The sequence below is a fragment of the Streptomyces sp. bgisy130 genome, assembly GCF_057708345.1.
The window spans coordinates 112,672-158,618 of sequence record NZ_JBYISA010000019.1 but is presented as its reverse complement, the minus strand read 5'-3'; the positions used below and the strand labels follow the sequence as shown (position 1 = coordinate 158,618).

At 69.5% G+C, this 45,947-nt stretch carries 38 protein-coding genes and 4 pseudogenes (1 of these 42 running past the window's edge); 17 read left to right on the top strand and 25 right to left on the bottom strand.

Annotated features, from left to right (window positions below; genetic code table 11):
• Positions 1-129: 129 nt before the first annotated feature.
• Positions 130-1,011: a dioxygenase family protein gene (locus AC3EUV_RS23895; protein WP_435603861.1), complete on the top strand. Its 882-nt coding sequence runs from the start codon at positions 130-132 to the stop codon at positions 1,009-1,011.
• Between the two features lie 282 nt (positions 1,012-1,293).
• Here the strand turns inward: AC3EUV_RS23895 and AC3EUV_RS23890 are convergent, their stop codons facing one another.
• The 7 genes from AC3EUV_RS23890 to AC3EUV_RS23860 all read right to left on the bottom strand — a co-directional run bounded on the left by AC3EUV_RS23890 (position 1,294) and on the right by AC3EUV_RS23860 (position 9,963).
• A complete protein-coding gene (locus AC3EUV_RS23890; protein WP_435603860.1) occupies positions 1,294-4,380 on the bottom strand; it encodes a non-ribosomal peptide synthetase in 3,087 nt (1,028 codons plus the stop codon).
• A 555-nt stretch (positions 4,381-4,935) separates the two neighbouring features.
• Positions 4,936-6,210, bottom strand: coding sequence for a cytochrome P450 (locus tag AC3EUV_RS23885; RefSeq protein WP_432142536.1), 1,275 nt, complete (start codon positions 6,208-6,210; stop codon positions 4,936-4,938).
• A complete protein-coding gene (locus AC3EUV_RS23880; protein WP_432142535.1) occupies positions 6,207-6,827 on the bottom strand; it encodes a GTP-binding protein in 621 nt (206 codons plus the stop codon). Before AC3EUV_RS23880 ends, AC3EUV_RS23885 begins: the two co-directional genes overlap by 4 nt.
• Positions 6,808-7,161 carry a DUF742 domain-containing protein gene (locus AC3EUV_RS23875; protein WP_432142534.1) on the bottom strand — a complete coding sequence of 118 codons (354 nt, stop codon included), beginning with the start codon at positions 7,159-7,161 and terminating at the stop codon, positions 6,808-6,810. The genes AC3EUV_RS23880 and AC3EUV_RS23875 overlap by 20 nt, the downstream gene beginning before the upstream one ends.
• Positions 7,158-7,562 carry a roadblock/LC7 domain-containing protein gene (locus AC3EUV_RS23870; protein WP_432142533.1) on the bottom strand — a complete coding sequence of 135 codons (405 nt, stop codon included), beginning with the start codon at positions 7,560-7,562 and terminating at the stop codon, positions 7,158-7,160. The genes AC3EUV_RS23875 and AC3EUV_RS23870 overlap by 4 nt, the downstream gene beginning before the upstream one ends.
• 3 nt (positions 7,563-7,565) lie before the next feature.
• Complete coding sequence (locus AC3EUV_RS23865; RefSeq protein WP_432142532.1) at positions 7,566-9,107, bottom strand: sensor histidine kinase; 1,542 nt, start codon at positions 9,105-9,107, stop codon at positions 7,566-7,568.
• A 685-nt stretch (positions 9,108-9,792) separates the two neighbouring features.
• Positions 9,793-9,963 (bottom strand): hypothetical protein, encoded by a 171-nt coding sequence (locus AC3EUV_RS23860; RefSeq protein WP_432142531.1) that lies wholly within the window; start codon positions 9,961-9,963, stop codon positions 9,793-9,795.
• Positions 9,964-10,796: 833 nt separating this feature from the next.
• Between AC3EUV_RS23860 and AC3EUV_RS23855 the strand changes: the two genes are divergently transcribed.
• From AC3EUV_RS23855 to AC3EUV_RS23835, 5 genes and pseudogenes are all read left to right on the top strand, one after another.
• The gene (locus AC3EUV_RS23855; protein ID WP_435603859.1) at positions 10,797-12,860 is read left to right on the top strand and encodes a carbohydrate-binding protein; all 2,064 of its coding nucleotides are present in this window, start codon (positions 10,797-10,799) and stop codon (positions 12,858-12,860) included.
• A 609-nt stretch (positions 12,861-13,469) separates the two neighbouring features.
• A complete protein-coding gene (locus AC3EUV_RS23850) occupies positions 13,470-13,997 on the top strand; it encodes a hypothetical protein (RefSeq protein ID WP_435603858.1) in 528 nt (175 codons plus the stop codon).
• The gene (locus AC3EUV_RS23845; RefSeq protein WP_435603857.1) at positions 13,994-16,654 is read left to right on the top strand and encodes a M48 family metallopeptidase; all 2,661 of its coding nucleotides are present in this window, start codon (positions 13,994-13,996) and stop codon (positions 16,652-16,654) included. The genes AC3EUV_RS23850 and AC3EUV_RS23845 overlap by 4 nt, the downstream gene beginning before the upstream one ends.
• Positions 16,655-16,790: 136 nt before the next feature.
• On the top strand, positions 16,791-17,402 hold the full coding sequence (locus AC3EUV_RS23840) for a hypothetical protein (protein ID WP_435603856.1): 612 nt from the start codon (positions 16,791-16,793) through the stop codon (positions 17,400-17,402).
• Positions 17,403-17,599: 197 nt separating this feature from the next.
• Positions 17,600-17,734 (top strand): annotated as a pseudogene (locus AC3EUV_RS23835) (MFS transporter); the annotation flags it as partial.
• 700 nt (positions 17,735-18,434) lie between these two features.
• On the opposite strand, the gene AC3EUV_RS23830 reads toward AC3EUV_RS23835, so the two are convergent.
• The 3 genes from AC3EUV_RS23830 to AC3EUV_RS23820 form a co-directional block, all read right to left on the bottom strand.
• Entirely contained in the window at positions 18,435-18,809 is a 375-nt protein-coding gene (locus AC3EUV_RS23830) for a beta/gamma crystallin-related protein (protein WP_435603855.1), read from the bottom strand.
• Between the two features lie 18 nt (positions 18,810-18,827).
• Positions 18,828-19,724: a hypothetical protein gene (locus tag AC3EUV_RS23825; protein WP_432142526.1), complete on the bottom strand. Its 897-nt coding sequence runs from the start codon at positions 19,722-19,724 to the stop codon at positions 18,828-18,830.
• A 145-nt stretch (positions 19,725-19,869) separates the two neighbouring features.
• Complete coding sequence (locus AC3EUV_RS23820; protein ID WP_432142525.1) at positions 19,870-20,289, bottom strand: peptidase inhibitor family I36 protein; 420 nt, start codon at positions 20,287-20,289, stop codon at positions 19,870-19,872.
• A gap of 963 nt (positions 20,290-21,252) precedes the next feature.
• Between AC3EUV_RS23820 and AC3EUV_RS23815 the strand changes: the two genes are divergently transcribed.
• The 3 genes from AC3EUV_RS23815 (at position 21,253) to AC3EUV_RS23805 (ending at position 23,902) form a co-directional block, all read left to right on the top strand.
• Positions 21,253-22,233: a cupin domain-containing protein gene (locus tag AC3EUV_RS23815; protein ID WP_435603854.1), complete on the top strand. Its 981-nt coding sequence runs from the start codon at positions 21,253-21,255 to the stop codon at positions 22,231-22,233.
• A gap of 520 nt (positions 22,234-22,753) precedes the next feature.
• Positions 22,754-22,969 (top strand): hypothetical protein, encoded by a 216-nt coding sequence (locus tag AC3EUV_RS23810; RefSeq protein WP_435603853.1) that lies wholly within the window; start codon positions 22,754-22,756, stop codon positions 22,967-22,969.
• Between the two features lie 231 nt (positions 22,970-23,200).
• Positions 23,201-23,902: a class I SAM-dependent methyltransferase gene (locus AC3EUV_RS23805; RefSeq protein ID WP_435603852.1), complete on the top strand. Its 702-nt coding sequence runs from the start codon at positions 23,201-23,203 to the stop codon at positions 23,900-23,902.
• Between the two features lie 198 nt (positions 23,903-24,100).
• On the opposite strand, the gene AC3EUV_RS23800 is transcribed toward AC3EUV_RS23805, so the two are convergent.
• The 4 genes from AC3EUV_RS23800 to AC3EUV_RS23785 form a co-directional block, all read right to left on the bottom strand.
• Positions 24,101-25,087, bottom strand: coding sequence for an LLM class flavin-dependent oxidoreductase (locus tag AC3EUV_RS23800; protein WP_435603851.1), 987 nt, complete (start codon positions 25,085-25,087; stop codon positions 24,101-24,103).
• Positions 25,088-25,252: 165 nt separating this feature from the next.
• A complete protein-coding gene (locus tag AC3EUV_RS23795; RefSeq protein WP_432142519.1) occupies positions 25,253-25,831 on the bottom strand; it encodes a hypothetical protein in 579 nt (192 codons plus the stop codon).
• A 463-nt stretch (positions 25,832-26,294) separates the two neighbouring features.
• Complete coding sequence (locus AC3EUV_RS23790; protein WP_432142570.1) at positions 26,295-27,383, bottom strand: PP2C family protein-serine/threonine phosphatase; 1,089 nt, start codon at positions 27,381-27,383, stop codon at positions 26,295-26,297.
• A gap of 255 nt (positions 27,384-27,638) precedes the next feature.
• Positions 27,639-28,430, bottom strand: coding sequence for a TetR/AcrR family transcriptional regulator (locus AC3EUV_RS23785; protein WP_432142518.1), 792 nt, complete (start codon positions 28,428-28,430; stop codon positions 27,639-27,641).
• A 99-nt stretch (positions 28,431-28,529) separates the two neighbouring features.
• Between AC3EUV_RS23785 and AC3EUV_RS23780 the strand changes: the two genes are divergently transcribed.
• The 4 genes from AC3EUV_RS23780 (at position 28,530) to AC3EUV_RS23765 (ending at position 31,542) form a co-directional block, all read left to right on the top strand.
• Complete coding sequence (locus tag AC3EUV_RS23780; protein WP_435603850.1) at positions 28,530-29,471, top strand: alpha/beta fold hydrolase; 942 nt, start codon at positions 28,530-28,532, stop codon at positions 29,469-29,471.
• Between the two features lie 111 nt (positions 29,472-29,582).
• The gene (locus AC3EUV_RS23775; protein WP_435603849.1) at positions 29,583-30,179 is read left to right on the top strand and encodes a GNAT family N-acetyltransferase; all 597 of its coding nucleotides are present in this window, start codon (positions 29,583-29,585) and stop codon (positions 30,177-30,179) included.
• Between the two features lie 106 nt (positions 30,180-30,285).
• Positions 30,286-30,840 (top strand): GNAT family N-acetyltransferase, encoded by a 555-nt coding sequence (locus AC3EUV_RS23770; protein ID WP_432142515.1) that lies wholly within the window; start codon positions 30,286-30,288, stop codon positions 30,838-30,840.
• A 78-nt stretch (positions 30,841-30,918) separates the two neighbouring features.
• Positions 30,919-31,542: an SUKH-4 family immunity protein gene (locus tag AC3EUV_RS23765; protein ID WP_432142569.1), complete on the top strand. Its 624-nt coding sequence runs from the start codon at positions 30,919-30,921 to the stop codon at positions 31,540-31,542.
• 141 nt (positions 31,543-31,683) lie between these two features.
• Here the strand turns inward: AC3EUV_RS23765 and AC3EUV_RS23760 are convergent, their stop codons facing one another.
• Complete coding sequence (locus tag AC3EUV_RS23760) at positions 31,684-32,682, bottom strand: DUF1259 domain-containing protein (protein ID WP_432142514.1); 999 nt, start codon at positions 32,680-32,682, stop codon at positions 31,684-31,686.
• 415 nt (positions 32,683-33,097) lie between these two features.
• On the opposite strand from AC3EUV_RS23760, the pseudogene AC3EUV_RS23755 reads away from it, so the two are divergent.
• Positions 33,098-33,424 (top strand): annotated as a pseudogene (locus AC3EUV_RS23755) (GNAT family N-acetyltransferase); the annotation flags it as partial.
• Between the two features lie 43 nt (positions 33,425-33,467).
• Here AC3EUV_RS23755 and AC3EUV_RS23750 read toward each other — a convergent pair.
• The 5 genes and pseudogenes from AC3EUV_RS23750 to AC3EUV_RS23730 form a co-directional block, all read right to left on the bottom strand.
• Positions 33,468-34,793, bottom strand: a complete 1,326-nt coding sequence (locus AC3EUV_RS23750; protein ID WP_435603848.1) for an APC family permease — start codon at positions 34,791-34,793, stop codon at positions 33,468-33,470.
• A 249-nt stretch (positions 34,794-35,042) separates the two neighbouring features.
• Complete coding sequence (gene ggt / locus AC3EUV_RS23745; protein WP_435603847.1) at positions 35,043-36,887, bottom strand: gamma-glutamyltransferase; 1,845 nt, start codon at positions 36,885-36,887, stop codon at positions 35,043-35,045.
• Between the two features lie 222 nt (positions 36,888-37,109).
• Positions 37,110-37,997 (bottom strand): DUF2268 domain-containing putative Zn-dependent protease, encoded by an 888-nt coding sequence (locus AC3EUV_RS23740; protein ID WP_435603846.1) that lies wholly within the window; start codon positions 37,995-37,997, stop codon positions 37,110-37,112.
• 75 nt (positions 37,998-38,072) lie between these two features.
• A complete protein-coding gene (locus tag AC3EUV_RS23735) occupies positions 38,073-38,678 on the bottom strand; it encodes an aminotransferase class I/II-fold pyridoxal phosphate-dependent enzyme (RefSeq protein ID WP_435603864.1) in 606 nt (201 codons plus the stop codon).
• Between the two features lie 106 nt (positions 38,679-38,784).
• Positions 38,785-39,429: pseudogene (locus AC3EUV_RS23730) on the bottom strand (aminotransferase class I/II-fold pyridoxal phosphate-dependent enzyme); the annotation flags it as partial.
• A gap of 250 nt (positions 39,430-39,679) precedes the next feature.
• Here AC3EUV_RS23730 and yczE point away from each other — a divergent pair.
• Positions 39,680-40,477: a membrane protein YczE gene (yczE, locus tag AC3EUV_RS23725; protein WP_435603845.1), complete on the top strand. Its 798-nt coding sequence runs from the start codon at positions 39,680-39,682 to the stop codon at positions 40,475-40,477.
• A gap of 104 nt (positions 40,478-40,581) precedes the next feature.
• Complete coding sequence (locus AC3EUV_RS23720; protein WP_432142508.1) at positions 40,582-41,079, top strand: peptidylprolyl isomerase; 498 nt, start codon at positions 40,582-40,584, stop codon at positions 41,077-41,079.
• Between the two features lie 68 nt (positions 41,080-41,147).
• Here AC3EUV_RS23720 and AC3EUV_RS23715 read toward each other — a convergent pair whose 3' ends face one another.
• Together AC3EUV_RS23715 and AC3EUV_RS23710 are read right to left on the bottom strand one after the other, a co-directional pair.
• Positions 41,148-41,576: a TIGR03668 family PPOX class F420-dependent oxidoreductase gene (locus AC3EUV_RS23715; RefSeq protein ID WP_432142507.1), complete on the bottom strand. Its 429-nt coding sequence runs from the start codon at positions 41,574-41,576 to the stop codon at positions 41,148-41,150.
• Positions 41,577-41,640: 64 nt separating this feature from the next.
• Positions 41,641-42,465, bottom strand: coding sequence for an LLM class F420-dependent oxidoreductase (locus AC3EUV_RS23710; RefSeq protein ID WP_435603844.1), 825 nt, complete (start codon positions 42,463-42,465; stop codon positions 41,641-41,643).
• A 291-nt stretch (positions 42,466-42,756) separates the two neighbouring features.
• Here AC3EUV_RS23710 and AC3EUV_RS23705 point away from each other — a divergent pair, with 291 nt between their 5' ends.
• Complete coding sequence (locus AC3EUV_RS23705) at positions 42,757-43,341, top strand: AAA family ATPase (protein ID WP_435603843.1); 585 nt, start codon at positions 42,757-42,759, stop codon at positions 43,339-43,341.
• A gap of 81 nt (positions 43,342-43,422) precedes the next feature.
• Here the strand turns inward: AC3EUV_RS23705 and AC3EUV_RS23700 are convergent, their stop codons facing one another.
• The 3 genes and pseudogenes from AC3EUV_RS23700 to AC3EUV_RS23690 all read right to left on the bottom strand — a co-directional run.
• Entirely contained in the window at positions 43,423-44,448 is a 1,026-nt protein-coding gene (locus AC3EUV_RS23700; RefSeq protein WP_432142504.1) for an AI-2E family transporter, read from the bottom strand.
• 497 nt (positions 44,449-44,945) lie between these two features.
• Positions 44,946-45,683 carry a hypothetical protein gene (locus AC3EUV_RS23695; protein WP_432142503.1) on the bottom strand — a complete coding sequence of 246 codons (738 nt, stop codon included), beginning with the start codon at positions 45,681-45,683 and terminating at the stop codon, positions 44,946-44,948.
• Positions 45,684-45,934: 251 nt separating this feature from the next.
• Positions 45,935-45,947: pseudogene (locus tag AC3EUV_RS23690) on the bottom strand (FAD-dependent oxidoreductase) (its annotated part continues 401 nt past the right edge of the window); the annotation flags it as partial.

Here is a 45,947-nt window from a genome sequence, read left to right as displayed (position 1 = left end):
AGCCCAGCAGCGCACCCTGCGCACCATCGGCCACCGCGTCAACCAGGCCATCGCCCCCACCGACACCGGCCGCCCGGACTGACGATGCGCTTCATCCCCCGATCCGGCCCGCCCCGCAGAAGGCTCACTGTGTCCCCGATACTCCATCCCACCGTGCCCGCCGGCGCCTACGACGACTTCCTGCCCGACGCCCTGCGCCGAGCCCGCACCCAGCGCGACTGGACCCCCGCCGACGGTCCCCTGCCCGCCCTCTACGTCAGCCACGGCGCCCCGCCACTGCTCGACGACGGCCCCTGGATGCGCCAGCTCCTCAACTGGGCCCAGAGCCTGCCCAACCCCAGGGCCGTCCTGATCGTCTCCGCCCACTGGGAGCACGCGCCGCTGTCCCTGTCAGCAGCCGCCGCGCACACCCCGCTGGTCTACGACTTCGCCGGCTTCCACCCCCGATACCGTCAGGTGCGCTACGACACCCCCGACGCGAGCGCGCTGGCCCGACGGGTGGCGGCGATGATGCCGCACGACGAGCCCGTCCACCAGCACCCGAGCCGCGGCCTGGACCACGGCGCCTGGCTCCCGCTGATGGCCATGTTCCCGCTCGCGGACATCCCCGTACTCCAGCTGTCCATGCCCACCCACGACCCCGCCCGACTGCTGGAACTCGGCGCCCGGCTGGCTCCCCTGCGCGAGGAAGGAACCCTCGTCATCGGCTCCGGGTTCATGACCCACGGCCTCCACGCCATCACCCCCGACATGCTCCACAAGGGCACCGTCCCCGCCTGGTCCTCCGACTTCGACACCTGGGCCGCCGACGCCCTGGCCCGCGGCGACGTCGAGGAACTCGCCGCCTGGCGCGACCGCGCACCCGGCATGCCCCACGCCCACCCCACCCCCGACCACTACACCCCGCTGTTCATCACCCTCGGCGCCGGCGGCGACCCCGAACGGCCTGTGAGAACCGCCATCGACGGCTACGTCCTCGGCTTTGCCAAACGCTCCTTCCAGACCACCTGACACTCCCCCAGGCACAGAGCGCGAGCGGAAGATCGCGCAATTCCGGGATGCGATGCACCAAAACGCATGGAGTGAAGGGCCGGGGCGCCTCCCAGGGTCGATTGGCGCGCCGGCGATATGAAGCGACCTGCCGATCCGGACATCGCACAGCACCCCTACATGTTCATGGATACCGGTGAGACCCGCCCCCGCCTCCGGCGCACCCCCGCGCGTGCTCCGGTAACCAGAAGAGAACGGCCGCCGGCAGAGCGAACCACTCCTGACGCAGCGGGCGCCGACGGCTCAGGCGCCGCCGACGAGGAGGCCGCTGCGCTTGAGTCGGCTGAGGTAGGCGTCCAGCATTGTGCTGTCCACCGGCGGGCACGAGGTGTGCCAGGACGGCCAGAGCTGGTCGGTGCGTGTGCGCCGCACCTCGGGGAAAACGGTGTCGAAGTACATCTCCTTGACGCTGAAGTCGGCCTGGTTGGCCGGAGTGAGGAAGAGCGGCGCGAACGGCGCGATGGGCGAGGTGGGGTGGGCGCGCACGTGATCGACGAGCGTGTCGGTCCACTGCTGGTAGCTCACCTCGTCGATGCGGTGTCCGGCGGCGCGCATCCGGTCGACCATGTCGGCGAGCCACCCCGGCCGGGGGTTGGTCAGATGGACGACCCCGCCGAGGTACGGGAGCTGGGTGGCGATGCCGACGATCGCGTCGGTGACCGCGTCCACGGGTACCAGGTCGAGCGGGAGCGGCACCGCGGGGGCCATGCCCATCCGCACGATGGCGTCGAAGACGGCGCAGATGGCGCTGGTGGTGTTCCAGGCGCCGGTCCGGCTGTGGCCGGTGATCTCGTACGGGCGGTGGATGGTGACCGGCAGCCCGGTGCCTGCGGCATGGCCGAGCATCCGCTCAGCCACCCACTTGGTCTCGGGGTACCCCATGCTGAGCAGTTCGGGGTGGCTGAGCGGGGTGGTCTCGTCGACGTGGCGTACGCCGCCGACGCCGCTGCCGGCGAGCACGGCGGTCGTGGACACATAGTGGAACGGGATACGGCGCGGCCCTGCCAGCCGGACGAGGGTTCGTACGGCCTCCACGTTCGCCTGCCGCAACTGGCGGTAGGGGTAGAGGAAGTTGACGTGTGCCGCGTTGTGCACAACGAGGTCGAGGGTGTCGGCGAGCCGGCCGAAGTCGGCGGGGGTCAGACCCAGTTCGGGGTGGGCCAGATCTGCGGGCAGGGCCTGGACGCGGTCGGGGTCGGTGAGCTGGATGCCGTAGCGCTGCATCGCCTCGTCGACGCGGCGCATCGCCCCGGGCCGGTCAGCGGCGCGTACGGGGCAGTGGATGGTGGCGTCGGTGTCCCGCAGCAGGCGTTCGAGGAGGAACGCCCCGACGAAGCCGGTGGCCCCGGTGAGCAGGATGTGGCGGGCCCGCGTGGGCTGGGGCGAGGGGGCCGGGGCGACGGGAGGGAGCGGCTCCAAGCGGGCGTCGGCCTCGAAGTCCGGCTGCGGCGGGAACTCCGGTTCCGTGCCGTCGTGCTGGACGGCCGGTGCATTCCGGGTCGCGGAGCGGAAGGCGGCGAGGGTGGGGGTGGCCAGCAGGCTCTGGAGCAGCGGCGCGAAGCGGTCCGGCGCAAGCGCGAGGGCGGCGATGGTGCGGGTGACCGTGTGGGCCGCCAGCAGGGAGTTGCCTCCCTCGGCGAAGAAGCCGGTGTTGTCGGACACCTGTCTGCCGAGCACCTCGGCCCAGATGTCGGCGACGGCATCGCCGCTGTGGTGGACGGCGGCCCGCTCGGCCCCGCGCCGGTTTGCGGTGGAGGCGGCGGCGTTCCGCAGGGCCGCGTGGTCCGTCTTTCCGTTGACGGTGAGGGGGAGGCGTCCCAGGACGGTAATGGGGGCGGGGAGAGCGTGAGCCGGCAGGTGGCCCGAGAGGTAGTGGTGGAGTGTGGCCTGGTCCGGGGAGGCGGCGGAGTTCGCCGGGGTGACGAAGGCGCAGAGCCCCTTGCCGATTCCGTCGTTGCCCTGGACGAGCACCGCGGCTTCGGCGACGTCGGGGTGCCCGCGCAGCAGGGCTTCCACCGTGTCCAGTTCTATCCGGAAGCCGCGGACCTTCACCTGGCGATCGGTCCGGCCCCGGAATTCCAGCGTGCCGTCCGCACGCCGGAGCCCCAGATCGCCGCTGCGGTAGAGGCGGAGCGTATCCCCCGAGGGGGTGTGGTGGGTGACGAAGGCTCGGGCGGTCTCGTCCGGACGGTCGAGGTATTCCAGGGCGAGGCCCTCCCCGCCGATGTAAATCTCCGCCTCCTCCTCGACGCCGGCCGGGGTGCCGTCGGCGCGCAGCAGGTGGCAGCTGCTGCCGGCCACCGGCCGCCCTATCGGGATCGAGGAAGCGCTGGGCGGTACCCGGTCGACGTCGTACGCCGTGACCATGATGCCGCCCTCGGTGGGGCCGTACCCGTTGATGAGGTGGCGGGGGCGCCCGGCCGCGCACACGCTCGCGGTCAGGTCCGGGTCCATGGCCTCGCCCCCCATCAACACCATGTCCAGGGAGCCGAAGATCGCGGGGTGGGTGCGTACGGCGTGGTGGAACAGGCTGGTGGTCAGGAAGGCATGGGTGATGCGTTCCGCGCGGATCAGTGACCGCAGCCGCCCGGTGTCCAGCAGCACGTCCCGTTCGGCCACGACGAGGCAGCCCCCGTTGATCAGGGAGGTCCAGGTCTCGAAGAGCGAGCCGTCGAAGGAGAGGCCGAACGTCTGGAGGACGCGGGTGCCCGGACCAGGGCACCAGGGGTTGTCCCCGGCGGCGAGCCGGGCCACGGCGCGATGGGGGAAGACCACGGGCTTGGGGCGTCCGGTGGTGCCGGAGGTGAAGAGGATGTACGCGCAGTCGTTGGGCCGGCGGTCCGCGGCTGTCGGGATGTCACGGCCGGGTCCGGGGTCGGTCGTCATCAGGTCGTCGAAGGCGACCCATGCGATCGGTCCGTGGTCCGCGGGCACCGCCACGGTGTGTCCGGGAAGGGTCACGACCAGCCGTGCACGGGCGTCCGTGAGCATTTCGGCGGTGCGGGCCGAGGGGTGGTGGACGTCCACCGGGACGCAGACCGCGCCCGCCTTCAGAACGCCGACCATGGTGGCCGTAGCCTCCCACGAGCGGGCGCCCAGGACGGCGACGGCATCCCCGCTGCGTATGCCATGGGCGCGCAGTGCCCTTGCTATGGACTGCGACCAGTCATCGAGTTCCCGGTACGAGAAGACCCGGTCGCCGTCCTGCACGGCCGGGCTGTGGGGCGCACACGCGGTCCGGTGGGCGAGCAGGCCGGGGAGTGCGGCACCTGGTGGGGCGGGGGCCGGGGCGGGGTTCCCGGTATCGGCGACGGGCGTGTTGGTGTTCATCAGGGCTCCACACGGGGGGGGAAGGGCTCACGCGGACGGGGAGGCAGAACGCCGAGGAGCGGCCGTTGTCCTCGGGTGCTGTGAGGGCGGGTGAGTTCCGAGCGGCCGTGCGGTGATACCTCACCGAAGGCCGGAGGCCGCGGCCCGGCCGTTGTCCGAGCCGCGCACAGGAGTCAATTCGCTGACGGGCTACACACTCGGCGCAGGGGCGGCGTACCGGGCCGTTGGCGCACAGCGCCGCATCCGCAGGGTCTGACCTGCCAGGTGCGCTGAGCGACAACACCGACGGGGGCTCGCTGAGCTGATCCCAGCAGCAGTGCCCCCATCGGCATCACATTAAGACAGGACCCTGGCCAGGTAGGGCCGCAATATGGATCACAAGGATCACATTCACACGAGCCATTTGCTCTTCTCCCCAAGGGCCGGCGGCCCGTTCGGCGTGACGGCACGCGGATGCCCCGACGACGGGCCCCGTTGGCCATCCGGAAGCCGGATGGCTGACAACAGGCCGCTGCCGGGGCATCACCGGGCGACGAAGGTGCCGGATGGTGGCTGTCACCGGGTCGGCGTGAACTGCACGGGCAGCGCGACGAGATGGCGGTACATCAGCGACGACGACCACTTCAGTTCGGTCTCGGGAACGGCCAGCCGGAGGTCGGGGAGGCGGGCGAGCAGGGTGTCGACGGCCGTGTCGGCGATCGCGCGGCCGATGTGCCGACCCGGGCACTCGTGCGGACCGCTGCTGAACGCCAGATGGGAGCGGTTACCGTGCACCGGCGCCGTCAGATCGGGACGGATCGCGGGGTCCACGTTCGCTGCCCGCAGACCGAGCAGCAGCATGTCCCCCTTGGCGATGGCCTGTTCGCCCAGCTGTGTGTCACTGGTCGCCCAGCGCCCGAGCAGCGTCATCATCGGCGGCTCGTCCCACATGACCTGCTCCAGTGCGTCAGGCAACGTCATGTGTCCGCCGGCGAGATGCGCACGGAACCGGGGGTCGGTGAGAACCGTCCGCAGGGTGTTCGCGATCAGGTTGACCGTGGTCTCGTTCGCCGCGGTGAGGATGAGCCGCAGATGTTCGCGGATCTCGTCGTCGCTGAGGCCCGCGGGGTGCTCGATCAGCTTGGACGGGAAGTCGTGGCCGGGGTGGGCACGCTTCCGGTCGACCAGCTGCTGGAGGGTCCGGGTGAGGTACTGGTTGCTGGCCACCGCGGTCTGCGTACCGTTGAGCACGTCCTCGACGGCCGCCGTCAGGCTCGGCCCGTTCTCCTCCGGCATACCGAACAGCTGGGTCATGACACGCAGCGGAAGCCGGGCGGCGAACTGACCCACCAGGTCGGCCTGTCCCGATCCGGCGAACTCGTCGACCAGTTGGTGGGTGAAGCGGGTGATGTGGCGGCGGATGCCACGTGACGCGAAGCGGTCCAGGCTGTCGGTGACCGCGCCGCGGAGGCGTTGGTGCTCCTCCCCGTCGACGAAAACGCACAGCGGCTGCCAGGTCGTGATCGGCGCCAGCGGGTGGTCGGCCGGGACATGCCCCTGGGTCATGGCCCGCCAGTGACGGGAGTCGCGGGAGAAGACGCTCGGGGTGCGCAGGATCTCCAGGTTCTCGCGGTGCCCGAGGACCAGCCAGGCCGGCAGGTCGCCCTGGACGAGTACCGGAGCCACCGGGCCGTACTCGGCGCGCAGCTTCTCGTACACGCCCACGAGGTCGGCCTGGACCGCGGGGTCGTGCAGGCGGTACAGGCCCTCGGGGGCACGGACGTGTGCCGGGCAGCCTGGCGGCGGAGCCAGGTGGTAATCGGCGGAACGCTCGGGGGTGTTGGCGGTCACAGAGTCTCCGAGGTCTGGGCGGAGGAGCGCAGGTAGCGCATCAGCGTGATCAGGACGTCCCGGCTCGACTCCCGCCGGCGGGCGTCGCACACCACGATCGGCACCTGCTCCGGCAGGTCCAGTGCGCCGCGCAAATCCTCGGCGGGGTAGGAGGTCGCGTCGGGGAAGGCGTTGACCGCGATCACAAACGGTACTTCGGCCTCTTCCAGGCGGCCGATCACGTCGAAGCTGACTTCGAGCCGCCGGGTGTCGACCAGGACGACGGCGCCGAGCGCTCCTTCGAAGAGACCGTTCCACAGGAACCAGAACCGCTGCTGGCCGGGCGTGCCGAACAGGTAGAGCACCAGCTCCTCGTTCAGGCTGATCCGGCCGAAGTCCATGGCAACGGTGGTCGCCGTCTTGCGCTCGACGCCGGAGACATCGTCGACGCCGGCGCCGGCCTCCGTCATGGTCTCCTCGGTCGTCAGCGGGCGGATCTCGCTCACCGAGCGGACGAGGGTGGTCTTGCCAACGCCGAATCCACCGACGATGACGATCTTGACGGCGGTGGAGGCCGTCGACGGCAGCTGGTCCTCGCGTCGAGGCTCCATGACGTGGTCAGAGCTTCTGGAGACCATCGATAACCGCCTCAATCAGTGCTATGTCGGGGAGTTTGGCAGCCGGTGCACGGGCCTCCACCCGCCCATCGGTCAAGAGATCGTTGAGGAGCACGCCGACCACGCTCACCGGTAAAGCCAGATGCGCGGAGATCTCGGCGACGGAGAGCGGCGACCGGCAGATCCGGAGGATGGCGGCGATCTCGGGCTGCATGCCCAGCTGCGATTCCTCCCGCGTGACGATCAACGTAACAAGGTCGAGTGCAGCCTGATCGCCGCTCTGCGAGCGGCCCCCCGTGATCACATACAACCGCTCGGGCCCGGCCGTGTCCCAGTCCTGGCCGGATGTGGTCACCGCATCTGTCCGTCGACCCGCGGCGGGCTGGTGAGGTGTGCGCCGATCCGGGCCACGAGGTCACGCATGCACTGTCCGACGAGCCCCGCGTCCACGCCTTCGTCGGCGAGCACGGCGAGATGCGCACCGGCGCCGGCAGCCATCAGGTACATGAACCCGCCGCTGACCTCGATAACGACCATCCGCATCCGGCCGTCGCTGTGCGGGAACTCGGAGGCAACCGCACCGGACAGGCTCTGGAGTCCGGAACCGATGGCGGCCAGGCGGTCGGCGGTGTCCTCGCTCGTGTCGTACCGGGCCATGCACAGGCCGTCCGACGACAGCACCACGATGTGACGGGTCTGGGGGACGCTCTCCGCGAGGTCCTTGAGCATCCAGTCCATGTCCGCATGCCGTTGCATCGGCTACTCACCCTTGTCCGAAGTGTCGTTGCTGTTCCGAGCCGGCGCCGGCTTTGGCCGTTCGCCGGAGAGACCACTGTGCAGCTCTGCCATCCAGACGCCGGGCGCCGGTTCTTCGTGCGCGGTCGCCGCCGGACCCGGCAGGGAGGCTGCCGTCTTACGGGCCGGGTTGGGCGAGCGCCGGCGCCGCTGCGGCAGTCCGCTGGCCGTCACCTTGGTCCCGGCGGGCTCCTCCGCGGCGCGGCCTGGTTCCACCGCGTGGTGTGCGCCGGTGTCCTCCATCGCGGCCCGTGGCGCGGAGTGCTCGACCGGTGCGTCGTCGGGAACACCTGCGGCAGGCGGATCGGAGCGGCGCGCCACCGGACGCGGGCCCGAGGCCGCGCCGATGCCGTGTGCCCTGCCCTGTGCGGGCGCGGTGGTAATCGATGCCTTCGGCACGCTCAGTACGGCGCGCACTCCCCCATAGGCCGAGGGCGGCAGCGACACCTGGAAGTCGTAGGCCCGCGCGAGGCGGCCGACCACCGCGAGTCCCAGACGCGGCGACTCACCGAGGTCATTGAGGTCGATACCGGCCTGGGCCTCGGTCAGCATCCGTTCGGCCCGCCCGCGTGCCTCCTCGCTGAGGCCGATACCGCCGTCCTCGATCTCGATGGCGATGCCCATGTGCACCTCCACCGCGGTCAGATGGACGCGGGTCTTGGGCGGCGAGTAGCGCGTGGCGTTGTCCAGCAGCTCGGCCAGCGCGTGGATGAGCGGTTCGACGGCCGGCCCGACGATGGCGACATCCGCGACGGAGTGCAATTCCACACGCTGGTAGTCCAGAATCCGGGACATCGCACCGCGCAGCACGCTGTAGAGCGGCACCGGCTTGCTCCATTGACGTCCCGGCCGGGCACCACTGAGGACGGCGATGCTGTCCGCCAGCCGCCCGATGAGTGCCGTGCCGTGGTCGAGCCGCAGCAGGTCGGCGAAGAACTCCGGCTCCTGGCCGTGCCGGTCCTCCATCGCGCGCAGGTCCGTTGCCTGCTGGTGCACGATGGCCTGGACCCGGCGGGCGACGTTGACCACACCGCGCTGCGCGGAGTCGCGCATGGTCTCCTCGGCCTGCACCGCCTCGACCACCGAGCGCAACAGGGCCTCGTGCGCCGCCCGGAACTGCGGGCTGAGCCCGTTGTCCGCAACGGTGAGGGACGCCAGAACGTCCTCGGCGAACTCACCCTCCTGAAGCCTGCTGACGGCCACCGGGAGCTGCTGCTCGGCGAGACGGATCGTCGCCGCTTCCTGCTGACGCAAGTGCTGGAGGAGCTGCGTCTCCCGTTCGGCGGCCTCGGCGCGCACAGCGGACAGCTCCTGGCCACGCCGCGCCGCCACCGCCGACACCAGGGCGATGCCCCCTGTGGCGATCATGCCGCACCAGAGCACCGCGTCCGTGACCGCGGGCGGCACGAGCGCTGCGGCAACTGCGGTCGCCACGGCTGTGGGTGCCGACCAGGCTGCAACGAATCCGGAATGCGAGCCTGCGGGCGACGACGCAGTACGAACCATCAGCATCCTCAATCGTGGGGGACCTACAGTCACCTGGACCACGGCGCGGCAGGGGCAACCAACGTCCCGCTCACCCCGCCCGTCCGAGACGACAACAAAGCGATGGCCCGAGGGCACCGGAACTGCTCAATCCGTGCACTCGACCGATAATACTGTAACCGGAATTGACCGCTTCGCATACGCATGGTGGCACAGATGCGACCACATCTGACCAAGACGACTTCACACAGCCCAGCCGCACGTGACGCTCCGTCAAACTCTCTGGGCTCACCGCCACTTCGACAGCGGGACCGATCGACGCCCCGGTACGCATTTCTCCACCTGCACAAACATACGAGGAACGCGCCACAGTCACGCTCCCCACCGCACGCCACGACGCCGCCACGACGGATGCTCTCTGTAACGCCGTCATATCCGTGCACAACGCGGGATGTCCATGACATTGATACACGCCTTTAACACCGGCCACCCGCCCGGATCACTCAACCCGCCACTCCGCGGCTGCATTCCATCAACTGATGGTTAAATCCCAGCGACGACGAGGATGACGACACGCCAACGAAGGGCGGCGGCAAGCGCGGGGTGCGGTCGCGGCCCTGCTCCAGCACGCCCACATGCGCCTGACCGAAGGCGGCTGGTGCGCCGGAGCCATGACCGACTGGCTGCGGTTCGGCTCTGGCTCCGCTCATGACGCGCCCTCGCCGCTCCCCTCGCGGAGGCTGTGGAACCCGGTGTACTGGTCGTACATCAAGTCGTAGAAGGAGTCGAAGCGTTCCGGTCCCATCCCTGACCACGAGGCGAGCCAGTAGCCGGCCCATTCGCCACGCTCGTCGACGTCCTGGGGATCGAGGAGCATGACGGCGGCGTCACCGTCGAGAGAGAGGCGCAGGGAACGGGCGAGGATCTCACCCTCGGGCTCTATGTCCTCGTCGGCGAACTCGGTGTCACTGTATGCCTCGATCCAGCCGGAATCATCGGAATCGGCCAGCCAGGCGAGCTCAGAGCTGCCCGCGAGCCGGTAGATGAGAGTGCGGCTTCAACCGAGCCGGACAACACATGTAGGGCGCCGGCCCTGGGCGGTCAGCTCAACCGACTCGACTGCTGCGTCAACCGCCGGCCCGTGGAGGGCACCGCCCGTTCTGGCGAGAGACGCCCCGGATGCCGCGCCTCATCCCTTTCACCATCCTGCTTCCACCTATGTAATGAAAAACATGTGTAAATCCTTGTCACGTCTCTGTGTCAGCACTACTTTCTGGCCACTCGCAGCCGATGCCGCGGCGCCTTTGACGGGTGTGGTGGGCCGCCTGCGTTCGGCCCTGCACGGTCATGTGAAAGGTGGAGGCGGGCATGGGTGTGGGTGCAGAGGGTGAGCTGAGGCGCTGGCGGTTCCTTCAGGGCCTGGGCGCTTCGGCGCTGGCGGTCGGTGGCGGGGCGACGCTGAGCGCGTGCGGTGGTTCGGGGGGCTCCGCCACTGATGACCATCTGCCGGCCGGTCGAAAGGCCGGCCACCGAAGTCGCCCGACTCCTCATCAGCCGGCTCTCCGGCCGCGAGGTCCCCGCCGGTGAATTCCTCTTCCAACCCCAGGTCGTCGTACGTGGCACGACCGGCCCCCACCCATGTCCGGTAGCCGCCCGCTGAGACTACTGCCGGGCAGACCCAACCATCACACAACGTCATTGGAGGACCCCATGCGTAAACACAGACCGCCCTGTAGAACCCGCGCCCACCTGGGACTGCTCTCCCTGCTCGCAGGAACGCTGATCCTCATACCCGTCACCACGGCACACGCGGACGGCCCGCTGGTGTTCGCCAACCCCAGCTTCGAATCCGGCGCCACTGACGACTGGACCTTCACCACGGACCAGGCGGGAGTAAACGAGAACCCCCACTCCGGCTCCAAGAGCGGCTATCTCAACCAGGGCTCGGGCTACAGCATGAGCCAGACGGTGACCGCACCTCAAAGCGGTACGTACGACTTCAGTGGCTGGTTCGCCGCCTCCGGCGACGGCGGCAGTCTCGTGATCAAAGTGAATGGCACTGCCGTGGGGTCAGCGGCGAGCATTCCCTCCCAACAGCTCTACAACAAGCAGACGGTCAGCCGGATTTCCGTGGACCAGGGTGACGAGGTCACCTTCGAGGTCGACTCGTCGCCCAACGGATGGGTCAACGTCGACGATGTCGAGGTCTCTCCCACCGCCCCCAACGACCCCCAGATCGGCGACAGCGACTGTACCGGCAACGACTGCGCCACTCTCCGGGCGATGTTCAGCTGGGCCAAGGCCAAGGCCAACTCGTGGGTCCGTATGCCTGATTCCACCGGGCCGATCAACGCCGACGAGAACACCACCGGAGGCAGCTCGACCGGCACCTACAGCACCACCTACTGGGCCGGATACCCCTACCGCTCCGACTTCTACCTCCGCGACACCGCCCACCAGGTCGTCGGCGCGCACCTGCTCGGCCTTGACGCCGAGAACGAGACCATGCTCAAGGCGTTCGCCGCATCGGCGAACGACTCCAACACCTCCGGCACCAACGACCCCTACTGGTCCATCAACTTCGACGCGAAGACGCCCGGCTCCATCGACTACTCAAGCTCGACCAGCTTCGTCCGCGAACTCCCGGCCCCCTTCGAGCTCGTTCAGAAGATCAACGACGCTTACACCTGGACCGGAGACAGCGACTACGTGAGCGACTCCACGCTGTCCACCTACGTGTCCAACACCGTCGGCTCCTCAAGCGACACCACCAGCCCCTTCATCAAGCACCACACTCCCTCCGCCCCCGTGGTCGACAACGGTGACGTCCCCATCCCCGAAGCAACCAGCAACTCGATCTTTGACGGCACCGCCACCTACAACGAAGGGTCCGGTGCGGCCCTCGCGCAAGCGGGCGACGCCGTCGGATCGCAGTACCAGGCGTACCTGGCCGCCGCGAATCTCGCCAAGGCCAACAACGACAGCACCAACGCCGACCACTACAGCCAGGCCGCGACCGACCTGCGCGACCGCTTCAACAGCACCTGGAGCGGGGACTCCAGCGACGACACCGCCAGCAACGTTGTCCGGGCCTATGACACCAGCGGAAACCAGGTGACCGGCTGGGGCAACGAGAACTCCTGGTTCATGCCGCTCAAGAACCTCATGAACCCGGGGACGCGCGCGAACAACTACCTCAGCTACATCGACACCCAGGCCACGGACTCCGGCCCCGCCAACCTGGAGGCGTACACCTACCTGCCCGACGTCTACTTCCAGCACCCCAACGTCACGGTCAACAGCTCGAACAGCAGTGATACCGCGTGGAAGTGGATGCAGTACGTCTACAGCAAGATCGGCGACACGCACACCACCGGCAAGTTCCTCAACGGCGACTACCCCGAGATCTCCTTCACCCTGGTCAGCCAGATCGTCCAGGGACTCATGGGCATCCAGCCGGACGCGGGCAACGCACTGTCCACCCTGTCCCAGCTGCCCGGCAACATCAGCACCCTTCAGGTGTCCTCGATCCCCGTTGGTTCAGGGACCGTGACCCTGAAGCACAGCAGCGCGACCGACTCCACCCTCAGCAACACCTCGTCCTCCGGCAGCTACAGCTGGACCGCCAAGTTCCTCGGGAAGCACACCAACATCAGCGTGTGCGGCAGCTCTCAAACTCCGAGCTATGGCACGACCACCGACGGCTCCGACTACACCTACGCCACGGTCGACGTTTCCGCCGGGCAGAGCTGCGAAGTCTCCGTCAGCGACTGACAGAAGGAAGGATCACGAGTAGATAGATCAACGGCACTTCTCCGAAATCGGAGAAGTGCCGTTGATCGGCATTCCGCACCAGCGGCGGGGTGACTGGCTGGTGTCGGGTCGGCCCGCGATACCTCTTGACCGGTAGCTGGTCGTCCGGGCCGCGCTCCTCGCCATGGCGTGACGGTGTAGTTCTGGCACGGCTTGCATTCGGCCGCCAGGGTCAGCGCGGTCAGCGTGTCGACGTCGCCAACAAGTGGGCGCTCCTGATCATCGAGACGGACGGGTTGTTCACCTGAGTCGAATCCACCATGAGGCAACCCCAGGTTGGCAGTTGAGTGAGCGTCAACCACAGTTGTCACTCGCGCCCAGCGCCGGCCGTCGCCGCGGCCACCGGTACCTGCCCCCAAGAATCCCAAGCAAGGGCACAGTCCGGCATGACCGCCGTGAACTGCACTCGAGGTTGAGGTGGTGGCGGTGTGGGTGCGGTCGTGGCCGCCCCGCCGACGGCCACTGATCCGAGAGCTACGGCGGCGCGGGGGCCGACCTTTGCGACCGGCATTTCGCGGGCATGGGGAATCAGAGAGCCATTGGCAGGTACCAGAGCGTAAGGGAGAGTCCATGGGACTGGCGGTGCGCCAGGTGGTGTGTGAGGTGGTCGCCGAGACGGCGTCTGAGGAATTGCCACTGATCGAAGGAATGCGTTACCTGGATGACTCCGCGGTGGACCGCGCTCTGCTGAGGCGTGGTCGCAGCCGGGAACCGCTGGGATTCGGACTGGAGATGGCGGTCGCCCTGGTGACGCCTGTGCTTTGGGCCGTTCTGGCGGAGCTGGCGAAGCAGACGCTGAGCACGGTCGGGGAGGGGGCGGCTCCCCGGCTGCGGAGCCGGGTGCGGGGACTGTTCCGGCGGTCCGACGACCCCACGCACCTGCAGTTACCGCCGTTGTCCCAGGAGCAGATCGTCCAAGTGCGGGATGCGGTACTGGAGCGCTGTACAGCGGCGGGAGTCGAAGACCCGCGGGCGCTCGCGGTCGCTGACGGCGTCGCGGCCCGCCTGGCGCTCGACGCGCTGCCGGGCGGCGGTCTCCGTCAGGACGCGGAGGCGGACGGCGCCCCTGACCAGCCGCAGCGGGAGCAGGGCGAATGACCTCGCCGCGCAACACGGAGGCCGAGACGGAACTCTCCCGGCTCGACCGCAGGGTGCTCGGCGCCGGCACCACGCTCCGCTTCGTCCTGCTGGTTGTCCTGGTGACGGCGAGCTGTCTCCAGCTGACCTGGATCATGGCCAGAGGTTTACGTGCCACGCCTCGTGACCCGAGCAGCTGCCTTGCCGACCGCGGCGTCCGTGGCGAGGCGGCCTATCAAGCCTGTCTGAACTCAGTAACGTACCCCTCCTCTTGGGCCTGGAGCATCGGCGGCACATTGCTGGTCTTCTTGCTCGCGCTGATCGGCTACGTCTGGCTGCCGCGCTGGAAAGTACGCGGTGGCAGACTCGTGGCGGTCAGAGATTCCGAACTCCTGGATGAGCTGGTGCAGTTGACGAGGCAGGCCGGACTGGACAGGCCTCCGTCGTTCGTGATGGACCCAGTGGCGGCCACACCCAGTGCGGTGGTCTTCGGGCGGTGGCGCAGCCACACGGTGAGCCTGCACGGCGGGCTCATCGCGCGACGCGCGGCGGACCCCGACGGTTTCCGTACCGTCGTCCTGCACGAGCTCGCACACATCCGGAACCGGGACGTGGACATCGCCTATGCCACCGAGGCGCTGTGGCGGGCGTTCGCGCTCGTGGTCCTGCTCCCGTATGCCGTGATGAACATCTATCCACCCATGGCGAGCCCGTCAGAGTTCCTCGAACAACTGCCGAGCCGGTGGTTGATCGGTCTGCGCGGCCTGGTGTACCCGCTGGTCCTGGCGGCTCTGGTGATGCTGGCGCGCGCCGATGTACTCCGGACCCGCGAGCTGTATGCGGACCTTGACGCGGTCCGGTGGGGCGGAAGCCCGCAGGCGCTCGCCGTGGGCGGGGCCGCCCCGATGACCGTGGGCTTCGGCCTCCGAAACGTAGGACACCGCTTCGTCTCCCTGTGGCGCACTCACCCGGCGTGGACGGAGCGCCGGCAATCGCTGCTGGATCCGGCGGCGCTGTTCGGCATCCGGGCGACCACCATGGTGCTCACGGCGGCGGCCGTCGTGGAATCGGGACAGGCCACGCTCCTGCTCCTCGACCGCGACCTCCCCCTCCCTCGTGACGCCGACACCGTGTCCGCGTGGCTGGAGGCGGCGCTGATCACCGGCATCGTCGGCACGGCACTGTGGAGGGCCGTGACCCACGCTCTGCTGGCCGGTCGGCCCACCCCCTCGGGACTCCGGGCGGGGGTGTGGCTGGGCCTCGGGCTGGCCGCGGGTGAACTGGTCTTCCGCTCCTCCAGCCGCGACTGGCCACCGTCCCACCCCCATGTGCTGCTGCTGCTCATCGCGGGGTGCGCGGGGCTGACCTGGTGGGCAGCGCAGTGCGTCGAGACGTGGATCAGGATGTGCCGCGGCCGGTCACTTCGGTGGGTGCAGCTCGGCGGTATGGCCATCACGATGGCCGTCTTCGGCTCCTGGTTCGTCTGGTGGGACACACAAGGGCACCTCTACCTGGGGGATGCGCACATCTCCGGGCTGTTCGATCGCCTGCAGGACCACTTCCCGTACTCCGGCACCCCCGGCCAGTTGCGGTCCTTGCGTGAGTTCTCCCCGGTCTTCGGCCTCGTGCTGATGATGGAGCCGGCCTTCATGGTCGGTGGCGTGCTGTTGTGGCTCTACCCCCTCACCGCCTGGATGCGCCGACCCGTCGCGGGCGTACCGGAGTGGGTGCGCCGAGCGCTGCCGGACACGGACATGCCGCCCGCCGTGCCGACCGGACTGCCCCCGCTCGGCTGGGTGCTCAAGCACGGTGCGGTCGGTGGCGCGCTGGCGGTCTGCACCGTCACGGCGATCCGGGTGTGGCTGCATCTGCGGCCCGTCGCCTGGGACGAGCGAGGAACAACAGCCTGGAACATGTTCGTCCTGCTCTGGATCGCGGTGTCGCTGTGTGCCGCCGCCGCGGTGACCGCCATCGTGGTCTGTGCGCAGGCGCCCGGGTGCCGGTTGCCGGCAGCCCTTGTCGCGGCGGGCTGCGCGCTGCTGCTGGGGCTGGCCGGTGCCTTCGTCCTGGGGGCCACCGACGGATGCGTCCCACAGATGTCGGTGCAGTCGACATGCGGCTGGCAACCGGCACAATACTGGCCGCTGCTGCGCTTCCTGGCGGCGTTCTCGATGTCCGTGGGCTTCTTCGCGGTGGTGATCGTCACCCCGCTCGGGGTCGCTATCCGGGCCGTGCGCCACCGGCGCGGTCGCCGGAGCACAGCCCGGCCCGGTACGGTGCAGTGCACCGATGGGCCGGCCTCCCGGCCCTTGGGGAAGGGTCCGGTCCTGGGCCTGATGGCGGGCGGCGGAGCGCTGGGCATCCTGGCCGTGGTCGCCGCACGGCTCTGGCTGCACACCCAGCGGCCGGCCGACAGGTACTCCTCGTCCCGGGTGTGGCTCCAGTGGTTCCAGAGCTCCCAGTCGTCGATCGCCCTCGCGCTGGTGCTCGCCGTTGCCCTTGCCACGGTCGCGGCGTCCCGCACGGCAGGGCGCCGCGGGCTCTCCGGGCGGGCCCGTGCGCTGATCGCCACCGGTGTCGCGGGAGCGACTTCGGTCGCGGGGGCGGCGGCGACGTTCGTCCTCACGGGGGGCGGACGGCTGCACACCACGCCTCGCTGTCCTGACGGACACCTGTGATTGGCGGCCCGCGAAGAGCTGGCCGGTCCTCCAATTCCTGTTCGCACCGAGCGCCGTTGCCCTGGGCACCAGTGCGGTGGGCGCGGGCGCCGTGCTCACCGTGGCCTGGAGGTGGTGGCGGCGACGTGGTCCGGGGGTGCCACCTCCCGGCCAGCCGGCTGCGGCGGGCCGGATCTGGTGGCATCGCGCCTACCTGGCTCTGGTCTGTGTCACCGTCCTCGTGCTGTTCTCCGGCTGGTGGCAGGAGATGGCGCGGAGGAACGAGGAGTTTGCGGCCGCCTTCCCGCAATCACAGGAACGCGATCCCGGACCATCGCCGGGGGAGCCCGGTTCCGGCACGACCGTCCGGCAGCGCCTGATCGTGTGGCAGCTGAACGGGGGCCGGGCCATGCAGCAGGACTTCGCGGCGAATGTACGCGCCATGGGCACCGCGCTGACAAACAGCAGCCGGAACCCGGATGCGCTCCTTCTCGTGTGCGACCACTGGGTGGTGAGCGGCCGCCGAGCCCTGGCGGTCACTTCGATTCCGGAGCCGTCCGCCCAGAAGCACTGGTTCCGGGCCGCCACGCTCGCCGTGAAGGGCGGGGCGCAGTGTCACCAGGCGGTGGAGAAAGACGACGTCTCCCTCCTCGGGCGCAGTGTGCGCACGCTGATCTCGGCCCGGAACGAGTTGGACGAAGTCCGCCTGAGGTTCGGGCGCTTCGGGGTCCCGGCCGATCGCTACGATCAGTCTGAGCCTGCGCGGTGAGGACGCGGGCTGGGAGACAGCATCAGGGCCCACGTCAGCAGTGGCCGGGCCGGCTTACGTTGATCGTGCCGCGGGCGACCGGGTGGTGGCCCGCGGGGCTTGCGCGCCTCACACGCCTCAGCCATCACGATTTCGTTGTAGAGCGCCGATGCGGCTACAGCGTTTTCTTACCGGGCCTCTGTGTGCACCGAGCCCCCGAGCGCCTCTTCTTGACGCGCGGGCTCACCGCTTTCTTTTTGCTCGCATCGTTCGGGACCCTGTGGAGCGGACTGTCCTTGCCGCTGGCGGACGCACCCTGGCACCTGAGCGAGAGCCAGACCGGAATATGTGGCCGGCGCCGTCGCCGCGGAGAGGGTTCGCACATCGCCCGGTCCGGAAAGACGAAAGCCGCGACGGTCGACCACTGGTCCAAAACGCCCACGCCAGCGGCAGGGCCGTCCCAAGCCCGGCCGACCATCAGGCCCTGGAGCACGGCGGCGAACCCCGACGACTCTCGGCCATCACACCGCACGACCGTCGTAGGGCACACCGCGTCGGTTTCCTGACGCCGCCGGCTTCGCCGCGGGCCTTGGCGGCCCCGCTGCGTGATGCAGCACCACCCTGGCCAGATCGATACCCGACAACGCACCGCGTTGTTCCCGCAGGACTGCCTCCCGGGGTTGGTCGTCTCGGTCGTTCCGGCCTCCTACCGGCCCCCAGGGCCATCAGCGCGCTGCGGATGCCGCCCGCGAGGCGGAGCGTGCTCTGCACCAGGCCAGCGCCGTACATCTGCTAAGCGGCGTGCCGCCCGAACCCGTCGGCCGTGGATGTGATGAGCGTCGGCTCACCGTGCATGAACTCGCCCCAGGCCGTCACCCACAGAGCCACCCGTCGCCCACTCCAAGGACTCGTCACCGTGTACGACTCGTCAGGGCGACGTGGTGGCCTCTGGCTGTGCAAGTTGGTGTGCGCCTTGAGGGTGCGGCGGCAGGCGGGGAGGGTGCGGTTGCCGTCCTGCGCCCGGCAGCGGTTCGTTGCTGGCCGAGCCCGCTGTCAGCGGAAGTAGAGGGAGCCTGCCTTGTCGAACATGCCGGAGTGGTCGCCGAAGTGGGGCTCTGACTCGCCCGGTTTCAGGGAGAAGTGGGCGCCGGAGTGGTTGATGTGCTGGTAGAAGGTGACGGTGCGCTTGCCGGTGTTCTTGGCGGAGCCGATGCGGTCAACGCCGCGTGCCGGCAGATTGGGCACGCTACGGGTGAAGACCGTGTACTTGCCGTGGAACTTGGGGTCTTCGAAGACCTTGACCTTGGCTCGGTCGGCCTTGAGCGGCCCGGCGGCTGCCAGAGGCCCGTCGGCGGAGGACGGCAGTGCACAGGCGAGTGTGAGGGCGGCTGCGGCGCCGGCGGCGGCGGCCAGGTGGCTGATACGCATGAGAACTCCGTTGGACGGTTACTGGTCGGACAGGTGGTGTTGGTTGTTTGTGGGATCCTGGTGTTTCAGGACGCGGCGGGCGGCTGACAGCCAGCGGTCCTTGCGGGCCTTCGCCTTGTGCAGGCGGTCGGCGTTCTGCCGGATCAGGCGGCGTTGGACGCGGGTTTCGGCCGCTGCCCATACCTTCACCAGCTTCGCCGACTTCTGGCAGGCCACGTCGGCGCGGGCGGTGGCGCGTTCGGCCGAGGTGGGTTCGGACGTCTCCCAGCGCTCGTTGCCGGCGGCGGTATAGGGGTCCGGGTAGTCGAAGCCCGCCTTGGCCATGCAGGTGTGCCATCGGCGCAGGGCGTCGCGTACTTCGGGGGCGCGCCGGGAGGTTTCCAGGGCGGTGCCGGTCAGCTGGTTGAAGGCGTGGTAGTCGGGTGGGGCGGTGTCGCCGACGAGTTGGCGGTCGGTGGCCTTGAGGCAGCCGCCCTTGCCGGAGGGGCCGTAGGCTGCGCGCTGCACCTTGGCCGGGAGCGCCTCGCGCAAGTCCCAGACACGGTTGCGCCGTACGAGCGACGGCGGGTCGGGGCTGGGGTGGTACCCGTAGCGGGCGGCCTCCGCCTCGTCGGCGCCGTACCGTCTGAGGTTCGGCGGTTCGGTGTCGCGGGCGTCCACCCGAGGCAGGGTCTTCCACTGCATGCCCCGCTCCTTCATGCACCGGCGCATGAGGATCTCCTGCGCGTCTTCCACGAGGTGGGTCTCGGCCACGCTCGACGCGTAAGCGTCCAGAGGAAGGCGGAGCTGCCTGGCCTGGCGGGACACCGGCAGGGAGTGCCGGGCGGGCGCGGGTTCGTGCTCGGCGGCTGTGCAGGCGGTGGTGGCCAGCAGTAGTGCGAGCGCGGTGGTGGTCCGGGCGCGGGAGGGCGGCATGGTGGCCTCTCGTCGTGCAGGGCGCGGCGCGCGTGGAGTGGGAGCAGGGGGAGGACGGGGGCAGAGCCGGGCAGGGGCGGGGCGGGGTGCGGCCCCCGTTCGCCGCACCCCGCCCGTCAGCAGGCGTTGCTGATACGGCCCGCTGTCAGCAGCGGAACTTGATGGAGCTCGTCGCGTCGCTCATGTGGGGGTGGTCGCCGAAGTGGGGCTCCCGCTCGCCCTTGGCCAGGGAGAAGCGGGCGCCCTCGTATGCCTTGTGCTGGTAGAACGTGACCGTGCACTTGCCCTGGTTGATGGCGGAGCTGATGGTGTCGTTCCAGCCGTCCTTCTTCAGGTTGCGCATGTTCTCGGTGAAGGTCGTGTTCCGGTTCTTGTACTTGGCGTCCTGGTAGACCTTGACCTTCCGCTTTGCCGCGAGCGCCCCGAGGTCGGAGGTGTCGTGGGCGGCCACCGTGTGGGACTGCTCGGCGGGCGTCTGGGTGTCGCCGGCGAAGGCCGGCAGTGCGACACCGAGGGTGAGTGCGGCGGCGGCGGTACTCGCAGCGGCTATGTGACGGATACGCATGAGATATGTCCTTTGGCTAGTTCTCGGATGGTGGTGAGGATTGGTCTGTCCACTGGCTGACCTGATCGGCCTGTCGCGGCTGCCGTTGACAGCTCGTAGCACCTGGCGGCTCCGGCTCGCAGGCTGATCCGTGGACGGTGTCCGGGTGCTGTGTCGCTGCCGCTGAGCCGGGGATTGCGGCGCATGGTGTGCCCATTGGCCATTGGCCCGCGGCCCGGTGACACTCAGGAGGGCGCGATAAGGCTTGCCATGGCCTTCAGCGTGGCGGGTTGCGCCGATGGCGTCATCGGCCCCGGGTCAGGTCGGCCCGGGTGCCCCAGCTGAGGCGCCCTCATGCAGAAGGCCGGGGTGGCCTTCTTGAGGTTTCCCGTCTGGCTCGTTCGGTCTCTGACGTACCGTCATGAGTCCCCCGTATGACGTGTGTTCTCGTCCGCGCCGCCCCCCAGGTACTGCCGGCGGCAATCCTTCGTACTGTTTTCCGCGAACTGACTTTAGGAGCCTTGCTCCCACCGGTCTTTAGCAATGAGTGCACCCTTACCGGGCAATGTGTGCACTGCCGGGCCCGCCCCGCCGGGCTGCCGAACGGCGGACTGCTGACCCGCCGCTCGGTGCGGTGGAACGCCGCGGTGGGCCCGGCCCGCTGGTGAACACGGTCGCCAGCGGCAGAAGCCCCCGCGCCAGGGGTCGTACAGGCCTCCGCAGCGGGATCGGCTCGTCCGCCGGCCGGGCACAAGGGCTTTCGGTACGCAGGAGAGGCTGGTGAGGGGACGGCGGCCGTGCCGCCTACCGCCGGGACGGTGATCGGCGTGTGGTGGCTGAAACCGTGGACGAGGCCTCGCACCGGCAGCCAGCGGGGCCGGCGATGCCACGGCACAGTGCGTATGAATGTCCAGAATTCTCCTGCACCAGCCGCATCAGCGAGGGGAACATCGATACAGCCACGATGCACGGGGGAGGCATGAGGTGCTGCCGGAGACACTGTTCCGGAGCGAGGATGTACCCGCAGCGGAACGATTCGAATGCTTCAGTGAACTCATGGGGCGGACACATGCCCCCCTGCAGCTGCTCAGTGACCACCGGGAAGACTTCCGTGCCTCCCAGCGCCTACTGACGCTCGGTGACGTATCGGTATGGCCGACGACTTTCCAACCGGTGTGCTTCCGACGGACCCCCAAACTCATCAGGCAGTCCGATCCCGAGGGCGTACACATCTCACTCCCCCTGCGCGGCACACTGCGCGTCACCTCACGTGAGCACGAGGCCGCCTACGATCCGTCCCACCTGTGCGTCCTGGACACCTCACAGCCCGTCGACGTCCGCGGAGGCGACCTCTCGCGCCCGCACACGGGCGTGGGGGTGGAGGTCCCCAAAGCACTGCTGTCAGTACCCCCGAACGAAATCAGCAAGCTGACGACGCTTCAGCTGTCTGCGAAGGAGGGCTACGGCGCCCTGATCGCCAAGCTCCTCACCCAGCTGGCGGCAGACTCCAGCTCCTACAAACCCACCGACGGCCCCCGGCTCGGGCTGATCATGACCGACCTCCTCTCAGCCCTCTTCTCACAAGCCCTCGACGCCGACAACTCCCTCACACCGGAGACCCGCCGGCGCAGCCTCGTTCTACGCATCCAAGCCTTCATCCAGCAGCACTTACATGACCCGCAGCTGACAGGCACCTACGGCTGGGCTGAGGCCGGCGGAGGCACGTACAACACCTGGGGTAGCGCGACGCTCGTCAACCATCCGGCCAACTGCGGGCGTGACTGGGCCGGACAACTTCAGTACTACGACGCCACCCGTCCCTCATGGGGCTGGCATCCCCTTGCGTTGGTACTTCGCGGGCAAACGCGCACCGTCTCACTGGACTTCAAGTACGTGCTGGATGTCCGCTTCCGGGTCTGCAACATCTTCGACGGGAAAGACGACGGCTGCGGCCGAGTTCAGTAGAACTCCGGAGCGGACGCACAGCGGCCTCAGGCGCTGGCACGCGACGCCAGGCACATAGACAGCGTGGCCGGTCCCGGCGAGGAACCGGCCACAATGGCGTCGTCCGAGTGGATGCCGCCAGCCGCCACGACCCGGTGTACGTATCTGGCCGACTGGGTGGGCACCAAGCTCCGCTGGTCCCTGACTATCGACCGGGGCGAACACGACGCCCTGCGCCAGCTCGCTGCCGGCTGCGGGTGGCCGCTGAGCGGCGCAGCTCACCGGCCGGTTCAGGGCAGGTCAGTGACCGTGTCCCCAACAGTGGGCGGGCGACCTCGACCAGCGGCTGGCGCGGGAAACAGACGAGTACGAGGACTGACTCTCGACTTTGCCGCAGAGTCAGCCGGTGAGTCGGGGAGCACACTGAGCCCCATCCAGGAGAGGACTGTGGTGCTCCAACCATCGCCTTTACCATGCTCGTTCAGTTCCGAAGCGAGTGAGAGGCCCGCCCGTGATGCCCCCGGAGTGCATAGCCTGCGCAATGTCGGCAACCGGGAAGCGCAACACCTCCTCCGACACGTGCACCGTCGTGTACTTCCGCTCCACCGTCGGCTATCCCGACGACTGGACCGGGCACCCCGAAAACGCCGAATGGTTCTGCACTCAACACCTACCCCTGGCCGAGGGCCTCACCGACCTGTCAGCCCTCGAAGCAATCGACCAGATCCGCACCCAGCTGACCCACAGCACGCCATAAACGAGGGCTGACGCCAGTGCCCCCGTCCGGTGGCTTTGTTCACGAGTTCCGGCAGCCGTTTTTCTGCACTTCGGGAGGCACCCGGTTCGGGCCGAAGTCGATGTTCACGAGAATCGTCAGCACTGGCGGTCTTCGGCGCAGCGGACGGTCGGTGGGACGCCATGACGTCCCTCTAGGGTGGCTGGACGTGGGCCGGTTGTTCGATGCCGGCCCGGTGAGGAAGGCGTCAGCATGTCGGAGTCGGAGGAGGAGCTGGCCGAGGTTCAGCGTGCTCACTGGCAGCAGACCTATGGCGAGCATCCCGGCATGTATGGCGAGGAGCCGTCCGAGCCTGCGGTTCATGCCGCTGCTGTCTTCCGGGCCGCCGGGGCCCGCGAGGTGCTTGAGCTGGGTGCCGGCCATGGCCGTGATGCGCTGTACTTCGGCCGCGAGGGTTTCTCCGTGATGGCCACCGACTTCAGCCCGGTGGGTCTGGAACAGCTGCGTGCGGCCGCCGCGGCGCAGGGCGTGGCCGGGCGGGTCACTACGGCGGTTCATGACGTTCGCGAGCCTCTGCCGTTCGCGGACGCTTCGGTGGATGCCGTGTTCGCGCACATGCTGCTCTGCATGGCGCTGTCCACGCAGGAGGTCCACGCCCTGGTCGCCGAGGTGCGACGGGTACTGCGGCCGGGTGGTTCCTTCGTCTACACCGTCCGCCACACCGGAGACGTCCACTACGGCGCCGGCACCGGACACGGAGACGACATCTGGGAGCACGGTGGCTTCGCCGTCCACTTCTTCCCTCGCGATCTGGTCAACGCCCTCGCCGAAAGCTGGACTCTGGATGAGGTCGCCGCGTTCGAGGAAGGCGGCCTCCCCCGGCGACTGTGGCGCGTCACGCAGACCGTCCCACGTGAGTACTACCTGAAGGCTCAGCGCTGTCCGACCTCGTGAACACTCCCTGCCCGCCAGAGTTCCTGAGTGCCGTCCGTCCTGGTGTCAAACGCTGCCCATTCTCGTGGGTACGGCCGAGGAGATGGGGGCCACTCCGGCGGCACGCAGAAGCGACTCCGGCAGTCGCCTCAACCGGGAAGGCAGGGCACGTCAGCTGAGCAAGCGGCAAGGACACCGGCGCTGCCCCACCCCCGATTCCTAGGATGCTGCCGTGGCCCCGGAGTACTTCTTGATGAGCTCGTACGAACGCATGCGGTCACCGAGGTCGTAGACCGGTGTGGTCAGCATCAGTTCGTCTGCTCCGGTCTCGCCGGCCAGTTCCGTGAGGCGGCGTATGACGGTCTCCGGCGTCCCGACGGCCTGTTGTGCACGGAAGCCGGCCAGTGCGCGTCGCTCCTCCTCCGTGAAGGGGTGGGCGGCCGCCTCCGCGGGCGTGGGGAAGGGGATCTCGCTCAGCCCCTTCAGGAGCCCGGCCTTGACGACGTCCATCGGGCCGACGCGCCACGCCGCCTCTTCTGCCGTCTCGGCGCACACCGTCTCCACGCACAACAGCACCCGGGGCCGCTCGCACCAGCGCGACGGGGTGAACTCCGCCCGGTAACGCTCCAGCACCGCTTGGGTGTTGTCCGGCCGGATGTGGTGTGCGACAGCGACCGGCAGGCCCAGTCGCGCGGCGAGAGCAGCACCCGCGGGGCTGGAGGCCAGCAGCCACGGCTCCGGCAGCGGGCCGAGGGCGACCTCGTCGACCAGAAAGGACAGCGTCGCGGCCACGTCGTCCTCGTACTCCGCGTCCGTCGCGGGTCCGGCTCCACGGCGCAGGGCCCGTGCGATGGCCTCGTCGAAGGTGCCGGGGCCGCGGCCGATGCCCAGGTCGATACGGTCCGGGTGCAAGGCCGCCAGCGTTCCGAACTGCTCAGCCAGCGTGAGGGGTGCGTGGTTGGGCGCCAGCACTCCGCCCGAACCGAGACGGATCGACGAGGTCGAAGCGGCAGCGTGCGCGGTCAGCACCACCGGCGGGAACGCGCCGATCGCGGGCGAATGGTGATGCTCGGCGTACCAGATCCGTTGGTAGCCCAGCCGTTCCATTCCCTGTGCGAACGCCGTGGTGTCGCGCAAGGTATCCACGGCTCGGGCGCCTGTTTGGACCATCGCGACTTCAAGCGCCGAAAGAGGTATATCGAACATGTCGTCAGCATAGAGATCATGCAGGCGGCAAGGGGTGCTGATCTTGCTTTCGGGGCGACGGGGAACGGTGGGCTGACCTGGGCGGCCGTGCGAGCCAGATCCGGTCGCACGGCCGTCCGCGGCGGAACGGACGCGGATGCTTTCGGGTCGGCGTGGCCCGGCAGTTCAGTGCCTGAGGTAGTAGCGGGTGAGGCGCGAACGGGCGTCCTTCGCGGTCAGGCCGAGCGCCTGGCCAATCGCTTCCCACGAGTCCTCATCCGCCTCGGCAGCGCAGGCGGCCTCGCGGCCGACGCGGCCGGTGGTGCGCTCCAGAGACGCCACAGCCTTCAGCGCGGCCAGCGGCGCCTGGTCGGCCAGAGCCGTGAGCTGGTCGTCCAACCGGTCCAGCAGATCGGCCACTTCAGTGGGCAGCGGCACCGAACGGGACTCCACCTCATCGATGTGCGCCTGCCAGTCCTCGTACGGGCCAGGAGGGTCGTAGTCGTAGTAGCGGCGGTCGTTCAACTGATCCCAGTCGATCGGATAGTGGCGCGCGCCGCGCCAGCCGCATGAGCACGATCCCCGCATGTGGTCCGCCCGCTGTCTGCCCCACCTGCCGTTGTAGGCCCACCACTGCTTGGTCTCATGCATATGGCTGCCGCCGCCGGCGTCCAGATACACCGGCCCGGGCTCGCTGCCATCGGCGAGAACCGCCCCCGCCATCCCTTCATGGGAGGCCCCGAACTCCTCGCTCTGCCACTCCATGTTGTCTCCTTCGCGCACCGTTGCGGCATATGCCAAGGCGAGGATGCCCGAGCCAGACAGCCGGCAATCGCACACCTCAATCGGACACGCTTGTGTGGACTTCCGCCATGGACGTGGGGGGGCGGGAGCATCCCAAGGGCATGAGCGTGAGGGGAAGTTGGCGTGGGCCGGGGCCTCGGCGTCCATGCCGGGCTGCCGGAGAAGAGAGAGCGTCGGCCTGACGGAGCGGAGAGTGCGGGATACCGAGGACGAGCGAGTGGCGCTACGACCCCGCGAACCCTGTATGATCATGTTGCAACTCCGGCGCACCACTCGGAGTCACGCGTCTGTGGTCCAAGGAAAGACGCCCACCAGCCGGTGGGAAATGCAGGTGCAAGGCCTGCCGGGCGCTCCACGCACAAGGGTCCCTGCCTCGGGTGAGGCAGGGACCCTTGTCCGTTCAGCCTCATCGGGCGCCCTGTGGCTACGCCTGGCGTGGCCGGGTGAGGAGGTCCTGTTGCGGCAGCGGCCGGTGCAGCGCGAGGAGGGCCTGATCGTCCTGGGGTGAACCGCCGCTGTGCCGGCTGACGTCGCGGGCCAGGAAGTCGAGGACCGTCGACGGCTCCGGGAAATGGCTCGTCTGACGCAGGTAGGACTGCACCATGTGCGGGACCCGGACCGCGGGGTCGTAGAAGACACCGGCAGGATCACGCGCCTCGGTGACGCCGTCGGTGAAGCACAGCAGCATCGCCCCGGGCGGGAAGGCGTGCGTCTCGACCGGGGAGGCCCAGGCGTCCAGGCCGGAGATGCCCAGGGGCGGCGCCTCTTCCACCGGCTCCAGGACGCGCGCCCGGCCGTCCGCGTGCAGCAGCACAGGGGCGGGATGGCCACGGTTGACGATATGGACCTCGCTCAGATCGTCGGCGAACTGCACGATCAGGGCGGTGGTGAACCCCTCCGTCGCGTCCAGGCCCTCCCGGCGCTGGCTTTCACGCAGCAGGGCCTCTTCCATGCACGCCACCAGGGCAGGAAGGTCATGTTCATGATCAGCGGCGTAGCGGAAGACACCGATGTCGACACTGACGGCCGTGACGGCGGACAGGCCCTTGCCTCGCACGTCGCCGACCATGGCGCGCACCCCGAACGGGGTCTCCTGCATCACGTAGAGATCGCCACCGATCAGCGCCATGTCCTCGGCCGGCACATAGCGGGCGGCGATGCGAAGGTCCCCCAGCCGGCTGGGCGGGCTGGGGAGCACGGCCCGCTGGGCCATCTCCGCGGCGTACCGGGCCCGGCTGGCGCTCGCGTGCTGCATGCGCAGGGAGCGGTTCAGGCCGACCGCCAGCGCGGTGACGGACGCCAGCGTGATCTGCACGGCCGCGTCCCCCTGCCAGTCGTACGAGCCGCCGAGGAAGGCCAGACCCGCCTCCACCAGCATCGCCGAAAGGCCGACACCGACGATCCCGGCCGGGCCGAACAGTGAAACCGCCGTCACCGGCGCCACGGCCAGCAGTGGAGCGGACGACACCGAGGCCGGCGTCAGCAGATTCACCAACGCCGCAAGAGCGATCACCAAGGCCGGAACCCAACGGCGCACCCGTGACCACACCGGCAACACCCTCATCAGACCATGATGCCTCTCGGTATGCCCCTGACGACGGACGTGTCCGCGACGACACCGCCGCCGCAGCCATACAGCCGACACCGCTCGGGTGATCCAGGGCAGGGCGGCGCCGAGAAATACGTGTCGAATGCGTCGTACGCGTCCTGGGCGGCGTGGCCACGGCGGTCGCCGGGGTTGTCGTCGTCCTCGGTCAGGGAAGCCGGCTCACCGAGTGTGTCCACCGCCTTCGCGCTCTGCTTCTACGTCCTCTTCTACGTCCTCGTCCTCTCTTGTCGCTGCGCTCTCGATGTCGCCTGCGGTGGTGTCGTCGACGACGAGCCCGGCGAGCACCCGGTGCATCGTCCGCTCGAACAGCTGCTGGGGATCCTCTGCGGGGCCAGCTCCGGGCTGATCGGCCATGGCGGCCGCGACATGGGGATGATCTCCCTGGGAGGCCGTCTGACTCAGGTAGGCGGCCTGCGCCGTCTGGCGGTCGGTGGTCGCGCGGCCGCCCTGGATCTCCGCCCGGGCGAACTGCGCGACCAGGGCACTCATGAGGGCCACGATTTCCATCTTGGTCCGGCCCGGCAGCCGTACGGACGCCATCGCCCGCAGCGCGCATTCGAGGTAGTCCAGGCTCCGCGGCCCCAGCCGCAGAGGTTCCGGCGGGATGTCGGGCAGCCAGGGGTGCCGCAGATGGACGGCCTTGGCCCGGGCCGCCAAGGAGACCAGGTCCGCAACGGGATCACCCTGGAGCGGGGCGTCGAGGTCGATCTCCCCCGCCACCGCGTCCGTCATCAGGTCGAGCAGGTCCTCGCGGCCGGTGACATAGCGGTAGAGGGAGGCCTGGCCGGTGCCCAGCTCCTTGGCCACCTGGCGCATGGACACCGCCGACAGGCCGCCACGGTCCGCCAGCTCGACGGCGACCGCGGTCAGGTCCGCGCGGCTGTGTGCGGGCTGGGGGCCACGTGCACCGCGTTCGGCCCTCGTCCAGACCGTCACCGGCTCCTGAGTCACTCGCCCACCTGCCTTCGTCCGTTCCCCTGGCGTCTCCCCTACCCTAAACTGCGAACAACGGTCGCAGTTATATGACGGTCGCAGCTACGGGAGGTACGTATGTCCTCGACCCCGGAAAACCTGTGGAGCCCGGTCCGCTGGGCCGAGAACGGCGCGGTGCGGCTGGCCTTCGATGCGCTGACCGAGGGGACCGACGGTGAGCCGCTTCTGCTGGCCACGGGGCTGGGCGTCAACCGTTGGTGGATTCCGGACGGGCTGTGCCGGATGCTGGCCGCGCGGGGCTTCGCGGTGGCCCGGTACGACCAGCGCGACAGCGGGGACTCGACCCACCTGCCGCCCACCCCCGCCCGCACCCCGATCTCCGCGCTCTTCGCCAAGCGCGAGACGGCGTATACGGCCGAGGACATGGCGGATGACGCCGTCGCCGTCATGAACGCCCTGGGGTGGCGGTCGGCGCATCTGCTGGGCGTCTCCCTCGGCGGAGCCGTCGCACAACGCGTGGCGCTGCGCCACCCGGGCCGCGTCCGCACCCTCACCTCCATGGCTGCCGTCCCCGGCGACATCTCGGGACTGCGGACCATGCGGTACATCCGCATGCGGACCCTGGCGAAGTTCGCCCGCTTGCGTTTTCCCGACACCCCTGACGGAGCCGTCGCGGCCGGCATCGCCGTCTCCCGCCTCCTCGCCTCGCCCCACCGCACCTTCGACGAGCCGGCCGCCCGGGAGGCCGCCGAGCGCAACGCCGACCGCGGGATGCACGACCAGCAGGCGCAGAGCCGCCAGATCGGCGCCCAGTGGCACGGACCGCCGATCAGCGCCATCACCCGGCCCACGCTCGTCCTCCACGGCGCGGACGACCCCCTCATCAAGCCCAGCGCCGGCAAGACGATCGCCACACGAATCCGCGACTCGCGCCTGGTCCTCCTGCCGCGAGTCGGCCACGAATTCCCCGCATGCGCGTGGGACCGCGTCACCATCGAAGTCCGCGGACTGGCCACCGCAGCCGCCTCCCGCCAACTGCCCCCATCGGCAGGCAACTGAAGGAATACGGTCGGCCAGGTCCGGACCTCCTTCTCCCCCTGTATAGGCGACCGCGGACTGCGGGCCGGAATGCGATGGCATGGGTGGTGCGGTGCCTCTACGCTCGCGGCCGTGACCACAGACAACACTGATGCAGAGGCGCGGAACACCCGATTGACGATCCGTCAGGAGCGGAGTGACGACCATCCGGCGGTGCATGCGCTGCACTTGGCCGCGTTCGAGGGCGAGGAGCGTGTGCCGGCTCTCGCGGACGCCCTTCGGAGTGCGGGAGCGCCCCTGGCGCCGGTGTCGTTCGTCGCCACGGTCGACGGGCAGGTGGTGGGGCATGTGCTGCTGAGCGCCGGCCGGCTCGACGCGCCGCGGCAGATCGTGGACGTACTGGTGCTGTCCCCACTGGGAGTGCTTCCGGAGTTCCAGGACCAGGGGATCGGCACCCGGCTCATCGAGCACGCCCTCGCAGCGGCCGACGCCCGGCAGGTGCCCCTGGTCTTCCTCGAAGGCTCGCCGCACTACTACGCACACCGCGGCTTCGAACGCGCCGACACACTCGGCTTCCGCTCCCCCTCCCTGCGCATCCCGCCTCCCGCCTTCCAAGTCGTCCGGCTGGCAGCACACGAACCCTGGATGACCGGCACCCTCGTCTACTCCGACACCTTCTGGGCGCTGGATTGTGTCGGCCTACGCGACACCGAAACGTCCACCGGCTGAATCATGCTGCGGGCTCAGTCCCCTTCTGATCCCTGGCAATGACGTTCTCCTGGTGCTCCGGTAATTACGTTGCCGAGCTGACGTGGCTCCATGAAGGATCTCGGCCATGGAGCACCCCCCGGAAACCCTCCGCTCGGATCAGGTCGCACTGCGCCGTTGGCTTGGGCAAGACCTCGATATCCTCCACCAGTTGATTACCGAGTCACGTGATCACTTGCTTCCCTGGATGCCCTTCGCGGCCAGTCATGACCGGGAGCAGGGCGCAGCTTTTCTGGCCCGGTCCCAGGAGGAGTGGGCCTCGGGGCAGGCGTACCACTACGCGATCACCACGGACGGTGTGGCGGTCGGCAGCATCAGTCTGATGCGCCGGATCGGTCCGGGCGGAATGGATATCGGCTACTGGCTCCACCCTGCGTGGACGGGGCAGGGGTTGGCCACGATGGCCGCTGCCGCGCTGGTGCATGCGGGGCGCCGGATGCCTGGCATCGATCGCATCGAGATCCATCATGACGAGGCGAACCCCGCCAGTGGGGCCGTCGCCCGGCGCTTGGGTTTCACCGAAGTGGAGCGCGTGAAGCTGCCGGAAGGGCCTGCGGCCCCGAGTGAGACGGGCATTGATGTGATCTGGCGCCTGGAGACCTGCCCCTCGCCGAGTGCCTGACGCCCGCTCGGTTGTCAGTGCCTTGAGGTTCACTGTGGGTGTCACATCAGCAGAAAGGCCCGGGGGAGCCACGTGAGCATGAATGAGTGGATGGCGGCAGCCAGGAACCCCACGACGGAGTGGCTGGAGTCCTGTTTCGGGGTGGGGTCTCTGTGGCGGCCTGGAAAGGCGGAGCTGCCCGAGCGGCTGGAGCATGAGGGGACGAGGGAGTTTCTCACCACGGTCGGCTTCCCCGCCGTGCGGATCGACGGGTTCCTGGGCTTCATCGACTTCGATTCGAGCAGGCTGAAGACCGAGGGTCCGTGGGCCGAAGACCCGGACGAGCTGTTCGGGCGGCGGACCCCCGACGACAATTCGCCGCCCAGCTCGTACGCGTTCGAGTTCGGCAAGTGCCAGGACTTTTCACTGATGGTGGACGGGGTGGTGGGATGCGTCGATCTCTATGACCCCAACGGCTGGGACCACGCGGCAGGTTACGCGAGCGAGGCGCACTCCTCCGTCAAAACGCTGGCGGGCGCTCTGGGACTGGCTGCGCAGTTCGCTCCGCGCTTCGAGGGGGCGGAACCTCTGAAGGCGCTGGCGGAGTTCCGCACAGCGATCGAGCAGCTGGACCCGCTCGTGGAATCCGACCTGTGGGAGAACGTCACCGAAGTGCTGGAGGAGGAATACGAGCTGGCCGAGGACATGGGGCAAGGCTCTTGAGGCGCGATGCGGCACCGGCTGGCGCCGGGCCCCTCCGGAAGGCAGACGGGGTGCTCCGGGTGGACCCGACGGTGAGGTAGACGGGGGTGGGCGAGGCTCAGAGGTGGTACCCGAGGGGGCGGGCCCACTGCCCGCCCGGGGTCAGCCGACCGGCACGACGTTGGTGGCGGTCACCGCGGGGCGCAGGGCGCGGGCGAGTCTGACGCCGTCGCCCACGGCCCAGAAGTGGACGAAAAACAGCCGGGGTTCGTCCGTCAAGCCGTGGTTGTGCAGTTCGACGAGCTGGGCCCCGCCACGCCGCAGCGCCGCCAGGACGTCCTGGACTTCACTCGCGATCATGGCGCAGTCACCGCTGATCGCGGCCAACCCGTCACCCAGCGGCTGGAAGTTGAACGCGCTGGTAGAGCCCAGGCCCGGTGGCAGTACCAGATGTCCGTCGGTGATGGTCTCGCGGCGGACAAAGACGCTCTTGTAGATGCCGTCGTCGACGACGCCCTTGACTCCCATCGCGGCGTCGATGCCGGCGGTGTCCAGGTCGCCGGAATCCCACTTGGACGACGGCAGCGGGGGCGGGGTACCGGTACGGTCGAACGCCGCGCACAGGCCGCGGGCCAGGGCCACCGGGTCGTCGCCGTGGGCATGGAGATGGATCCACCAGATGTCGGGAGTCTGGGACAGCAGGTGCTTGTGGATCGCGGTCTGCCCGATCTTGTGCTCGTGCAGGACATCGATGAACGGCTGCATTTCCTGCTCGGTGACCACCACGTCACCCATCAACAACGTGCTCTTGTCGGCGTACCGGACGAAGGACACATGCGAGCCGAGAGCGAGCGCCGGTTTGACTTCGACCCGGTGCGAGCGCACCCGGAGGTCGTAGCGAGGCAGCGCTGTGTGATACATCATCCCGCGCTTCATATCGCCTTTTCGCCTGAGCGCGCGGGCCACCTCCTCCCAGTCCGGCAAGGCGGTGGGAACCGGCTGGACCACCTGGCGGCTCTGCGCCTCGCCCGTGCTGGCGGCCAGGGCACGAGCGGGGGCTGCGGCACCGGCCAGCACCGGACTCAGGGCAGCTGCGGCCAGCACACGCCGCCGCGGCGCACCCCTCTGCGGATAGCTTTCCTGCGATGAGTCTGCGGTCATCACGTGATCACCTCCATAGCGAGATGGAAGCACGACGAAGTGCCGTCAACGCCGTCTCCACCACCCCCATGGGGCCAGGTGGGCTAAGCAATCAGCTCCCATCCCACCTTGGTGCGGGGACGGAGCCGCTGAGCAGGTGCGGTGAGGTCTGACCGTGTGTGTCAGCCCGGCTGGTGAATTCGATCGGACGCGCGGCGTCGGCCAGGTACGGTCGATCGCGGTACGGCGCGACGCGGCCCGGCCCGTCCGGCAGCCGAAGGTCATGCGGGCGGCGCGGCGCCACGGTGTGCCGCCACAGCGTCGAAGAGGGTCGAGTCGTCCATCTCTGTGGTCACCGGGTCTCCGGAACAGCACCTTGACGTGGCGCCCCATGACAAGCAGGAGCGGAAGAAGAGGCGGAAAAAGAGTGAGCACGTTGAAGATCGTGGTGGACGATCTCTCCGGCCCGGAGATAGCCAATTTTCTCGACGAACACGTCCAACAGATGCGGTCCCGCACGCCGTTGGAGAGCAAGCACGCCTTGGGCCTCGACAGCCTCCGGAAGCCGGACATCACCTTCTGGTCGGCCTCGGACGGGGACAGTCTGGTGGGCTGCGGCGCGATCAAGAGACTGGACGCGGGTCATGCGGAGCTGAAGTCGATGCGTACCAGGCCGACGCGGCAGCGGAGTGGAGTCGCCTCCCAGCTGCTGGAGCACATCATCGCCGAGGCTCAGGGCATGGCCTTCACACGGCTGAGCCTGTGCTGAAGACCGACGGGAGACGTGGAGCCAGAGACGCCCCTGCTCATGAGCCTCGGTGCCTGCGGGCGGAGAGCAGGCGCCGGACACCGTACGCGGCGGCGCCGCAGGCCAGGACCGCGGTGCCCGAGAGCACCGAGGTCAGTGGCAGAGCGAATGCCAGGGCGAGGCAACCGGCCAGCCCGACCGCCGGGATGAGTCGCGGTGGGCCGCCTTCGGTGGGGGAAAGTGTCCAGGCGGAGGCGTTGGCGAGGGCGTAGTAGGCCAGTACGCCGAAGGAGGAGAAGCCGATGGCCCCGCGGACGTCCGCCGTCGCCGCGAGTGCTGCCACGACGGCGCCGACGACGAGCTCGGCGCGATGGGGCACCTTGAATTTGGGATGGACCGCCGCCAGGGCGTGCGGCAGGTGCCGGTCGCGGGCCATGGCCAGGGTGGTGCGGGAGACGCCAAGGATCAGGGCGAGGAGCGAGCCGAGGGCAGCGATGGCGGCGCCGGCTCGTACGGCGGGCGTCAGCCAGCCGGCGCCGGCGGCCCGTACGGCGTCCGACAGGGGGGCCGCGGCCTCCGCCAACCGCTGCGGGCCCAGCACCATCAGGGCGGCGACGGCGACCGCCGCGTAGACGACGAGCGTGATCCCCAGGGCGAGCGGGACGGCGCGGGGAATCGTCCGGCTGGGGTCGCGGACCTCCTCGCCGAGGGTGGCGATGCGCGCGTATCCGGCGAAGGCGAAGAACAGCAGGCCCGCGGCCTGGAGTACGCCGGTGAAGGAGGCATCGTCCCCGATGTCCAGCCGTACGGGATCCGCCTGGCCGGAGGTGAGGGCAGCGAACACCACGGCGGCGAGTACGGAGAGGACCACGGCCACGATCGTGCGGGTGAGCCAGGCGGACTTCTGCACGCCGGCGTAGTTCACGGCGGTCAGCGCCACCACCGCCGCGACGGCGACCCCATGGGCCTGAGCGGGCCACACGTACGAACCGACGGTCAGGGCCATCGCCGCGCAGGAGGCGGTCTTGCCGACGATGAAGGCCCAGCCCGCGAGGTAGCCCCAGAAGTCGCCGAGCCGCTCCCGGCCGTAGACATAGGTGCCGCCGGAGGCCGGGTAGCGGGCGGCGAGCCGGGCCGAGGAGGTGGCGTTGCAGAAGGCGACCACCGCCGCGAGCGCCAGCCCCACCAGCAGTGCGGAACCCGCCGCCGCGGCGGCGGGGGCGAGGGCCGCGAAGACCCCCGCGCCGATCATCGACCCCAGGCCGATCATTACGGCGTCGGGCAGCCCCAGCCGCCGTTGCAGCTCCCCCGGGTCCGCCGATCCCGCCGATCCTGTCGATCCCGCCGATCCCGCCGATCCCGCCGATCCCGCGTGTCCACCCATCGCGTCCTCCACCGACCGCATCACAAACACCGAACCCGGCGCACCGTATAGCAGTTCCCCGCCGTGACGGCCCCGTGAAGGCCGCAGTTCCGCGAAGCGACGGCGCCGTAAAGACCAGTCCCCCTCCGGATCAGGCCCCGGAGGGGGACGGCCTTACTGGACGGCCTTACTGGACTGCCCTACTGGACGGGCATCGTTCGTGGTGCAGCATTCGTGGGCCCTTATTGGGCGGCCTGTGCAGGCCCGGCCTCAGTGGGATTCCTTCAGCACCATGGCCGATCCCCCGCCACGGCGCTTGGGCTCGGCCACCGCCGTGAGCTTGCCGTCCGGCAGGAATTCCAGGGCGGCCACTGCCCCGATCTCCGGTGACGGTGTGAAGGCCTTCGGGGCGAGGACGAACTTGTGGCCCATGCCGTCCAGCTTCTTCCGTTCGGGCGAGGAGAGGAAGGCCGGTTCGGCTTCGGTCGCGGTCTGGTTCCGCTGGGAGAGGCGCGGCGCGGCGACCGCTGCCGGGAGCGGCATACCGAGATCCAGGCGGTTGACCAGGGTCTGTAGCACCGTGGTGATGATCGTGGCACCGCCCGGTGAACCCACCGCGATCATCGGCTTGCCGTCCCGCAGGACGATCGTCGGCGACATGCTGCTGCGCGGGCGCTTGCCGGGGCCCGGGAGGTTCGGGTCCGGCGTCCCCTTGGTGAGGGGAGCGAAGTCGAAGTCGGTCAGCTCGTTGTTGAGCAGGAATCCGCGGCCGGGGACGGTGATGGCCGAGCCACCGGTCTGCTCGATCGTCAGGGTGTAGGAGACGACATTGCCCCAGCGGTCCGCGGTCACCAGGTGGGTGGTCGAGGGCCCTTCGTGCGGCTGCTTGCTGCCGGTCCTGTGGTCGCAGCCCGAGCCGGGGTGGCGTGGGTCGGCGGGGGCGACGGGGCTAGTGAGCGCCTTGTCGGAACGGATCAGGCAGGACCGGTCCTTGGCGAAGTCCTTGCCGAGCAGCTCCTTGGTGGGCACGTCCGAGAACGCCGGGTCGCCCACCCAGCGGTTGCGGTCGGCGAAGGAGATCCGGCTGGCCTCCAGGTAGTGGTGCAGGGCCTGGGTCTTGTCGGCCTTCGAGAGGTGGAAGTTCTCCAGGATGTTCAGCGCCTCGCCCACGGTGGTGCCGCCGGACGAGGACGGTGCCATGGAGTAGACGTCCAGCCCGTGATACGTGGTCCGGGTCGGCTCCCTGTGCAGGGGCTGGTAATCGGCGAGGTCCTTCGCCTTCATGAGGCCGGGGCGGGCCTTGTGCGAGGCGCCGGCAGCCATCGGCGGCTTCTGGACGGTCCGCACCACATCGCGCCCGACGTCCCCGTGGTAGAGCGCGCCGACGCCTTCACGGGCGAGCCGGCGGTACGTCCGGGCGAGATCGGGGTTGCGGAAGCGCGAGCCGACCACCGGAAGCTTGCCGTTGGGCAGGAACAGGTCGGTGGTGGACTTGAAGTCGCGGAAGCGCTTCTCGTTCATCTCCGTCTGCGCACGGAACTCGTCGTTGACCACGAAGCCGTCGCGGGCGATCCGGGTGGCCGGGCTCAGCGCCTTCGCCAGCGGGACCGTGCCCCAGTTCTTGAGCGCTTTGTCCCATGTCGCCGGCGTGCCCGGGATGCCGACCGACAGGCCCGAGTTGATCACTTCAGCGGTGGGGAGCGGCTTGCCGGTCGAAGGGTCGAGGAAGGAGTCCGAGCGCATCCGGTGCGGCGCGGTCTCCCGGCCGTCGATGGTGCGTACCTTCTTGGCCTTGGCGTCGTAGTAGACCATGAAGCCGCCGCCCCCGACGCCCGCGGAGTACGGCTCAACTACGCCCAGCGCGGCGGCAGTTGCCACCGCCGCGTCCACGGCGTTGCCTCCCTTGCGCAGCACCTCGATCCCGGCCCGGGAGGCGTACGGATTGACGCTGGACACCGCGCCGCCGCTACCGGTGGCCACGGCCTTCTTCGCCGGTGGCCGGTCCTTGGCTTCGGCGGCGGACGCGGTGCCGTTGACACCGCAGGAGGTGGCCAGCAGGGAAAGACTGAGCGCAGCCGCAGATGCAGCGGCGACAGCGGCACGACGGACAGCCATACGGCCTCCAGGTATTCACTGTGTGGTGACGTGCGATTTCCGAAACCCTGGCACCGCTCGACCGGCCAATCAACGCTGAGTTGCAAGGTTTGCGCGAGATCTGAGGTTTCCGTCCGGTAACCCTTTCGGGGGCCGGGACCGCCGCAGCCCCATGTAAAGGGCTTGGCGGGGCGCCGTGGACAAGCCACCGGCGCCCCGGCCCCCTGAATGCCGCCGGACCCGTTACACGCTGGTCGGTACGCCCGCGTTGGTGAGGATCTCGCGCACCGGCAGGGCGATGCTCTCGGCGGCGGTCAGGCTGGAGGCTGCCAAGTGGGCGTCCACGATGCGCAGTCCGACCGCGTAACCGGCGAAGTCCGGCAGGCCCACGGGCTGTTGGCCCAGGAGCTCTGCGGTGGCGTCGCCCAGTACATACGCGGTCAGGTGCTGCATCCCGGCCACGTCGATGTCCGCGGTGATCTTTTCGTAGGCGCTGTCCAGTCCGGCGCCGGTCAGCGCCCTCGACCAGGGGCCCATGGCCTCTTCGCCGGCCAGCTCCCGTACGAATGCCTCAGCCAGGCCCTCGGCGACGACGTGCTCCCCCACCGTGACGGCCATCGGGTCCCAGACCACATTCGCGTAGCGCACATTGTGGTGGAGCTCGTGCACGGCGGCGTGCTCGATCTTCTTCAGGGCGGTGTCGGTGGGCCACATCGTCAGGTGGATCGCACCCGGGAACCCGCCCGCACCGAAGTAGCCGGCGCTGCGGACCGTCAGGTGATGGTCGTCGGGGTTGCCGAGCACCAGGACGACATGCACGGTCTCCGCGTGCTTGATGCCGGGCACCGCACCGCTGATCCGCTCCCATCCGAGGTTGAGGGATTCCTCGATGCGGTGCCACACCCCCGCGTCCTGCATCTGACGCAGGGCGGGCACGTAGCGCGGGTCCTCACGGTCGAGGCGGAAACCAACGCCCTGTTGGTGCATCTGGACCAGATCGATGTCTCCCATCGCGGCCATCGCGCTCTTCAGCGGACTGAGCATTTCCCGGAAGGCGTCGGGCCGTTCCTCCAGCGGACACTGGAGGAGGTCGAGCATGGTGGACGCCGTGTCGTGCACAACAATCTTCATGACTCGGACCGTAGGACCTCCCGTTACGGGAGGTGCAAGCCGCTTACGGGAGGTGCAAGCCGCAAGCGGTCCGTCTCAGACGACCCAGTGCGGTTGTTGTCGGGTGGTGGGCGGGTGCGGGAGGCCGTCGGCGAGGGCGGTGGCCATGCGGCGTACGGCCTCGTGCAGGGTGTCGGGCGGCACTGTGTACGGGATACGGAGGCGCTGTTCGAAGAGGCCCGGGTCGGTGGCGAAGTGGGTGCCGCCCTCGATGCGGACCCCATAGTCCAGCGCCCGCTCGGCCAGTGCCGAGGCGACGGGTTCGCCGAGGTCGACCCATAGCGACAGGCCGCCGGGCGGCAGGTGCCAGGTCCACTGCGGGACGTGTGCGGTGAGGGCGGCGGCCAGGGCGGTGCGCCGGCGGCGCATCTCTTCCAGGCGGGGCGGCAGCAGGTCATCGGCCCGTGCCAGCAGGGTGAGGGCCAGCAGTTGGTCCAGGACCGAGCCGCCCATGTCGGTGGCGACCCGCTGGCCGGCGAGTTCGGTGACGAGCCGCGCGGGGGCGCGCAGCCAGCCGATGCGCAGGCCGCCCCAGTGGGTCTTGCTCATCGAGCCGACGGTGATGACCTGGCCGGTTCGGTCGGGTGTGGTGTGGGTGGCGAAGGGCGGCTGGGCGGGGACGTCGAGAGCGAGGTCGGCCAGGGTCTCGTCGATGACCAGCCAGGTGCCGGAGCGGTTGCGCGGCGGTCAGGACGCGGGCGCGCTTGTCCCCGGGCATGAGGCAGCCGGTCGGATTGTGGAAGTCCGCTATCAGGTAGGCGAGTTGAGGCACCACCTGACGCAGGGTCGATTCGATGATCTCGATGTCCCAGCCGGTGTCGGTCACCGGGACCGACACGGTACGCAGCCGGCCGCGGCGCATCGCCTCCAGGGCGTTCGGGTAGGACGGGTTCTCGACCATGACCCGGTCACCGGGCCGGCACAGCAGCCCCAGGACGAGGGTGAGCGCGTGCTGGGCGCCGGAGGTCACCAGGATCTGTTCGGGCACGGTGGCCAGTCCCCGCCGGGTGAAGCGTTCGGCGATGGCGGCGCGCAGGTCCGGCAGGCCATAGGGGTGGTAGCCGGGAGTGTGGACATGCTCGGCCAGCTGCGGGGCGATCCGGGCGAGCGCCTCGGTGAGCGTCTGTTCCGGGAGTCCGGGGGCGGCCCTGGCCAGGTCGATCGCGGTGTCCTGGGGGCCGAGGAGACGGGTGATGCCGCTGGGAGCCCGGCCGTCGGGCAGGGCCGTCCAGGTGCCGGAGCCCTGGCGGCTGTGGGCGTAGCCGCTCTCGCGGAGCAGGTCGTACCCGGCGGTGATGGTGGCCCTGCTGGTGTGGAGGGCTGCGGCCAGTTCCCGTTCGGCGGGGAGTTTGACGTGCAGCGCAATACGGCCGTCCAGGATGAGTCCGCTCATCGCCCGGGCCAGGTGGCGGTAGGCCGGCCGGGTCCCCGACAGGTCGGGCAGCAGCGCGGCCAGCTGCCGGCTCCCCAGGGTCCGTCGGGTGCGATCCACCCTGTCCACCGGCCGGAACGGATGCGGGTCCGCCATACCACCCTCCCCGGATTGGCCGTGTTTCCCAGGCCAATCACCTTACAGACTCGCCGCATTGGCCTTGAGGCACACGCGGCGCAACGGGCGTGCGTGGGCCGACCGGAGCGGGCCCATGGAGGGGATCGGTATGGAGCAGGACCGTACGGAGCGTCGTGACCGTCACCATCGGCGCCGTGGCGAGGAGCGCGTCGAGGGTGCTGTGCCGGGTGGGCGCCCCGTCGGGTCCGCGCGGCTCATCTCCCGTACGCGGCCGTCGCCGCCCCCGCTCAGCTACCTCCCCTTCGGTGAGCGTCCGCTGCGCCGACTTCCCCAACTGCTGGTCGGCCTCGCCCTGTACGGCTTCAGCCTCTCGGTCCTGGTCAGGGCGTCGTTGGGCGTCAACCCGTGGAGCGTTCTCTACGAGGGGCTGGAGCAGCACACCGCGCTGAGCTTCGGCACGATCAGCGCCGTCCTGGGGGTGCTGGTGCTGCTGTTGTGGATTCCCCTCAAGCAGCGGCCGACGCTCGGCACCGTCGCCAACATTGTCGTGCTGGCGTACTCATCCGACCTCGGTCTGCGGCTCCTCCCCCAGCACCTCGGGCTCCCCGCCCGGGCCGGGCTGCTCGTCGGTGGCGTCGTCCTGAATGGACTGTCCGTCGCCGTCTACGTCGGCGCGCGCTTCGGCCCCGGGCCCCGGGACGGGCTGATGACCGGTGCGTCCGCCGTGAGCGGGTGCTCGATCCGGCTGGTCCGCACCCTGATCGAGATCGCCGTGCTGGTGGTGGGGCGGCTGCTCGGTGGGAGCGTGGGGGTGGGCACCGTGCTGTACGCGCTCGCGGTCGGCCCGGTCACCCAGTTCTTCCTGCCCTGGTTCGCCTGCCGGAGCACTGCCGGGCGAGGCGGTGCCGCCCGAGGGGAGGAATCGGGCTGAAATGATCAAGACGTGAGGGGCGGAGCAGGGGGACGCTCCCCTCCGTGACCGGCAAACCGGGGCTGGGTGTCGGCCCGAGATCGGCGGATGTGAGGATTGCCGTCATGAGTAACGACGTGTTCTTCGACATCACCATCAACGGCGACCCGGCAGGCCGGATCGTTTTCACGCTCTTCGACGACGTGGTCCCCAAGACCGCGAGGAACTTCCGCGAGCTCGCCACCGGCCAGAACGGCTACGGCTACGAGGGATCCGGCTTCCACCGCGTGATCCCCGACTTCATGCTCCAGGGAGGCGACTTCACCGCCGGCAACGGGACCGGTGGCAAGAGCATCTACGGTGAGAAGTTCGCGGACGAGAACTTCCAGCTCAAGCACACCAAGCCCGGTCAGCTCTCGATGGCCAACGCCGGCCCGAACAGCAACGGCTCGCAGTTCTTCATCACCACCATCGTGACCGACTGGCTCGACAACAAGCACGTCGTGTTCGGCGAGGTCACCGAGGGCATGGACCTCGTCCGGAAGATCGAGTCGCTCGGTTCGCACGGCGGCGCCACCAAGGCCAAGATCGTCATCGCGAAGTCCGGCGTGGTCGGCGCCTGACACCCGTGGGTGTGCGGTCCGGTGGGTGCGGGCCTTCCCCCCCGACCCACCGGGCCGGCCCTGCATAGTCAGGTGGCGTGCCAGCCGGACCAGCGGGCCACCTGGATCTCCACCACGGGGCCGTGCGGGGCGCGGTCGGCGTATTGCCGGTACTTGCGCGTCAGCAGGTCCACGTAACGCGCGGACGCCGCCGCCCGCTCGGCCGGTGGCAGCGTGGTGGCCGTGCCGTCGGCGCGCGCCCACCACAGGCGGTCCCAGTCCTCGTCATAGCCGTCGACGAGGAGACAGACCTCGGGGTGGGCGCGGATGTTGGCCAGCCGCTTGAGGTGGACCGAGCGCTTCGGTTTGTGGTCCACGGCGAAGACCAGGGTGTCACCGGTCAGCGCGAAGACCGCGGGAACGAGATGCGGACGGCCGGTCTCGTCGACGGTGGCGAGGCGGGCGATCCGCGCCCGGGCGAAGCACTCCCGGGCCCGGCCGCCGGTCATCCGCGGCACTGCCGCACCCAGCCGTTCATACGCCGCGGCACCCGCCCGTTCAGCCCCCGCGGCACCCGGCCGTTCACCGGAAGCGGGCCGCGGTGTCCGAGAACCGGTCCAGATACGACAGGGTCTCGGGCTCCGGCAACGTCGGAAGGTAGAACAGCAGGCGCTCCACATCGAGCTGTGTGTACTGCTCGATGATCTCCGGCTCGTTCGCCACCGCGTAGACCGTCACCGGCACGTTCCGGCCCGCGATGCTGCGCAGCCGGTCGATCTTCGGCCCCAGTTCCTGGGGCGGCAGGCTGTTGGCGAGCCAGGCGTCACCCAGGGCGGCCACCCGGTCGAAGGCCGCCTCGCCGCCGCCCACGTAGACCGGCGGGTGTGGCCGCTGCACCGGCTTCGGCCAGGAGCAGACCGGGTCGAAGTCGACGAACTCCCCGTGGAATTCGGCCTTGTCCTGTGTCCACAGCTCGCGCATGGCCCGCAGCCGCTCGTCCACGAGTCGGCCGCGGGTGCGGGGGTCGGTGCCGTGGTTCTCCATCTCCTCCCGGTTCCAGCCGACACCGATCCCGAAGACGGCCCGCCCATTGGAGACGAGGTCCAGCGAGGCCACCTCCTTGGCCGTGATGAGCGGGTCCCGCTGGGCCACCAGGGCGATGCCGGTGCCCAGCAGAATCCGCTCGGTCACCGCGGCGGCCGCGCTGAGCGCGACGAACGGGTCGAGGGTGCGGTAGTAGATCCCCGGCAGCTCGCCGCCGCCCGGGTAGGGCGAGCGGCGGTCGACCGGGATGTGGGTGTGCTCGGCGATGAGCAGGGAGTCGAGCCCCCGCTCCTCAACGGCGCGCCCCAGCGCGGCGGGCGCGATGCCCTGGTCGGTGAGGAAGGTCGACACACCGAACTTCACAGCGGCTACCTCGGATTCGGGGTTGAACGTATGCGGGGTGGGGGTTGCCGGGTCGTGGCTTGGCCGGTCGGGGGTTTGGGTTCGTCCGTTCGTGGTTCATGCGCCCCGTAATCGCGGGCTCGGGCTCGGGCTCGGACCCCGGCTGCCCCGGAAGGCCGGCCCAGCCCCAGGGCCAGGTACCCGGATCGGCCCCGGCCCAATAATCCGTGCGGCCGACCGGGCGATCTGTCAGTGTTCGGACTTCAGGCCGATTCCGACCAGCGCACAGCAGAAGGGCAGCGCGCCCGCACCATGACCACACACGCTCCCGGACGAGTGACCCCGCAGGGGCCGTGGAACGACGGCGGCGTCGTGGTGATCACCGGCATCCAGGCAGCCGGCAAGTCCACGGTGGCCCAGGCGCTCGCCGAGCGCTTGCCCCGCTCCGTCCACCTGCGCGGTGACACCTTCCGCCGCAACATCGTCCGGGGTCAGATCAATATGACGCCCGACGCGGAGAAGCACGCCGTCGCCCAGCTCGAACTGCGCTACCGGCTGACGGCGCACTGCTCCGACGAGTATGCGCAGGCCGGCTTCACCGTCATCGCGCAGGACATCCTCATCGGCGACTACCTCGCCGAGATGACCGGGTTCATCAAGACCAGGCCGCTCGCGGTCGTCGTGCTGCTCCCCGATCCGGCGGCGGTCGAGGCGCGCGAGGCATCCCGTCCCAAGACGGCGTACGGGCCCGACTGGACCGTACGGGACCTGGACCAGCTGATGCCGGCCGGGACTCCCCGGGACATCGGTCTGTGGCTGGACACCTCGCAGCAGACGGTGGACGAGACCGTCGACGAGATCCTCAGCCGGGCCTGGAGCGAGGGCGCCGTCGCCTGACGGGCTGTCCGAGAAGCGGCGTTCGGCGAGCGTCTGGAAGGCGGCCTGGCAGCCATAGCGGGGAGGCCGCGTAGAAACCCTTCAGCGCCCCGCGGAAGCCGGGGCAGGCGGCACGCGCAGGACGCCGTAGACGGACCAGGCCACCGACACCATCGGTACGGCGACCACCGCGCCGAGCACTCCCGCTGTGACGCTGCCGCAGATAACGGTGAGGGCCACCACCACCGGGTGCAGCCGGACCGCCTTGCTCATCACCAGGGGGTGCAGCACATGGCCTTCGATCTGTCCGATGACCACGATCAGCAGCACGACGACGGCGGCCACCACCGGTCCCTTCGCGGCCAGCGCCACCACGGCGGCGATGGCCAGTGCCACGGGCGAGCCCACCAGCGGGATGAATGCGGCGAAGAATTCCAGCACCGCCAGGGGAAGCGCGAGGGGAACCCCCAGCGCGAAGAGTCCCGCTCCTACGAGAACGGCGTTGATGGCGGCCACCACCACGATGCCCCGGGTGTAGCCGGTGAAGGTAGTCCATGCGGCGCGCCCGGCGGCATGCACGGGATGCCGCCCGCCCGCCGGCAGCTGGCCGCCGAACCATGCCCACATCCGGTCGCCCGAATGCAGAAAGAAAATCGAGCAGAAGAGTGCCAGTACTCCCACGGTCAGGACGGCCACGACCTGACCGACACCGCTGAGGGCGGTGCTGATCAGGGTGGCGCGATGGCTGGTCACGAACCGTGACAACCGGCCCTGGAGATCGGAGAGAGTCCCCGGGCGCAGATGGACCGGCGGCCCTTCGAGCCAGCGCTCGATGCGCTGTACGCCTCCGACGAACTCCCGGCGCAGTCCGTCCCACTCACCGGCGACGGTGGCCCCGATCAGACTGAGAATGGTGAAGAGGAGCAGGATGCCGACCACGAGGCCGAGCGCGACCGCCGCCGAACGTGGCATCCAGCGGCTCAGCAGACTGACCGCCGGCTCCAGAAGGGCGGTCAGCACCAGGGCCAGGAAGACGGCCAGCGTCACCAGATGAAAGCGGCCCAGCGCCGCGAAGATCGCGTAGGCGGCCGCGCCCACGATGATCAGGCGCCAGGCGTATCCGGCCACGACCCGCAGTGTCGGCGAGACCTCGACGCCCTCCCCCGGGCCGCGGTCCGGCGCACGTCCCCTCGCCCGGCGCACGCCCAGGGCCCGGACCCCGCGGGCGGTACGCCGCGCGGTGCCCCGGGGTCGCCGGGGCCCGTTCCCGTGAGCGTCGGGGGAACGCTCGCGCTCCCCGCCGGACCGGTTCCGCACTGGGCCGTCACCGCCTCCCGCCCCTCCCGTGACCAGCGCCGGAAGGGGGACGACTGCCGCGCGCGAGCGAGTGCGCACGCTCGGCGCATACCCAGTGGTGGTATCACCGCGGGGCCGTCTTCGAACGTGTGCGGGCGGGCATTCCCCCAATGGAGCAGGCTGTCGGCTCAGGTGCCGAGGGCATGCCCCGGCGCCGCGAAGCGGGCCGGACCGGGCCAGGCCAGGCCAGGCCAGGCCAGGAAATCTGCGACCGGTCGTGTCACGGTGTCGATTCGGGAGGGGGCCGTTCGTATAGAGGTGCGGGCCCGTTATGCCGGGGCGGCGGTGAGCGACGGGAGGGGCGTGGGTGAGGTGGGGGTGGCGCTGTCCCGGAGGTTCTGGCATTCGTCCGTCAGATGCGCGAGGGCGGCGGTGAGGGCCTCCTCCGCGTGGTCGTGCGGCGGGGTGTCCGGCAGGACGGCGACGGAGAGCTGACGCAGCAGTTCGGTGTGCGTGGCCAGGGCTTGGCGGGTGCGGGTATCGGTGTGGTCGGTCAGCAGCAGACGGGCGGCCGTATTGGCGGCGCGCAGTCGGGGCTGGTGGATACGGCGGTGGGGGCGGGGAAGGGCGCGCCAGGCCGTGTTGGCGACGGTGACCAGGCGCCAGATCTCGTTGTCGGCGGGGTCGGTGTCGTAAAACCGCAGGCCGTAGCGGCTCACCAGCCAATACGAGGTGGCCAGGGCGAACGCGGTGGCGGCGTCGAAGGCCAGCCAGAATCCGAGCAGATGGGGCTCGCCGCAGACGGCTCGTACCGCCAGCGCCGCCCCCGCTCCCCCGGCGCCGAACAGCACGGCCGCCACGAGCAGAAGCAGGAGCGCGGCCGGGAGCGCACCGATGCCGTTGGCACTGTCGAGGCGCGCCATGCCCTTCCAATGGGGCGCGAGATAGCGGGCGTAGCGGGCCCACCTGGGGGCGGGTTCGATCAGGGCGATACGGCCGGCCCAGCTGACGCTCTGCGGGCTCTTGGTGCTGTTGATGCCCGAGGTCGGGCCGCTACAGGGAATCACGTGAGCGACAACGAGTGGTGAGGGAAAACGCGACAGCCGAAGCGGAGGTTTAGGGGGCAGATTCCTCCCTCCGGCCGGGCGCGCGCCGCCGCAGTCTGAATGCGCCGGTGGCATACCCGGTCGATCATCCGATACATACGCGCGGCGGGCGCGCCCCCGGCCGGCGCCCCGGACGGGCGCGGTTCGGAGCCTTGGCCTGTTCCTCGATGCCCAAGGCCCGCACGAATACGGCGCACGCCTGGGCGAATGCCCTATTTGGCCTGC

What these genes read in the sequence shown, in the direction of transcription:
- AC3EUV_RS23810 (WP_435603853.1), top strand. Translation starts at nt 22,754, where the DNA reads ATGTCGGCAACCGGGAAGCGCAACACCTCCTCCGACACGTGCACCGTC.
- AC3EUV_RS23805 (WP_435603852.1), top strand. Translation starts at nt 23,201, where the DNA reads ATGTCGGAGTCGGAGGAGGAGCTGGCCGAGGTTCAGCGTGCTCACTGG.
- AC3EUV_RS23830 (WP_435603855.1), bottom strand. Translation starts at nt 18,809, where the DNA reads ATGCGTATCAGCCACCTGGCCGCCGCCGCCGGCGCCGCAGCCGCCCTC.
- AC3EUV_RS23750 (WP_435603848.1), bottom strand. Translation starts at nt 34,793, where the DNA reads ATGGGTGGACACGCGGGATCGGCGGGATCGGCGGGATCGGCGGGATCG.
- yczE (WP_435603845.1), top strand. Translation starts at nt 39,680, where the DNA reads ATGGAGGGGATCGGTATGGAGCAGGACCGTACGGAGCGTCGTGACCGT.
- AC3EUV_RS23870 (WP_432142533.1), bottom strand. Translation starts at nt 7,562, where the DNA reads ATGCAACGGCATGCGGACATGGACTGGATGCTCAAGGACCTCGCGGAG.
- AC3EUV_RS23780 (WP_435603850.1), top strand. Translation starts at nt 28,530, where the DNA reads ATGTCCTCGACCCCGGAAAACCTGTGGAGCCCGGTCCGCTGGGCCGAG.
- AC3EUV_RS23820 (WP_432142525.1), bottom strand. Translation starts at nt 20,289, where the DNA reads ATGCGTATCCGTCACATAGCCGCTGCGAGTACCGCCGCCGCCGCACTC.
- AC3EUV_RS23860 (WP_432142531.1), bottom strand. Translation starts at nt 9,963, where the DNA reads ATGCTCCTCGATCCCCAGGACGTCGACGAGCGTGGCGAATGGGCCGGC.
- AC3EUV_RS23795 (WP_432142519.1), bottom strand. Translation starts at nt 25,831, where the DNA reads ATGGAGTGGCAGAGCGAGGAGTTCGGGGCCTCCCATGAAGGGATGGCG.
- AC3EUV_RS23865 (WP_432142532.1), bottom strand. Translation starts at nt 9,107, where the DNA reads ATGGTTCGTACTGCGTCGTCGCCCGCAGGCTCGCATTCCGGATTCGTT.
- AC3EUV_RS23890 (WP_435603860.1), bottom strand. Translation starts at nt 4,380, where the DNA reads ATGAACACCAACACGCCCGTCGCCGATACCGGGAACCCCGCCCCGGCC.
- ggt (WP_435603847.1), bottom strand. Translation starts at nt 36,887, where the DNA reads ATGGCTGTCCGTCGTGCCGCTGTCGCCGCTGCATCTGCGGCTGCGCTC.
- AC3EUV_RS23765 (WP_432142569.1), top strand. Translation starts at nt 30,919, where the DNA reads ATGAATGAGTGGATGGCGGCAGCCAGGAACCCCACGACGGAGTGGCTG.
- AC3EUV_RS23880 (WP_432142535.1), bottom strand. Translation starts at nt 6,827, where the DNA reads ATGGTCTCCAGAAGCTCTGACCACGTCATGGAGCCTCGACGCGAGGAC.
- AC3EUV_RS23855 (WP_435603859.1), top strand. Translation starts at nt 10,797, where the DNA reads ATGCGTAAACACAGACCGCCCTGTAGAACCCGCGCCCACCTGGGACTG.
- AC3EUV_RS23845 (WP_435603857.1), top strand. Translation starts at nt 13,994, where the DNA reads ATGACCTCGCCGCGCAACACGGAGGCCGAGACGGAACTCTCCCGGCTC.
- AC3EUV_RS23740 (WP_435603846.1), bottom strand. Translation starts at nt 37,997, where the DNA reads ATGAAGATTGTTGTGCACGACACGGCGTCCACCATGCTCGACCTCCTC.
- AC3EUV_RS23760 (WP_432142514.1), bottom strand. Translation starts at nt 32,682, where the DNA reads ATGACCGCAGACTCATCGCAGGAAAGCTATCCGCAGAGGGGTGCGCCG.
- AC3EUV_RS23705 (WP_435603843.1), top strand. Translation starts at nt 42,757, where the DNA reads ATGACCACACACGCTCCCGGACGAGTGACCCCGCAGGGGCCGTGGAAC.
- AC3EUV_RS23720 (WP_432142508.1), top strand. Translation starts at nt 40,582, where the DNA reads ATGAGTAACGACGTGTTCTTCGACATCACCATCAACGGCGACCCGGCA.
- AC3EUV_RS23800 (WP_435603851.1), bottom strand. Translation starts at nt 25,087, where the DNA reads ATGTTCGATATACCTCTTTCGGCGCTTGAAGTCGCGATGGTCCAAACA.
- AC3EUV_RS23825 (WP_432142526.1), bottom strand. Translation starts at nt 19,724, where the DNA reads ATGCCGCCCTCCCGCGCCCGGACCACCACCGCGCTCGCACTACTGCTG.
- AC3EUV_RS23770 (WP_432142515.1), top strand. Translation starts at nt 30,286, where the DNA reads ATGGAGCACCCCCCGGAAACCCTCCGCTCGGATCAGGTCGCACTGCGC.
- AC3EUV_RS23850 (WP_435603858.1), top strand. Translation starts at nt 13,470, where the DNA reads ATGGGACTGGCGGTGCGCCAGGTGGTGTGTGAGGTGGTCGCCGAGACG.